Source organism: Acetobacter cerevisiae (genome assembly GCF_001580535.1).
Taxonomy (GTDB): domain Bacteria; phylum Pseudomonadota; class Alphaproteobacteria; order Acetobacterales; family Acetobacteraceae; genus Acetobacter; species Acetobacter cerevisiae.
The window spans coordinates 1-56763 of record NZ_LHZA01000143.1 but is presented as its reverse complement, the minus strand read 5'-3'; the positions used below and the strand labels follow the sequence as shown (position 1 = coordinate 56763).

Genomic DNA, 56763 nt, shown 5'->3' with positions numbered 1-56763 from the left:
AGCAGATCCACCGTATCGTCTGCGGCAATCTGCCCTTCCGGAACATGGGAAATATCTACGGTCATGGAATCCATTGAAATACGACCGAGAATGGGCAAACGCTGGCCGCCAAACCACGCACAGCCCTTGCCTGCCCCTTGCCGCGCAAAGCCATCCGCGTAGCCTGTGGCAATGGTTGCGACCCGCCGCGGGCCATCCGCCTGCCATGTAAGCCCGTATCCCACCCTGTCCCCTTTGGAGAGCTGACGAATTTGCAGGATATGCGCCTGAAGTTTCACAACAGGCGCCAGCGGATTGGGGCCAGATGTGTTGGGCGCAATGCCATACAGAGCCGCACCGGGACGGACGATGCTCTGGTGAAACGCCTGCCCCAGAAAAATACCTGAGGAGGCCGCGAGACTGAGCGGCGCTTTTGGCAACAGAGCGACATAGGTCTGCAAGGTCTGAAGCTGTTCCGCATTGGCCGGGTTCTCAGGCGTATCCGCACAGGCCAGATGGCTCATAATCAGGCTGAGCGAAATGCCTCGCAACCGCTCAGGCTCCTGCACCAGCGTGCGGACATCCGCTCCGGAAAGCCCAAAGCGGGACATGCCGGTATCCAGCTGCAAAGCTGCATCAAGCGGGCGGCCAAGCTTGTCCGCCAGCGCCTGCAACTGGCTCACCTGTTCCAGAGAATTCAAAACCGGGCGCAAACCAGACCGCACACAGTCTTCCGCAGCCTCAGGCCGCGCCCCATGCAGCACCGTAATCTGCGCTGCAGGAGAGACCCATTGCCGCAGGGCAAGGCCTTCATCCACATGAGCCACAAAGAAGTGCCGCGCCCCGGCCTGCTCCAGCACGGGGGCGACCTGTGCGGCACCCAGCCCATACGCATCAGACTTCACCACGGCGGCACAGAGCGCACCGGGCGTTCTGGCATCCAGCAGACGATAGTTTGCTGCAATGGCCGCGAGATCAATCGTGAGGACAGCGCCGGCCCGATGAGCCGGCCAGTTGGGAGAAACAGAAACACAGGAAGACGCCACAGCAACCACCCAGGACATTTCGATCCCAAAACCTTAACAAAAAACCTATGGCATATCCTGTCGATCAGTCGCATAAAATGCGACATATGCGGCATAATTCTCTATAAAATGCGTAAAAAAGCAGGATATCGCCTTATGATCTTCGACCGCCTGACAGACTCGATTCTACGCCACCTCCAGCATGACGGGCGCATGAGTAATGCCGAGCTGGCCCAGAAAGTTGGCCTCTCCCCGTCCGCTTGTCTGCGTCGGGTAAAAATTCTGGAACAGGAAGGGGTTATTCAGGGTTATCGCGCCATTATTGATAAAAACGCGGTCCACAGCATGTCCACCGTCATTGTGCAGATCACGCTGGAACGCCAGACAGACGACTGCCTGCGCCGCTTTGAAAGCCGCGCGCGGGAATGCCCGGACGTGAAGGAATGCTACCTGATGACAGGCGATGCTGACTATCTGCTGCGCGTAGAAGCGCGCGATATGTCAGACTATGAGCGTATTCATAAAGAAGAATTATCCCGGATGCCGGGTGTGGTGCGGATTCAAAGTAATTTTGCAATCCGCCCCGTTGTTCAGCCCTGGAAGAGCTGAACAGTCAGAAGCCCCGGAAGTCTTAGTCTTCCGGTTCTTCGTCGGCTTGATCTTTAGCCGTCAGATCGCGCTGAACATCCGGGGATTTCAGCAGAGAATCCATATGCATGGCGACATCCAGCGTGGTGTCCGGCTGGAAGTGCAGTTCTGGTGCGGCACGCAGACGCAGCTTGTGCGACATCTGTGTACGCAGCCAGGGCGCCACCCGCTTGAGCGCAGGCAGCAACGCATCAATATCACTGCGGCCCAGACGGGCCACAAAGACAGTGGCGTGTTTAAAGTCAGGAGAAAGCCGGACTTCCGTAACCGTGACCGTGGCATCTGCCAGATCCGGGTCCCGGAAGGTGGTGCGGGCGAACAGTTCCGCCAGCACACGCCGCACTTCTTCGCCCACGCGCAACTGGCGCTGAGACGGCCCTAAAGGAGAAAGACCGGCGAGATACCCCGCCGGCCCTCCAATCCCTGCCTTGCCTGATCCGTTTCGACGGCTCATGCAGGCACCAGTTCGCTTTCAAAGCACTCGACCACGTCACCTTCGCGCAGGTCATTATACCCCGCGAAAGACAGACCGCACTCGTAGCCTTTGGCCACTTCCTTCACATCGTCCTTGAAGCGCTTCAACTGGCTCAGATCACCTTCATGGATCACCACGCCATCACGCAGCAGACGCACACCACAGCCGCGCTTGACCACGCCTTCTGTAATGTAACACCCGGCCACTTTGCCGACCTTGGTAATTTCGAAAACCTTGCGGATTTCGGCATAACCCAGGAACTTCTCGCGATGCTTGGGCGCAATCTTGCCGCGCACCAGCTGTTCCACGTCATCCGCCACCTGATAGATGATGGAGTAGTAGCGAATTTCCACACCCTCGCGCTGGGCGAGTGTACGGGCCTGCGCCGTGGCACGCACGTTGAAGGCAATGATGATGGCATCAGACGCCTTGGCGAACTGCACATCACTTTCCGTGATCTGCCCCACCGTTGCGTTGAGCACCCGCACAGCAACTTCTTCATGCGCCAGCTTGAGGACTGTTGTCTGAATTGCTTCAGCAGAGCCCTGCACGTCGGCCTTGATAAGAACCGCAACTTCTTTCTGCTCACCAGCCTGAATACGGGCCAGCATCTGGTCCAGCGTGCCGCGCGCAGCAACCTGACCAGCAACCTGATGCTCCTTCAGCTTACGCTGACGGAATTCACAGATCTCACGAGCGCGGTTTTCATTTTCCACGACCACAAACGGTGCACCGGCAGACGGCACGCCAGTCAGGCCCAGAATTTCCACCGGCATGGAAGGTGTTGCATCCGCTACCTGACGACCGCGGTCATCAATCAGCGCACGCACACGGCCCCATTCGGAACCCGCCACAACAATGTCGCCCTTATGCAGGGTGCCTTTTTGCACCAGCACAGAGGCCACGGAGCCACGGCCTCGATCCAGACGGCTTTCAATCACCGCGCCTTCAGCAGAGCGATCCGGGTTTGCCTTCAGGTCCAGAATCTCGGCCTGCAGAAGAATGGCTTCTTCCAGCTGGTCCAGACCCAGACGTTTGGTGGCAGACACTTCAACGTCCTGAACGTCACCGCTCATGGATTCCACAACAATCTCGTGGTTCAGCAGTTCCTGCCGCACCCGGTCCGGATTGGCACCCGGCTTATCGATCTTGTTGATGGCCACAATAATCGGCGCATTCGCAGCCTTGGCGTGTTTGATGGCTTCAATCGTCTGCGGCATCACGCCGTCATCCGCAGCAACCACCAGCACCACCACGTCTGTAATAGATGCACCGCGGGCACGCATGGCGGTAAACGCCTCATGTCCAGGTGTATCCAGGAACGTGATTTTCGCGCCGGACTTCAGAGTAACCTGATAGGCACCGATATGCTGGGTAATACCACCGGCTTCCCCTGCGGCCACATCCGTGGTGCGCAGAGCATCAAGCAGGGAGGTCTTACCATGGTCAACATGGCCCATCACGGTCACAACAGGCGGACGAGACTTCAGCTCTTCGGGCTGATCCTCAACACCTTCAATGCCCAGCTCAACGTCGCTTTCGGAAACACGGCGCACACGGTGGCCGAATTCTTCAACGATCAGTTCAGCCGTATCGGCATCAATGCTCTGCGTGACAGTCGCCATAACGCCGTTTTTCATCAGCGCCTTGATGACTTCACCCTGACGGGCGGCCATACGGTTGGCGAGTTCCTGCACGGTAATGGTTTCCGGCAGAATAACATCACGCACCACACGGACCTGATCGGCACGCAGACGTTCGAGTTCAGCCTGACGGCGTTCACGCTCACGCTGGCGACGAACAGATGCGAGTGAACGCGTCTTGTCATCATCACCTTCGATCGCGGCCTGCACGTCAATACGGCCTGCACGACGCCCGGAATCACCCTTGCGGGGACCAGCGCTCTTGCGGTTTGGCGGAGCCCCACCACCCGGACGACGGGAGGGAGCACGACGCGGTTCGTCCTCACCCTCTGCACCACGACCACGCAGACGCAGGGTCTGTGCAGCCGGGGCTTCCGCACCGGCGCCAGTAGCAGGCTGCGGACGCGGCGTTGCCGGTTTGAGCGGACGCGCCGGCATGATGGCGCGTTCAGCCAGAGGCTTCAGGCGGCTAACCGGCGGAGCCAGTGTGACTTCACCCGGGATCGGCACAGCCGACACAACGGGGCCTTTCGGCTCAATCTGCTTGATGGAGTCGATACGAGCCTTACGCTCGGCATCTTCTGCCTCAGCTTCAGCTGCGGCCTGCTCTTCTGCAGCGCGCTTTCCGTCTTCTTCCCGACGACGCGCTTCTTCAGCAGCGGACAGGATCTGAATTTTTTCCTGTTCGCGCCGTTCGGCTTCGCGCCGTTCAGCCTCAGCGGCTGCTTTTGTCTGTTCCGCCAGCACACGCTGGCGCATGGCCAGTTCAGCAGCCGTCAGGGTACGACCACCCCCGGCCCGTCCACCGGCACCTCGTCCACCAGCGCTACCAGGAGTACCGGGGCCACGCTTTTTGCGCACCTCAACCTGTACAACCTTCGAGCGCCCATGGCTGAAACTCTGCCGCACGGACCCGGCATCAACCGTCCGTCCGACTTCCGAACGCCCTGCCGGTCGAAGGGACAGACGCCCCTTACCCTGATCCTGATCCTTGCCTTCGCTCATTGACCCGCCTGTTCACACCCATCCGCCGGAAAGGTCCGACGAACCCGGGAGCCACCATCGGCAACCCCCGAAAAACGCTTATTCTCACAACACAGACGCGAGGCCAGAACCCCGGCCGCCAGCGCCGCATTCACAACTCGCTCCCGCCCAAAAACCTTTGCAAGGTCTTCCGTCGAAAGCGCCTCAACCACGGGGAGGTCCCTGGCGCCCGACACGAGCCGACCAAGTTCATCTCCGCTTCCATCCGATGCGTGAACAATCACGACAGCACGACGCTGTGTGACCCATTCCCGCACCTTCATAAAACCGCTTATGGACTGCCCGGCACGCCGTGCCAGCCCAAGAAGTTCCACCATCCGCCGGTGCAGACCTGCCTCTACCTGAGCAGACAGATCCTCCGGCACCGTAACCTGACACCGCGCAGCCCGTGCGAACACACCGCGTTTGCGGGCCTGTTCTATCACATCCCGCCGGGCGCTCAACCATATTCCCCGACCGGGAAGGCGAGCGTCCAGATCCGGCACCACCACACCAGAGGGTGATACCACAAACCGTATCATCAGGGCAGGCTGCCCCTGCTCACGCGTTACCGCGCAACGCCGCAGGGGACCTTTCTCATCATCATACGCTTCGGGCAAATCACCACTCATTGTTCGTCAGGCCCGAAAGACCTGCTTAGCCCTCTTCCTGACCGGAAGGCTTACCCTCTTCTCCATCAAACCAGTGAGCACGTGCCGCCATGATGATTTCATTGGCAGCATCTTCCTCAATAGCATCGGATCCGAGAATCTCGACAAGCTCGTCACCAGCCAGGTCCGCGAGGTCGTCAAGGGTTTTTACACCTTTTTCGCCCAACGTCACAAGCATCTGGTTTGTGAAGACCCCGAGATTGGCAATATCGTCCGTCACACCAAGCTCACGGCGCTTGGTATCAAGGTTTTCTTCCTGACGCACCAGATAGCCTTCAGCGCGCTGAACCAGCTCACTGACGACCGACTCGTCAAACCCTTCGATCCCAATCAGCTCGTCCGGGTCAGCATAGGCCAGTTCTTCGATCGTGTGGAACCCTTCTGTGACCAGCAGCCCTGCAATGACGTCATCAACGTCCAGCGCTTCCACAAACAGATTGGTCCGACGACGGAATTCTTCCTGACGACGCTCGGATTCTTCAGCCTCGGTCAGGATATCAATATCCCAGCGCGTCAGCTGGCTGGCCAGACGCACGTTCTGGCCACGACGCCCGATGGCCAGCGACAGCTGCTCATCCGGCACCACGACTTCAACGCGCCCAGCTTCTTCATCCATCACCACTTTGCTGACTTCAGCCGGAGCAAGGGCGTTCACCACGAAGGTGGCAGCCTGCGGGCTCCAGGGGATGATATCGATTTTTTCACCCTGCAATTCGGCCACAACGGCCTGCACGCGGGAGCCACGCATACCAACGCAGGCACCGACCGGATCGATGGACGCATCACGGGAGATCACGGCCATTTTCGCACGGGACCCTGGGTCACGCGCCACAGCCTTGATTTCGATGATGCCGTCGTAGATTTCCGGCACTTCCTGCGCAAACAGCTTAGCCAGGAAGGCCGGATGCGTGCGGGACAGGAAGATCTGCGGGCCACGCGGTTCGTCACGCACATCATAGATATACGCACGCACGCGGTCCGAGTTGCGGAACGTTTCACGCGGGATCAGCTCATCACGGCGCAGCAGCGCTTCCGCAGAGCCGATTTCAACCATGAGGTTGCCATACTCGGTCCGCTTGACGGTGCCGTTGATGATCTCGCCTACACGATCCTTGAACTCATTGTACTGGCGCTTGCGCTCATATTCACGCACGCGCTGAACAATCACCTGCTTGGCGGTCTGGGCGGCAATGCGGCCGAAATCAATCGGCGGCAGCGGATCAACCAGATACTCCCCAGCCTTGATTTCCGGCTGGAATTTGCAGGCAATCGCCAGCGGAATCTGAGTTTCTTCGTTCTCTACCGTCTCGACAACTTCCGTCCAGCGAGAAAGACGGACTTCCCCCGTGCGGCGGTCGATTGTCGCGCGAATATCTTTTTCGTGCCCGTATTTTGCACGACCGGCCTTCTGGATGGCCTGCTCCATGGCCTCCAGAACTTCCTCGCGCTCGATTCCCTTCTCGCGCGAGACAGCATCTGCAACCAGCAGCAGTTCAGGACGGGAAACAGAGGTATCCATACTCTCAGCTCTCCAAAGCAGGCGGCTTGATCAGTGTAACTTGCGCCCGGCCGGATCTTCTTCCCCGGCCTTGCTCTTTTCTTCTTCACCCGTCTCAGTCGGGCGCGCCATCTGCGCACTCGCCTCGATCAGGGCATCTGTCAGGACCAGTCTTGCCCGCCGGATTTCTTCCAGCGGCAGCGCGGCCTCGGTCCCATCATCCAGCCGCAGCCGGGCAATACCATCTTCCGCCCCAAGCACAACACCGGAAAACCGGCGGCGGCCATCAATCGGCACCAGCACTTCGGCCTTGGCCTGATGCCCGGCAAACCGGTTCCAGTCCTTGGCACGGGTCAGCGGCCGGTCGATTCCCGCAGACGAGACTTCAAGAGTCCACGCCCCCGGAATGGGGTCTTCCACGTCCAGCACAGCGCCTACTGCATGACTGATACGTTCACAGTCTTCCACGCTGATCAGCGAACCATCGGCACGGTCAGCCATGATCTGCACGGTCGGGCTTTCACGCCCCAGCACCGCAACGCGGACAATTTCATATCCCAGGTCTTCCAGCGTTGGCGCCACAAGGGCGACAAGCCGGGCTTCAAGATCGGAATGAGCAGGCAGATCAGCGTCCAATGCAAAAAAGGCGGCCCGTCAAGGCCACCCCCCAAAATTCTGATTCAATGAAAGGATGATCCTTCATGTAGGGGATACACTGCCAGGCTGCAAGGGCGGAAACAGAGTCGAGCCGCCCCGGCCCGCGAATTCGTGAAAAAGAAATTAATGGGCATGCGTTCTTTTCCGGGCTTTGCTAAGAGCTCAGAACTTGCACTTTCCTGCCCGGGTATGTCTGATTGCTTCATGACTCATTCGCCTGACCCCGCATACAAGGCACAGACGGAAAAAGAGGAAAAACCCTCCCATTTCCGCCTCCTTATGGTGGCGCTTGCCACCTGCGCTCTGGTAGCCGGGGCCGGTTATCATTATTCTGGCTCCAGCACCGGGGAGAGCACCGCTCCTCTTGCCGGGGGTGCTGCGGACCAGAATAGCGGGACCGCGCAGCCGCGCCCCGGCGTGCAGTTTTCCCTCATTGCGCCGGACAAGGCGGCTGATGCGCTGGCCATGTCCAGCTTTTCTGAAAAAGAACAGGCCGATATTCTGGCAGCCGTCAAACGGCGGGAATTGCGGCTGGTGGCTATGCCGATTTTTGATGCAACCGGAGCAGGAGGCACTGTGACCGTGATTTGTGGAACCACACGCCAGACCGTGCTGCTTCAGCCTAAACCAACGGTTCTCATTCTTCCCATTACAGTCGCCGGAAATGTTGATATCATTCCGTCGTCTGACCCCGGTAATGTCGGGATAGGCAGCGGTGTGGTGACCATGTTTGGCCCGCAGGCCCTGCCCATCATGCATCAGGGTGACACACTTGGCCTGACGGTGATTGCGCAATGAAAGGCCTGCTCCCGGCCCTTAACCGGCTGATGCCGCTGATGATGGTCATCTTTCTGGTGCTTGCCAGTGTCCAGATGGCCATCAGCCTGCACCTCTCGCTGGCCTCCCTGACCCACTTCATGGAGTGGTGCGCGCCTGCATGGCCGGTGCTGGCTGCTCTGGGTGGAGTGCTGACAATCGGGGGGCTGTTATTTGAAACACGCGCTGAACGGCTCGCACGCAAGGGCCTTTTACGCCGACGGGGGTGGATGATGGACGTTCTCGCCAGACTGACCAACCGCAACGCGCTGGAAGAAATGCTGGCGCGGGAACAGCGGGAAACAACAATTGATGCCGAGGAACTGGCTGCCAACCTGCGCGCCCGCGTTATCGGGCAGGATCAGGTGTGTGAGGATATTGCCACGCAGCTGCGCCGCCGTCTGGCGCTCCAGGTGCGCGGCAAACCGGTCGGCATCTTCCTGCTGGCAGGCCCACCCGGCACCGGCAAAACCTATCTGGCCAAACAGCTGGCCCGCCAGCTTGAACGCCCTCTGCTGCATTTTGACATGACGCAGATGAGCAGCCCGCATGCCGCCACCCAGCTTTTTGGCTCCCCCAAAGGCTATGTAGGGTCCGACACGTACGGCAAGCTGACCGGCGGCCTGAAGGAAAAGCCGGATGCCGTGGTGCTGCTGGACGAAATTGAAAAAGCCCACCCGGATGTCTTCAAAAAGTTCCTGACTGCCTGGAATGACGGGCATGTGACGGAAGCCTCCACCGGGCAGCAGATTTCCACCGTACGCTGCATTTTTGTGCTGACCTCCAACATTGCCACCGATGCGCTGACGGAAATTGCTGACCGCCTGCATAATGACCCGGACCGCATGCGCGCCGAGTCGGTCGAGGCACTGCGTCAGGCAGGCTTTGCACCGGAAGTGCTCAACCGTCTGGACCGCATTTTTGTGTTCCGCGCCCTGAAGGGGCTGGATATTGCCCGCGTTTCCGCGCTGGAAATCGAAGGTATGATTGAAAGCTACGGCCTGAAAGTGGAAACCGGCGGCATTGATGCCGGGCTGCTGATTGACGTGATGCGCCGCCAGAGCCGCATGGGCGATTCGGCCTCCGCGCGTGATCTGGTGCGCTCCATTGAAGATATGATCAGTGAATCGCTGATTGTGGCCCGCCAGCAAGGGGCAGAGATGGTGCGCATCGTTCGGGAAGACGACGGCACGATTACCGCCAAGATTGCGGATGGTACGCCTGATAATGGTGACGCCATTCATGCCCGCCTGACGCCGTAAGGCCAGTCTTCCCGACTGGCCTTACCTTCCGCCTTTGAACTGTGTGAACTGAGCAACCCGGCATGTCCGCTTTTACCCGCCTCTGGCAACGGGCGCCCCTGTGGCGCACCGCCCTGATTACTACCGGTGTGTGCGGAGTGTTTTCCGTGCTGTTCCCGGCCCCCTGGCTGGTCAATCGGCTGCCTTATTATGGAACGCTGACGTCCAAAGTGGGCCATATGATGGGCCGCTCGGCCACAAGCACGGATGCACAGCCCAACGCAGATGAAGGACGGCGCATGATCTCGCAGCCGCCGATGGATGCGCAGTTTGAAGGCGTAATTCCCTTTGCCGGGCGGCAGCTCCCGCTTCCTGCGGGCAAATGGCATCCGGTCCTGAACTATCAGGATGACGTTGACCACGGAGAGGTGCTGACCTCCATCTTCGTGCGTTCAGAACAGGGGGCCGTCACCGGCTTCATCATTGCGCAGGCCACGACGCAATCTCTCCCGACCTCTGAAACAGAACAGTTGCCAGCCCAGTGCCACAACACCTTTAACTTTACGGTGGGAGACCTGCCGCAGGACGGCAACCGGACAGAATGCTGGATGACGTCCCCCATCAAGGTGGCCAACAATTTGTTCCTCACATCCAATCAGGCTCTGCAGGGTATGATGAGCAGCCCGCTCTTCATCCCGCCTGCCCTGCAACGACTGGGCATGATGGGCTTTCAGCTCCCGCCGGTGCTGGTGGATGCGGCATGGACGCGCATTGAAAAAAGTAAATCTGGAAAAGGCGTGGATTTTGCGACCATTCACACCCTGATCAGCCCGGCGCTGCCCGGCCCGAAAGCGACTGTGCCGGGCTCCCCGGAGAACTGGTCACATGGTGGTATGGCGGACGCGCCTGTGGTGGCTGATTTTGTAGGCCGGACCGATAACTGGCTGAAAGGCTGGCTGCCTTACCTGCGCAAGAGTTACAAAGGCGAGATGGACAGCAGCGTTCCTCTGCCGCCAGCCGTTGCCACAGACCCCGGCTTTCATAGCTAAAAGGGCGGTGCAGTGGGCGGCATTGGCCCGCCCACAACGTCCGGTCAGCCAGACAGATCGTCCCGCAGGACTTCTGAAGAGACTTCCACCAGAAAATCCAGAACTGTCCGGGTGCGGAGCGGCAATGTGCGCGGGCCGGTATGCACGGCATAGAAGGGCAGATTGGGAATACGCCAGTCCGGGAAAAGCCGGACGAGCTTGCCTTCCTCTACACCCTCACGCACCTGAAATTCCGGCAGCAGGCCAATCCCGATATCCGCCAGAACGGCAGACAGAACGGCCTCGCTACTATTAGCGCGGAACACGGTAGACGGTGCGATAACGCTTTCTTCCTCATCCCGGAACAGGTGCCAGTCATGCCGGCCGCCGCCATAGTTATAGACAATGGCAGGATATTCCGGGAGATCTCTGGGGTGTTCCGGCGTACCACAGCGGGCCAGACAGGCCGGAGAGGCGACCAGCCACTTACGGACCACACCCAGCTTGCGGGCAATCAGGGAGCCTTCGGCAATGTCGCCAACGCGGACGGCCAGATCCAGCCCTTCTTCCACAAGATCCCCAAACCCATCGCGGATCACAACTTCGACGGAAAGATCGGGGTGCCGTTCCAGCAGCTCACCCAGACGGCTGGTGAAATACAGCCCGAAGGCCGTTGTCATTCCTAACCGGACCAGACCGGAGACAGACGCCCTCCGGCGGCCCAGAACGGTTTCTGCCGTTTCCAGAATTTCCAGCACTTCGTACGCATGCGGAAGCAGGCTGCGCCCGTCTTCCGTCATCATCAGGCTGCGGGTGGTACGCGCGAACAGCGTTGTGCCGTAATGCGCTTCCAGCAACGCAATATGGCGGGAAATCGTCGGTTGACTAACCCCTGTCTCTCGCGAAACAGCGGAAAAGGAGCCTGTGGCCGCCACGCGGACAAAGCTGTGCAATGCTGAAAGAAGATCCATTCAATCCCGGACTTTTTTGCAGAAATTCCGCCATAACCCGCCGCCACCCTCAGGATAATCGGACCGGACAGCCCGGTTCTTGCGCCGCGTCCTACACCCTCAGACAGAAACAGATGATAACCCAAACCTATCAGGTTATTTGTGTCATTTGTGAAGCATGCTCCTGAGAGAGACAATATAGTGAGTTCTCGGCCCCGCCATGCCCTAAGCGCATTGGCAGGCGGGTTTAACGCCGCCTGATATGGGGTTGAGAGAGTTTTTTCTCCGCCATCCGAGCCAGCCGGACAAACGGCAGACCCAGCAGAAGATACGCCCCGCCAACCATCAGACCCGTACCAAAATAGTCAAAGTAGGTCGAGGAAAGACGGATATAGGTCTGCGTCAGTTCTGTAAGGGTAATCACGCTGACCAGCGAGGAATCCTTCAGCAGAGAAATGAAGTCATTCGTCATGACCGGCATCACCAGCCGGAAGGCCTGCGGCACGACCACGTAGCGGAGCGCCTGCACGTGCGTCATATTCAGCGCGAGAGCTGCTTCCATCTGCCCGCGCGCGACGGACTGCAACCCGGCCCGATAATTTTCCGCTTCATACGCAGCGTAGTTCAGCCCAAGGGCCAGCACTCCGGCCACAAACGGGGTCAGGTTCAGGCCACATTGCGGCAGACCGTAAAAAATCAGCAAAATCTGGATCAGCAGTGGCGTGCCACGCACAATCTCAACATAGAGCGAAGAGAGCGTGGCCAGCGGAGCCGGGCCATAGAGCCGTAGCAAGGCAAGCGTCAGCCCCAGCCCGACAGCCAGCACCATGGCACACAGAGAGACCAGAAGGGTGAGCACAGCCCCTTTGGCCAGCAGTGGCAGGAAGCTTGCATAACGCGCCACTTTGGCGTGCCAGCCGGAAGAGCCGTGCAACGCGGCTACGTAATCATTCCAGCTTGTCGGCTCGATTTCTGGTGTGGAGGCATCTTCAGCCCAGGCCGCTGTCTGCGGCGTCCACAAATTCCAGCGCGCCAGAATACGGTGCAGGCTGCCATCTTTCTTCATGGCTTCCAGAGCGGTATTCACCTGCTCCCGCAGCGCGGCATTCTTCCCTTTGGCAAAGGCAATCCCGTAGGAGACCGTGCCAATCGGCTCACCCACCACCAGAAGGTCCGGGTTGGTCGCGCCGTAATACTGGGCAATCGGGCCATCGATCAGCACCGCATCCGTGCGGCCATTGACCAGATCCATAAAAACATTGGTCTCTTCATCATAGGTGCGGACCTGCACCTGCGGATGATTGGCCAGAATGCGCTCCGCCTGCGTGGCCTTGATGGTGCCGACAACATGGCCATTCAACGCATCGAGCCCGGTCAGAGCCGGACCATTGCGCCGCACCACAATCCGCTCAGACGTCACATAATACGGCGCGCTGAAATCAATCCCTTCGGCATGCTCGGGCGTGATCTCAATCCCGCAGATCACCATCTCATACAGGCCGCGCTGGAGGCCGGGGATCAGACCATCCCAGTCATTCTGCACAAATTGCAGGGGCGTGTGGATATGCTCGCCCAGAGACTGCATCAGGTCATATTCAAACCCGGTCAGGCGGGACTGATCATTCAGATCGTGAAAGGTATAGGGCACATCCGCCGAGGCATCGGCCGCCCAGCGCAAAGGCTGTTCCGCACGGGCAGCCTGAGGGGCCACGCCCCCTGCCCCGGCCAGCAGCACCAGAACCATTGCGCACACAATCCACTGTGGAACGGTTAGAAAACGGGCCAGATGGCGCCGCATGCCGTGTTTCACAAAACAGTCCTCAAAAAGCGCCGTGTCCGATCATCCGCCGGATTAACACACAGGGTTTCCGGGGGGCCAGATTCAATAATGTGGCCGCCATCCATATAAACAATTGTGTCCGAAGCCACCTGCGCAAAACGCATATCGTGCGTCACAATAATCTGCGTCATGCCTTCATCATCCAGCTTGCGCATCACGCCCAGCACTTCCTCCGCCACAATGGGGTCCAGTGCCGAGGTCGGTTCGTCATACAGCATGATCTCCGGCCGCATGGCCAGCGCGCGCGCAATGGCCGCCCGCTGCTGCTGCCCGCCGGAGAGAGAAACAGGGTAACGCTGCGCCACACGGCCCAGCCCGACCTTTTCCAGCAGAGCCATGGCTTCATCCCGCTCGGCAGGTCCGGTCTCGCGCTTTACAACACGCGGGCCAAGCAGGACGTTATCAAGCACGCTCAGATGCGGGAAAAGATTAAAACTTTGAAAAACCATGCCCACATGGGTGCGGAGCCGATGGGCCACATGCTCATCCGCACGCCGCCAGGGGCCGCCGTCCCGCGCAATGGTCACTCCCATGGCGTTAATGGTGCCACGGTCGGGAATTTCCAGAAAATTCAGGCAACGCAGAAAAGTCGATTTCCCGCACCCTGAGGGGCCGATGATGGAGACCAGCTCCCCCTTGCGTACCTGAAGGGAGACGCCCCCAAGAATGGCACCGTCCCCAAAGCTTTTGTGAATATCCTGTGCGTCGAGCACAACAGGTTCATTTTCAAGGCAAAAAGCCGGCCCGGAGTTATCCGGGCCGGCATTCTGATGTTCCGATGGAACAAGAAAATCGTCAGGCAGCTTTGGTCATCCCACGCAACACATACTGGAGAATGCCACCATGCCGGTAATACTCAACTTCGTCCAGTGTATCGACGCGGCACAGAAGCTCCACATCCTGCGTAGACCCATCAGCCCGCGTAATCGTCATGGTGACGTCCATACGCGGCGTGATTTTTTCCAGCCCTTTGATGGTGATGGTCTCATCACCCTTCAGGTTCAGGGTCTGGCGCGTCACGCCATCCTTGAACAGCAGGGGCAGCACGCCCATGCCCACAAGGTTGGAGCGGTGGATACGCTCAAAGCTTTCTGCAATCACAGCCTTGATGCCCAGCAGCAGGGTGCCTTTGGCCGCCCAGTCACGCGAGGACCCCATGCCGTATTCCTTGCCACCAAACACAACCAGAGGGGTGCCCTCTTTCTTGTATTCCATGGCGACATCATAGATCGCGCCTTCCTTGCCATCCGGGAAGTGCCTGGACAGTCCCCCTTCCGTGCCGGGCAGCATCTCGTTCTTGATGCGGATATTGGCAAAGGTGCCACGGACCATCACGCGGTCATTCCCGCGGCGTGAGCCGTAGGAGTTGAAGTCCCGCGGCTCCACACCGTGTTCCATCAGATACCGGCCAGCCGGAGAGTCTTTCTTGATGGCACCGGCCGGAGAAATATGGTCGGTCGTGATGTTGTCACCCAGCAGCGCCAGAATACGGGCGTTCTCAATGTTGCCCGGCGCGGTGGGTTCGTGCGTGATGTCCTTGAAGTACGGCGGATCCTGCACGTAGGTGGATTTGGAATCCCACTTGTAGGTTTCAGACCCGGTGGCCACCTTGAGGTCCTGCCACTCCTTCGTGCCCTTGGACACGTTCTTGTAGCGCTGGATAAACTCTTCACGGTTGATGGACGAGCCGATCAGGTCCGCGATTTCCTTGTTGGAAGGCCAGATATCTTTCAGATAGACGGGCTTGCCATCCTTGGATGTGCCCAGTGGCTCCGTGGTGATATCCTTCCGCATGGTGCCCAGCAGAGAGTAGGCAACCACCAGCGGCGGGCTGGCAAGATAGTTGGCCCGCACGTTGGGGGAAATACGGCCCTCAAAGTTACGGTTACCAGACAGAACAGACACCGCAACGAGGTTGTTGTTCTCAATGGCGTCCACAATGTGAGACGGCAGCGGACCGGAGTTCCCGATACAGGTGGTGCAGCCATACCCCACCGTGTTGAAGCCCAGTGCGTCCAGATCTTCAGACAGTTTGGAACGGTCCAGATAGTCCGTCACCACCTGAGAACCGGGAGCCAGAGAGGTCTTCACCCACGGTTTCGGCTTCAGGCCAAGAGCGCGCGCCTTGCGGGCCACCAGACCCGCGGCAATCAGCACCGCCGGATTGGAGGTGTTGGTGCAGGACGTGATCGCGGCAATGACGATATCGCCTTGACCAATTTCATAATTGGTCCCGGCCACCGGCACTTTCTTGTTCGCGTCGTTCGCCGGCACGCCCAGAGAAGAGGTCAGTTCTTTTTCAAACGCCGTCTTGGCTTCCTTCAGCACCACACGGTCCTGCGGGCGTTTAGGGCCGGAGATGGACGGCACAACCGTGGACAGGTCGAGTTCCAGAATATCGGTAAAGACCGGTTCCGGCGTTTCTGCCGTGCGGAACATGTCCTGCGCGCGCAGATATTCTTCCGTCAGTTTAATGCGGTGTTCGTCACGGCCGGTTTCACGCAGGAAGTCCAGCGTGAGCGTATCAACCGGGAAGAAGCCACAGGTTGCGCCATATTCCGGAGCCATGTTGGCAATGGTCGCACGGTCAGCCACCGGCAGGTGGTCCAGAGCCGGGCCAAAGAACTCAACAAATTTGCCAACCACGCCCTTTTTGCGGAGCATCTGGGTGACTGTCAGCACCAGATCGGTCGCCGTCGCCCCCTCAGGCATCTTGCCCGTCAGGCGGAAGCCGATCACATCCGGCACCAGCATGGCAATCGGCTGGCCGAGCATGGCGGCTTCAGCCTCAATACCGCCAACACCCCAGCCCAGCACGCCAAGGCCGTTGATCATGGTGGTGTGGCTATCCGTGCCATACAGTGAGTCCGGATAGACATACTCTTTGCCGTCCACATTCGCGGTCCAGGCAACCTGAGCGATATATTCCAGGTTCACCTGATGGCAGATGCCGGTATCCGGCGGCACGACCGAGAAATTCTCGAACGCTTCCTGACCCCAGCGCAGGAACGCATAACGCTCACCATTGCGCTCAAATTCCAGCGTGATGTTTTTCTGCAGCGCGTCCTGCGAACCGTAGACGTCCACCATCACGGAGTGGTCAATCACCAGATTGACCGGCACCAGCGGGTTCACCTTCTGGGGGTTGCCGTTCAGCTTCACAATCCCGTCGCGCATGGCAGCAAGGTCAACCACTGCCGGCACGCCGGTGAAGTCCTGCATCAGAATGCGAGAGGGCTTGAATGGCACCTCCTTGCTGCTGTGGCCTTCCGGCAGCCAGCCGGCAATCGCCTTGGCGTCATCCACACTGTAGGAATGGCCGTCTTCAAAGCGCAGCACATTTTCCAGCAGCACTTTCAGCGAAACAGGCAGACGGCTGACGTCGCCAATGGTCTTTGCCGCTTCCGGAATGGAAAAATAATGATAGGTCTTGCCATCAACCGAGAGCGTGCGACCTGTCTTGAGTGAATCGTGCCCAACCGTCTTCATAGTTACCCTTCTCCCCGATCACAGCCGATGGCTGGTGATACGTTCCGGAGCCGGCACGCCGCCAGGTGCGGCGTTTTGCGCTCACCCGGTCTTCCGGGCGGCCGGCTTGATATCCCGATGACGTTAGAACATACCGGCAGTCTGGCGCGGCACAAGCGGGCTGGCGACCACGAGAACGCGAGCAGGCCCGCTTTGGCGGTGTTTAACTGGTAACAATAAGGAGAAGTCCCATCTCCGAGCTTTCTTCTGATGCCACACCCCGGCTGGTGGCAGAGTCTCTCTCGGTTTTCCGGGGGGATCGGCTGGTGCTGGATGATGTCAGCCTGACGCTGGAGCGCGGCGGCGCGCTGCTGCTCACAGGCCCCAATGGCGCTGGCAAGTCCACTTTACTGCGGGTTCTGGCCGGATTACGCCGCCCGGATGGCGGCGCTCTGCTGTGGGATGGTGAGCCCATTACGCATGACCGCACGGCCCATGCGGCCCGCGTAGCCTATCTGGGGCATCAGGATGCGTTAAAGCCCAGCCTGACGGTGCGGGAAAATCTGGCCCTGTTCGCCCGTGCCGGAGGCGGTGACATGGATGCCGCCCTGAAAGCAGTGGATCTCCTGCATCTTTCCACCCTGCCCGCCCGCCTGCTGTCTGCTGGCCAGAAGCGCCGTACGGCCCTCGCCCGCGTGCTGCTGGCGCAGGCTCCACTGTGGCTGCTGGATGAGCCAAGCCTCGGGCTGGACGCCGCTGCTGTAGAACTGCTGGGGCAGGCTATCGCCACCCACCGCGCACAAGGCGGCCTTGTGGTCGCCACAACGCATGTGCCTCTGCCTTTAGGAGAGGTCAGCCATCTGGCGCTGCCCGGTATGCCGGACCAGAGCCGTGGGTGGTGGGGTGCTGACGAGACTGACCTGAGAGGAGATGCCGCATGATGGGCCTGTTTTGCGCTCTGGTTGCCCGGGACCTGCGGCTGGCTCTGCGCCACGGGGCCGACACGCTGGGCGCAGTCCTCTTCTTTATTCTGACGGGCACGCTGTTTCCGTTAGCCCTTGGCCCCTCACCGGATCTGCTGCGCCATATGGCCCCCGGCATTATCTGGGTCTGTGCCCTGCTGGCAGCCCTGCTGCCGCTGGACCGTTTATTTGGCGCGGAGCTGGAAGACGGATCACTTGATCAGCTTCTGCTACTGGGCCTGCCGCCGTCACTGGTGGCCCTCGCTAAAATCACCGCACACTGGCTGACCACCGGCGTCCCGCTGCTGCTGGCTGCGGTGCCACTGGCCATCATGCTCGGCCTGCCCACCTCCACCCTGCCTATTTTGCTGGCGGGGCTGCTGCTGGGGTCCATGGTGCTGTCTCTTATCGGCGGCATGGGGGCTTCCATTGTGCTGGGAGCCCGACGCGGCGGTGTGCTGTTGCCCCTGCTGGTGCTGCCACTCATTACACCAGCACTGATTTTTGGCGCCGCCGCCATTGATGCCGCCCGCACCGGCCTGCCATGGGCACCGGATCTGGAATTGCTGGGGGCCTTTCTGGCTGCCGCCATTCCCCTTTGCCCGCTGGCTGCCGGGGCCGGATTACGGGCCGCGGTGGAATAACCCCGCCCCCCCCTTTACGGAGCCGGGTTGGAATGCACCTGATGAATGGCGTTGATTTTCTCTTCCAGCTCCGGCGTGATCTGCACCTTTACTGAGGTCAGAGCCGTCATGAGCTGCTCCACGCTGGTTGCGCCGATGATGTTGGATGTCACAAACGGACGGGAGGTTACAAACGCCAGTGCGAACTGCACCGGGTCAATCCCCTCGGCCTTCGCAAGGTTCATGTAGGCTTCCACCGCGACATCCACACCCGGCTTTTCATAACGCTGCCCGCGATTAAACAGCGTGGTGCGCGCCCCCGCAGGCCGTGCGCCGTTCAGATATTTTCCGGTCAGATAGCCCTGCGCCAGCGGAGAGTAAGCCAGCAGGCTAACCTTCTCCCGCAGGGCCATTTCCGCCAGACCAATTTCGAAAGTTCTGTTGATCAGATTATAGGCGTTCTGAATGGATGCCACGCGCGGCGTCCCCTCTCTGGCGCAGGCCAGAGACTTGGCCACACCCCATGCTGTTTCATTCGACAGGCCGACATGGCGGATCTTGCCTTCCGCCACGAGGTCGCCCAGCACACCCAGCGTTTCTTCCAGCGGCACTTCTTCAGCGTCCGAGACGGTTGTAAAAGTTGTGCCACCTTCGCCAAACAAACCGATTTTCCGGTCCGGCCAGTGCAGCTGATAGAGGTCGAGATAGTCCGTACCCAGCCGCCGCAGGGAATGCTCCAGCGCATAGCGAATCTGGCGCGGGGTCAGACGCGCTTCCTCCCCACCGGCCCGGAACCACGGGGAGGAACTCCGCCCGACAACCTTGCTGGTCAGAATAATCTTGTCGCGGCTGCCACGGGCTTTCAGCCAGCTACCCACAATGGTTTCCGTCGCCCCATAGGTCTCGGCACGCGGTGGAATGGAATAAAGCTCGGCGGTATCAATAAAGTTGACGCCATGCTCCAGCGCCAGATCCAGCTGCGCGTGGCCTTCAGCTTCCGTATTCTGCTGACCAAACGTCATGGTGCCCAGGCAGATTTCACTGACCAGAATGCCGGTGCGGCCAAGTTCACGATACTGCATGCCCTAATCCCTTCGGAGTGTTTGAAGAAAATTCTATCCTGAAAAGGCTAATCTTCCCAGCGTAGCCCCTGAGAAGAACAGCCGCACACGTCCACCAGACCAGCTTTGAAACTGTCTGAATCCTGAAAAAATGTTTAGCCGGTTACCGGACAGAGCGCTGAAACCCGCCCAGCTCTTCACAAACCCGATAGCGTCCTGCCTGCCTCATAACGGCACCGCATGTGCAGGCCTACAGGTGTCTTACCGGGGCTGTTAGAGTCTGCGATCTCAAACAGTTGTGGAGAAACCGAATGCTGGACACTGTCCTTTTTTCACCCAAACAGGTTCAGGAGCTCATCTCCACGGGCAACGCCGTTTTTATTGACGTGCGTGACCGCAAGGATTTTGAGGCAGGCCACCTGCCCGGTGCCGTCAATATGCCGGATATTTTCACCTATCTTGCAGAAACGACGGACGATGGCCTCAAGACCCTTCAGGACAAATTTGTTGACCTGTTCTCGGACTATGGTCTGGACGGCAAAAAAACAGCCATCATTTACGAAGACGCTCTGCATACGCGCTATGGCGGCTCATGCCGTGGCTACTGGATTTTGAAGTATCTGGGCTACCCGAAAGTGGGCATTCTTGATGGCGGCCTGATGGCATGGAAACAGGCTGGCGGCGCTCTGACAACGGAAACCACCAAGCCAGAGCGGACAGTTTTCCCGATCAGCATTCAGCCGAACCTGATGGCGACCTATCAGGATGTTCTGCATGCCCTGACGAACCCGAACGTCAAACTGCTGGACAACCGTGACAAAGTGGAATGGCTGGCAGAAAGCTCTTCCCCTTACGGTGTGGATTTCGCCCCGCGCAAAGGCCGCATCCCCGGTGCTGTGTGGATCGAATGGTATGACTTCATGAAAGTCTCTGACGGACAGGCCTCTTTTCGGCCCAGAGAAGACATTCTTGACCTCGCCGCGTCCCGTGGTCTGACGCCAGACGATGATATTATCATCTACTGTTTCAAGGGTGCCCGGGCCGCCAACACCTATGTTGCGCTCTCTCAGGCTGGTTTCAAAAAGCTGCGGATTTATATGGGCTCCTGGAACGAGTGGTCCCGCAACCCTGAGCTGCCGATTGAGGGTGGCATCCCCAAAGCTGCCGCTCCGTTAGAAAACGCATAAGAAAAAGCCCCGGTTACAGATACGTAACCGGGGCTTGCTCTCAAAGCAGCGTCTTATTTTGCCTGCGGAGCGGCCGGACCCTGCTGCGGCACAGCCTGAACATTGACGGACGCATAACGCACAGCGTTTTCCGCGTCCCGTAATGCTTCACTGGCTTTATACGGATTGCTCTTGATGAATTTGGCCGCTTTGGCCACATCCTTGCGGGTCTGCTCAAGCGGCACTGCGGCAATAATATAGTCCGCATCAATCCCGGAAACTTTCAGCACATCCCCGGCCCGCGCGGTATTCCCGGCCCGCAGGTGACGGTTGGCCGCCGCAACGGCCGCATTTTTTTCCGGGGTGGGTTCGATCGCCTCGTCCAGCACCAGCTCGCCATCAATCGGCAGCCAGGCCACTGGCGTGCTGTTGGCGGATGCTGCATGGGTGGACGTTGTTGCTTTTGTCTTGCTGGGCTGCAATTCGGTTTCCGCTTTCTGGAAAGCTGTGTTGTCCACACGCGCACGTTCCAGCGCCATATTGGCATCGGCAATCAGACGGCCAGCGGCGTCCAGATCCCCGTCAAAAATCGCCTGACGCGCCAGCCCGATATCTTCCGAGGCAGTACCGCCGTCTACGGAAAGCCGTCCAAAATCCTGCGCCGCCGCATCGGCAACCGTAGGGGGAGCGGACACGGTGGGCGTTGCTGTGCTGGTGGTCTGAGCAAAACCCGGAACCACAGAGGTTGCAGAGGCCAGAAGGGCCGCCAGCAGCAGTCGTGTTTTTTTCATGAGATCTCTCCAGACTCATCATCAAAGGTCGCAGGAGTGTTGAGCCAGATCAGCACTCCTGCAAAGGCAGGCCCGCACAAGGCTGGGCTGCCGTCCTGTCTGGTCAGAGCCGTAGAGGCATAAAACAAGGGTGGCAGGCCCATAAGAGACCAGCCACCCCCTTGGAACATATCAGATATAATGTTCCGTCAGCGGTAGGAAACCGTTGAACCGGGTGGAGCAATAGGTGGACACATAGGCACCGGTGGCATCCAGTTCCACCTGCTCACCCGCTTCCAGCCCCAAAGGCAGCTCATAGGCTGTCTTTTCATACATGATGTCCGCACCGTCACAGGTCGGGCCGGCGATAGCGACCGGGCCGGTGGGCGAGCCATCACGCGGGGTGCGAATGGCGTAGCGAATAGCCTCGCCTTCCGTTTCCGCCAGACCGCCAAAGCGGCCAATGTCCAGATAGACCCAGCGCGGCCCGTCTTCCCGCCCACGGCGGCTGACCAGAACCACTTCTGAGCGCACAACCCCGGCCTCACCCACAATAAAACGGCCCGGCTCAACCAGCATTTCCGGCAGTGCATTACCGAAATGGGTGGTCATGGCGTGGCTGATGGCCTGCGCGAAGTGGTCAATTTCCGGCACATCGGCCCGGTAGCGCACCGGAAAACCACCACCCAGATTAACCATCCGCAGGTCCAGCCCGGCCGCGCTGAGGTCTGTAAACAGGGCGGCCACACGGGCAATCGCCACCTCATACGCATCGGAGGAGAGCTGCTGGCTGCCGACGTGGAAGGACAGACCATACGGGTCCAGCCCCAGTTCCCGCGCCAGAAGCATCAGCTCCCGCGCGGAGTCGAGCGTGGTGCCAAACTTGCGGGAAAGGGGCCATTCCGCGCCGTCATTATCCACCAGCAGGCGGCAATAGACGCGGGAGCCCGGGGCATGCGCCGCCAGCTTTTCCAGCTCTTCCCGGCAATCAAATACGTACATCCGCACGCCAGCCTCATAGGCCGCGCGAATAGCGGAGACTTTTTTGACCGTATTGCCGAAGGAAATTGCATCCGGCGCGGCACCCGCTTCCAGACACAGAGACACTTCCTCCCAGGAGGCCGCGTCAAAGCAGGACCCCAGCCCCACCAGCCGATTCAGAATCGGCATGGCCGGGTTGGCCTTGACGGCATAATACACCCGCGCATGCGGCAGAGCGCTTGTCAGGGCATGATAACGAGCCTCGACCTGATCGACATCGACGACGAGGCAAGGTGTTGCTGGCTTTTGCTCAGCGAAAAAACGGGCAATTTTGGGATTCATCCCACCCATTCCCCCAAAATAAGGCTCCATCGCTTTTGGTAAATACGCGAGGAGGAGTTGCGAAACGGTCTAACGGACCAGCGACCAGAGAAGGGCTCCAAACAGCGGAACCCCGATTGCCAGAACGCTTGACGTCGTTGCGTAACCTCAGAGGGCCAGTGGCACGTGCGTTGCTGCGTAGGGGGGTGCATATGAGGCCAGAACGTCACAAGTGCAAGTCAAAAAAAGGCCTGTTTTAAAAAAACGTGGAAAAGGGGCCTCAAGGACTATAAAACCGGCTTCATTCGGTTTCTTCACGTCTGCACAGCGCCTTGAGCATTGCAGAACGCCTTTTTCTTCCGTGAAGGGAACCGCCCGTTACAGGAAGCCCGGCCCAGCGCCCGGCATTCCACGGTTCGGCCCCCTCAGGCGCGATGCCACACGCCAAAAAAGGATGCTTCAAACACGATGCAGGTTCTCTGTGATCCCGCCGCTCCGCATCAGCACGATCTGAACCCTGCTGAGGGATCGAGGGCGGACGCCCCAGACCAGGGCCCCAAATTTTCCCGCCCCTCTGCCCTGCGGTGGCAGGACTGGAAAATCATTTTCACGCTGACGTTCAAAAGCCTGATTTCCGGCCCCACCACGCTGGTGGCCGCCGGCTGCGCTTTTTATACCACCCTCTCTCTGTTCCCGGCCATCAGCTCACTGATTTCCATCTATGGGCTGGCGTTTGATGTGCAGACCGTCACCCCCCAGCTGGAAGTGCTGCGAAATCTGCTGCCGCCGGGGGCTTACGCACTGATTTATGACCGCATTCAGACACTGGTGGCAGAACCGCACAGCTCTCTGACGGTCAACCTTGTCGTCTCCCTGAGTGTGGCGCTCTGGTCCGCCTCGGCCGCCACCAAATCCATTCTGTCGGCGCTGAACATTGCCTACAACACGCAGGAAAACCGAAACTTCTTTGTGTTCCAGCTCACAGCACTCGCCATGACGCTCTCCGCCGTGCTGGGTGCCGCGCTGACACTGGCGCTCATGGTGGCCCTGCCGCTGCTGCTTAATCTGCCCGCATGGCTGCACATCCCCACCCCGCCCGGCTCCATTGAGTTTCTGGCGCAATGGAGCGGCCCGGTCATTATGTTCACCTTCCAGATTCTGGCCATGTCCGCCCTCTACCGCTTTGGGCCGGACCGTAAAGCACCCGGCCTGTGGCGCTGGGTGATGCCGGGGGCACTGTTTGCCACCTGCACATGGATTATCGTGGCCTTTGGCTTCTCCTATTACGTGGCCCACATCGCCAGCTACAACGCCACGTATGGCCCCCTGGGCGCGGTGATTGCCATCATGATGTGGTTCTTCGTCAGCGCATGGGTCGTGCTGATGGGTGCGGAACTGAACGCCGAGATGGAAATCTACGCCCGGGGCGAACGCCGCAAACCGCTGACGTTCTGACCCTCCCTCGATACGCGCCCACTCTGGGCGAACAGAAAAAAGGCCGGTTCAGGATCACCTGACCGGCCTTTTTTATACGCTTTAAAAACGTCAGATCTTAGTGGCGTGTGGCTCTCACACGGGAGCGATGCAGAACCCGCACCCCGTCCCGGGACTGGGCCGCAGCCATCTCCAGCGTGTTGGACTCCAGCGATTCGCTACCATCCTGAGGCGCGGATGCGACTTCAATCGGGGCGGCTTCAATCTTCACATGAGCAACACCTGCGCCCAGCATGCCGATGCGCGCAGCCGCGGCCTGTGAAAGATCAATAATCCGGTTATGGCTATACGGGCCACGATCATTCACCGTCACCACAACAGAGCGCCCCGTCTCTTCAGACGTCACCAGCAGCTTGCTGCCGAGGGGGGCTGTGGGGTGCGCTGCGGTCAGGCTGGCCTTGTTGAACAAAGCGCCTGAGGAAGTGCGGCGGTTATGGAAACGACCGCCATACCAGCTGGCCATGCCTTTCTGGAAACGGCGCGCATGCGCAGTCTGTCCGGTTTCCGGAGTGCTGAACGTCGGGTCCTGCTCCTCCCGCGCGGCCAGAGCGCGCTGAACGGAGTCGGCCCAGCTGGTCGTCCCCTGTCCTTCATCAGCTGCCTTGGCAGCGGAGACAGAGGCCATGGAGGCCATAACAAACACACTTCCCAGAAGTGCCCGGCGCAGGGCTGACATCCGCTTGTTTACTCCGTTTTCCGTTGAACCCGGCCAATAAAGCCGGTGCCAAGGATAAAAAGCAACCGCTTTCTACCCCGCAAACCTTTTGGTTCTCCCCGTGCATGCCCTGCCCAAATGGCAAAAACATGGCATGCGTGCCCTTTCCAGTCCGCGCTTCCCGAAGCAACAGACGCCGGGCAGGCAGGTTTTTCATCAGGTTTTAGGGGTGCAGGGCATCTCTTCTCTTGGATGCTGTCCGGCATCGTGCTACGGCCCGGAACACTATGGAAAGACCCCTCATCGCTGTGTTTAACGGCCCGAACCTCAACATGCTTGGCCAGCGCCAGCCTGAAATTTATGGCCGCGCCACGCTGGATGATGTGGAGCAGATCTGCATTCAGACAGCCGACAAGCTGGATCTGGCCATCGACTTCCGTCAGACGAACATTGAAGGGGAGCTGATTTCCTGGGTGCAGGAATGCCGCAAGCGTGCGCGCGGCATCATCATCAACCCGGCGGGATACAGCCACACCTCTGTGGCTTTGCTGGATGCGCTGCTGGCCACGGACCTGCCCGTGATCGAGGTGCATATCTCCAACATTCACCGTCGTGAGCCGTTCCGTCACATGTCTTATGTCTCCCGCGCCGCTGTTGGCGTAATCTGTGGGCTAGGCGTGGCGGGGTATTCTCTGGCATTGCAGGCAATGACAGATCTTATTCTAGATGAGGATGACCAATGAGCGGATTGCTCGTGGACGCAGATGCCATTCGGGCATTGGCCGAAATTCTGACCGACACCGGACTGACTGAAATCGAGGTCTCGGAGAAAGACAGCCGCATCCGGGTGGCCCGTGCCCCCGCAACGGTGCAGGCTACGGCTCCGGCGGCTGTTGCAGCCCCTGCTCCGGCTCCGGTGGCAGCTCCTGCCGCCCCTGTACCGGCAGCCCCTGCGGACCTCTCCCGCCATCCGGGTGCTGTTAACAGCCCGATGGTGGGTGTGGCGTATCTCACGCCCGACCCGTCCTCTCCCCCGTTTGTCAGCGAAGGGCAGATTGTCAGCGCTGGCCAGACCCTGCTGCTGATTGAAGCGATGAAGACCTTCAACCAGATCAAAGCCCCCAAAGCCGGCACGGTGAAAACCCTGCTCGTTGCCTCTGGCGACCCGGTGGAATTTGGCCAGCCGCTCGCCATTATCGAGTGATGTTTTCCAAAATCCTCATCGCCAATCGCGGCGAGATTGCCCTTCGTGTCCTGCGCGCCTGCCGGGAACTGGGCATCAAGACCGTAGCGGTTCATTCCACAGCGGATGAAGACGCCATGCATGTGCGTCTGGCGGATGAAGCCGTGTGCATCGGGCCGCCTGCCGCGCGGGATTCCTATCTGAACGTGGCCGCCATTCTCTCTGCCGCCACTATCACAGGGGCGGAAGCCATTCACCCCGGCTATGGCTTTCTGTCTGAAAACGCAGATTTTGCGGAAACGGTGGAAGCCCACGGCCTGACCTTTATCGGCCCGACGGCGGAGCATATCCGCATGATGGGCGATAAGATTACCGCCAAGACCACCATGGAAGCGCTGGGTGTGCCGCTGGTCCCCGGTTCCGATGGTGAGCTGAAGAGCCTGGACGAAGCCCGGACCGTGGCCGCACAGGTCGGCTACCCGGTGCTGATCAAGGCAACCGCAGGCGGTGGCGGGCGCGGCATGAAAGTCGCGCATGACGCCAGCGAGATTGAGGAAGCCTGGAGCGTGGCCCGCACGGAAGCCCGCACAGCTTTTGGCAATGATGCGGTCTATCTGGAAAAATACCTCGATAAGCCCCGGCATATCGAACTCCAGATTCTGGGCGATAACTACGGCAACGTGGTGCATTTTGGGGAACGTGACTGCTCCCTGCAGCGCCGCCACCAGAAACTGCTGGAAGAAGCTGGCTCTCCGGCCATTACGCCGGACCAGCGGAACGCCATCGGTAAAACGGTGACGGACGCCCTCTCCAAAATGGGCTACCGGAACGCAGGCACGCTGGAATTCCTGTATCAGGACGGTCAGTTCTGCTTCATCGAGATGAACACCCGCCTGCAGGTGGAACATCCGGTGACGGAAATGGTGTGCGATGTCGATCTGGTCCGTGAGCAGATCCGCCTCGCCGCTGGTGAGAAGCTCGGCTACACGCAGTCTGACGTGACGTTCTCTGGCCATGCCATTGAATGCCGCATCAACGCGGAAGACCCGGATACCTTCGCCCCCTGCCCCGGCACTGTGGCGGTGTATCACGCACCGGGTGGTCTGGGTGTGCGCATCGATAGCGCGCTCTACACGGGCTACAAGGTGCCGCCGTATTACGACAGCATGATTGCCAAGGTGATTGTTCACGCCCCCACACGGGCCGAGGCCATTGCCCGTATGCACCGTGCGCTGGATGAGTTTGTAGTGGAAGGCATCAAGACCGTTATTCCGCTGCACCGCCGTATTCTGGCTGACCCTGAGTTCCAGAAAGGGGATTACACCATCCACTGGCTGGAACAGTTTACCGCGCGCCCGCACTAAAAGGCCCGCCTGCCCCCGGCCTGTGCCTCCTTTACCGGAGCCGCTGGCCGGGGACACAATTCCGTGACATCTTTCCTTCAGCCCTTGTTCACTATCGCTGGTTTTTCCAGCGTGGGCGCTGCGCAAAACGCGCATTGAAGAGGAAGATCACACGATGTCTCTTTCAGAAAAACTGGCCGGGAAAACCGCCATTGTCACGGGTGCCGCTCAGGGAATCGGGCGGGGTATTGCCCTGCGTCTGGCCCGCGACGGCGCCGCTGTGGTGCTGACGGACCTCAAGAAAGACAAGCTGGCCACCGTCGCTGCGGAAATTGAGGCGCTTGGCGGCAAAGCCCTCGTGCAGACGGCCGATATCAGCCAGCGCGATCAGGTTTTTGCCGTGGTGCAGGAAGCACGCAAGACGTTCGGGCATGTCGATATCATGGTCAACAATGCCGGTATCGCACATGTCGGCTCACTGCTGGATGCTACGCCCGAGGATGTGGAGACCATTTTCCGCATCAACGTGCAGGGCACACTCTGGGGTATTCAGGCGGCTGCACAGGCCTTCAAGGCTCAGAAGAGCAAGGGCAAGATCATCAACGCCTGCTCCATTGCCGGGCATGAAGGATATGCGTTTCTCGGCATCTATTCCTCGACCAAATTTGCCGTGCGGGCGCTCACGCAGGCTGCGGCTAAAGAGCTGGCCTCCTCCGGCATTACCGTCAACGCCTATTGCCCCGGCGTGGTGGGCACAGACATGTGGACCGAGATCGACCGCCGCATGGCCGAGACCACCGGGGCTGAAATTGGCGCGACCTATAAAAAATATGTGGAAGGCATCGCCCTTGGCCGGGTGGAAACACCGGACGACGTGGCGGGCTTTGTCTCCTACCTAGCCAGCGCAGACGCAGACTACATGACGGGCCAGTCCGTGATGATTGATGGCGGCCTCGTTTTCCGCTGAGGCACTACCACCCCAGCAAGCGACCACCCGGACAAAAAGAAAGGCCCCCGAAGGAGCCTTTCTTCCGTCATCCGTAAAAGGGAATGCCTCTTAGGCCGCTGAAGGGGCCTGAGCGGTTTCTTCTTCGTCTTCCTCATCATCGTAGGAGCGGATACGCGGGTCCTGCCCCACACGCGGCTTAAACTCGCCACGCCGCAGAGCAATCTCGATATCCTCCAGCGTTGCCCCGGCGGTTTCCGGCACAAAGAAGTAGACAAAGAGCACGGACGCCAGATTGACCCCGGCATAGATCCACATGGTGCCACCCAGCGTGACAATCTGCACCAGCGTCAGCGCCGTAGAGGTCACCAGCAGATCGGCCCCCCACAGCATGGCGGCATGCACGCTGGTAGCGGCAGCCCGCATGGGCAGCGGGAACAGCTCCGCCCCCAGCAGCCAGCCCACAACCTGGATACCCCCGGCATTGAACATCATGAACAGCAGCAGGAACGCGATAATCGCCCAGCTCCCCACGCTGCCCTTGTCCGGGTGGATAGCAAACATGATACCCAGACCCAGCAGACTGATGACAGACCCCGGGCCCATGATGAGCACCAGACGACGGCGGCCAATACGGTCCACAAAAATGCAGCCCAGCAGGGTCATGATCAGATAGACAATGGAAATGCCCAGACTGGCCATCAGAGCGGCAGAGCTGCCGAACCCGGCATCCGACAGGAACGTCGGGGCGTAGTAGATCATCATCTCCAGACCACCGGCCTGCGTGAAGAAGGCGATCCCCAGAGCCGCGATGACAGCCGGACGCGCCCACGGCAACATCAGGCCTTTCCAGCCACGCTCATCTTCATCAATACCAGAGGCATTTTCATGAATTTCCCGAATTTCCCGACGAATAGCCTTGCGGGAGTTCCGAACGCGGCTGAGATGCTCAACAGCTGACGCCAGCCCTTCATTCTCAGCAGCCCAGCGCGGGCTTTTGGGCAGGAAGAACATGCACACAAACACAAACGCTGCCGGCAGCGCCGCAACGGAAATCATCGGCCGCCAGCCCCATGCATCCCGCATGGTAAAACCGACGAGGTTGGCAAGGAAAATACCAACGCCAATGGCGACGTTAAACATGGTGACAAGATTGCCGCGTTTACTGGCAGGTGCCAGCTCCGAGATATAGGTTGGCACCACCTGCGTGGCCCCGCCTACGGCAAGCCCCAGAAAAACACGGGCAATAATCAGAGCCGTCACATCCGGTGCGCGGGAGCAGGCGACGGCACCCAGCACAAACACGCCTGTTACGACCATAACGGAATTACGCCGCCCAAACTTTTCAGACAGCCACGAGACGCAGAGTGCGCCGACAACAGCCCCGACGAGAATGGCGGACGTCACCATTTCTTCCTGACCAGACGTCAGGTGAAAATCTTTTGTAATAAGAAGAAGAGCGCCGGAAATAATACCCGTATCATATCCATAAAGACCACCGCATATGGCAGCAACAATTGCAGCTATCCATAAGACACGGTGAGCATGAGGGGAGATTTCGACGTTCGCGATTGCTTCCTGAGCTTTGTTTCTTTCTGCTTGCATGCCTTCTTAATACCACACTTTTGCAACGATTGCATCGGAAATGAAATTTTTTATTATTTTGCAGCCCATCAGGTCTTTTCAATCCCCTTGCAAACAGAGGGTTTGCAGCAGGCTGAGTGACAGCTGCAAAACGCTGCATGGCACATGACGTTCCCGGCAAAACACCTCAGCCCAAGCGGTTTTTTCTTGACAGAAACACACGGAACACTATCTGCTCCAGACCATAGACCAAGGGGGGTTCCGGCAAGGAACTGAGAGTCCACTTTGTCCGCAAGGACGCGTGGTGACCCTGCCACCAGAGGCATGCTGCTTCTGGTGGGGAACCTGATCCGGATCATACCGGCGGAGGGACTGGTGCCAGAAGATGCTCACCGCTGCAGGACCGTACACCGGTTGTCCCTGTCGCAGTCCACTTCCGGCCTCTGTCCTCCTCTGGGCAGAGGAGAACGCTGTGACCCAAACTGACACCCTCAAGACCGCCACACAGGCCGTCACGGGCAACCCAAAACCCGCAAACACTGCCGCACCGGCCCCCGGCCAGGTGACAACCGGCCCCATTCGCGGCTCCAGAAAAGTCTATTCCAGCCCGGAAGCACATCCGGACATCCGCGTGCCGTTCCGTGAAATCATGCTGGACCCGTCCGCCAATGAGCCGCCGCTGCGTGTCTATGATACGTCCGGCCCGTACACGGATGATGCCGAGCAGATTGACGTCCGCACCGGCCTGCCCAAACCCCGTGCGGCCTGGCTGGCTAAGCGCAATCTGGTGCAGGCCACCCCGCGTGCAGTCAAACCGGAAGACAACGGCAACGCACAGGGCGAACAGCTCGTCGCCCCCTGCCCGGCTCCGCACACCGTGCTGCAGGGGCAGGCAGGCAAACCCGTCACGCAGTATGAATTTGCAAAAGCCGGCATCATCACCGAAGAGATGATTTATGTGGCGCACCGTGAAAATCTGGGCCGCCAGAAAGCGGCTGACGATGCCGCGGCACGTCTTGCAGATGGCAACTCCTTTGATGCCGCTATTCCGACGTTTGTCACCCCGGAATTTGTGCGGGATGAAATTGCCCGTGGCCGCGCCATTATTCCGGCCAACATCAACCACCCGGAACTGGAACCGGTGATTATTGGCCGCAACTTCCTTGTGAAAGTGAATGCCAATATCGGCAATTCTGCAGTGACGTCCTCCGCAGCGGAAGAAGTGGAAAAGCTCGTCTGGTCCATCCGCTGGGGTGCGGACACGGTGATGGACCTGTCCACAGGCCGTAACATTCACAATATTCGTGACTGGATTCTGCGGAACGCGCCCACTCCCATCGGCACCGTGCCGCTTTATCAGGCGCTTGAAAAAGTCGGCGGTGAAGTCAGCAAGCTAAGCTGGGAAGTCTTCCGCGATACGCTGATTGAGCAGGCGGAACAGGGGGTGGATTACTTCACCATCCACGCCGGTGTGCGCCTCCAGCATGTGCCGCTGACCGCTAACCGCGTGACCGGCATTGTCTCCCGCGGCGGCTCCATTATGGCCAGCTGGTGTCTGAACGGCCACCGCGAGAGCTTCCTGTATGAGCATTTTGAAGAGATTTGCGACATCATGCGCACGTATGACGTCTCCTTCTCTCTGGGTGATGGACTGCGCCCCGGCAGCATTGCTGATGCAAATGACGCCGCACAGTTTGCTGAACTGGAAACGCTGGGCGAGCTAACCCAGATTGCCTGGGCCAAAGGCTGTCAGGTGATGATCGAAGGGCCGGGCCATGTGCCCATGCACAAGATCAAGGAGAACATGGACAAGCAGCTGCGCGACTGTGGCGAGGCCCCGTTCTACACGCTTGGCCCGCTGACGACCGACATCGCACCGGGTTACGACCACATTACCTCAGCCATTGGCGCAGCCATGATCGGCTGGTTTGGCACCGCCATGCTCTGCTACGTCACCCCCAAGGAGCATCTGGGGCTGCCAGACCGGAATGATGTGAAAACCGGTGTGATTACCTACCGCATTGCCGCCCATGCGGCAGACCTTGCAAAAGGCCACCCCGGAGCAAAGCTGCGGGATGATGCGCTCAGCCGCGCCCGCTTCTCCTTCCGCTGGCAGGACCAGTTCAATCTGTCACTCGATCCGGATACGGCCTGTGCGTATCATGATGAAACCATGCCGAAGGAAGCTCATAAAGCCGCGCATTTCTGCTCCATGTGCGGTCCGAAATTCTGTTCCATGCGGATCAGTCAGGATCTGAAGGAAGATGCCGCCCGTATGGCTGGCATTGAGCAGAAAAATGAAGAGTTCCGTAAAGCAGGCGGCAACGTTTACGTGCCTGCGGAATAAAGCTGTTCGTTTCCCCTCCCCTTTTGCGCTCTGCGCAGAGGGGGAGGCCCCACAGTAATGAATAGAATTCATCATCCCCCCTGAAGTTCTGATCTTCTCCAGGACCATATTCGGTTCACATCCCCCTGCGCCAATGCTGAATTCCTGAAAATATTGCCCACTAAAAAGGCGCATTCCCTCCTATACTTTGCGCCACGCCTTGAAAAATTCATAAACCCTGAGAAATCACCAGCACTTGCCTTTCAAAAAATTTTCAAAGGATTAGAATTTTAGTCCTTGTTTTTTGGCACAACGGCAGGACCAGTTTTCTATGAAGCGTTTTTTCAACACACGCGAAACACTTGTGACAGACTCTCTGGATGGCCTGCTTCGCTCCTCCATGGGGCAGCATTTGTGCCGGCTGGATGGATATCCCGATATTCGCGTGGTGCTGAGAAAAGAGCGCAACCCTGAGCATGTCGCCGTTATTTCCGGTGGCGGGGCCGGACATGAGCCAACCCATGCGGGGTTTGTCGGCGCAGGCATGCTGGACGCCGCCGTGTGCGGCTCGCTCTTCGCCTCCCCCAGCGTGGACGCCATTCTGGCAGGTATTCTGGCCGTGACTGGCAAAGCAGGCTGCCTGCTGGTTATTAAAAGCTATACCGGGGACCGCCTGAATTTTGCACTGGCCGCCGAGCAGGCGCGCAGCATGGGGTATCAGGTCGAAACCGTTGTGGTGGGGGATGATATTGCCCTGCCCGATAATCGCTTTGCCCGTGGTCTGGCTGGCACCGTTCTGGTGCATAAAATTGCAGGCTATGCCGCCAGTCAGGGTGAACCGCTGGCCCGCGTGGCCGAGCGGGCTCGCAGTGCCGCTGCGCAGATTTCTTCCATCGGCCTCTCGCTGACGGACTGCAACGCTTATGACCCGGCCCACACAACCCGACTGACAGCTGAGCAGGCGGAACTGGGTTTAGGCATTCACGGAGAACCGGGCGCGCAGCAGATTACGCTGGCACAGGCGGACACGCTGATGGCGCTGGCCGCAGATACACTCGCCAAAGCCCTTCCCGCCAAAAATGCCACAGGCAAACACGAACGCTACGCCCTGCTTCTGAACATGCTGGGCAGTGTGCCACCCATTGAAATGACCTTGCTGCTCAACGCCTTTGCCAAAACTGATCTGGCCAAAAACACGGATCTGATTATCGGCCCGGCCCCCATGATGACGGCGCTGGACATGAACGGTTTCTCCCTGACTGCCGTTCCGCTGAGTGCAGAAATCCTTGCCGCCCTGACCGCGCCGGTGGAACCGTGGGCGTGGCCGGGCGCTGCTCCGTTTGCAGCCCCCACCGTGCGCCCTCTGCCAGCCTTGCCGGAAACATTCCGCTTCCCGCCCTCTGCATCCCCTAAAATTGAAGCACTGATCCGCCACGCTGCCAAAACGCTGATTGGCAATGCGGAAGCCCTGAATGCGCTGGATGCCCAGATTGGAGATGGGGATGCCGGGTCTACCTTTGCGGAAGGTGCTCAGGAAATCCTGAAAACGGTGGATCGCCTGCCTCTGGCAAACCCGCAGGAGCTGTTTGCTACTTTCGGCGCCATTCTGGCCCGACATGCCGGTGGGTCCAGTGGTGTGCTGCTCTCCATCATGTTCTCCGCCGCCGGTCGCAGCACAGACACATGGGCCAGGGCCCTGGTGGAAGGCCTGACCACCATGCAGCAGCATGGCGGTGCCAAACCAGGAGACCGCACCATGATTGATGCCCTGCACCCGGCTTTTACAGTTCTGGCCGCTGGTGGCGCACTGGCAGAAGCCGCGCAGGCTGCGCGTGACGGCGCGGATGCCACCAAACGCATGACGCACGCCAATGCAGGCCGAGCCTCCTATGTGCCGGACGCCAAACTAGCCAATATCCCCGACCCGGGGGCGGAAGCCATTGCCCGGATGTTTGAGGCTCTGGCCAGCATGGGCTGATCCACCTTCAGCCCTCAGCAAGCGGCATAAAAAAAAATGCCTGTGCAAAATGGGGTTTCCTCCATGATGCACAGGCATTTTTCATAAGAAATCTGGATGCCTCACGCGCTCAAAGCATCCGCTGCAAGCCGACTGAACAAACTTGCAGCACACTTAAAAAATCGTCCTTATTTGCTCAGATCCTTTAAGCAGCCTGATCCCCTTTGAGATCAGAAATTGATATCACCCCGCAGGTAATAGAAGCCGCCATTCATGCCAAGCTGGGACGTGCTCATGTAATATTGCGGTGCCCCCAGATAGCGGTTGTTATCCGGCACGCGGCTGGGGCGGGCATCAAACAGGTTATTGCCACCGAGTGTCAGCGCCAGTCTGGGATGCACGCGGTAGGTGACTTCCAGATTGGTAATAAACTTCGGCGTGTTATGGAACTGTAGGAAATTTGTGCTGGACAGAGAGCTGGTATTCCCTGCACCCCCATAATAGGTGAGCTGAGACGTGGTCTGGCCATAACGAATTTCGTGCACACCCACTGTCCACTTTCCACTGGTAAAGCGGCCGCCAAAAATCATCTTGCTGCGCGGATAGGCCGTGGTGAGATACGCAATACTCTGCGCGTTCATCAACGGATTGCCCTGCGCATCCGTCCCCTGATGGGACAGGCGGGTGCGGTTGAGGTTAATCGCTACATCCCAGTCAATACGCCCAACGTTTCCAAGCTGGGTTGGGTAGGTCGCCGTCAGATCCAGCCCCTGCGTGCGGGTACTGGCCACGTTGGCAAACCAGTGGGTGGACAGGGAGGAGGCAGACCATGTGTTAACGTCACTCGGCAGGCTAAAGCCGTTCATGGTCAGCGCAGAAGCGGCCTGCGCACCATAAACCTGCCCACCGGGCATGATCTGATCGCGCAGGTTGATCTGATACACATCGACAGTCACATGCAGTTTGCGGAACGGCTCCATGACAATCCCGCCGCTGACGTTGGTTGAACGTTCCGGCTTGAGTGGAGAAGACCCGTTGGCCAGAGCACCCGGAGAGTTCACGGCAATCAGACCTCGTGCTGCGGTGGGAGAGATCGCCAGTGCACTGTAATGTTCCTGCGCCAGTGTCGGCGCATGGAAGCCATTGGAGATAGTCGCGCGGAAGGCCAGACGCGGAGAGACCTCATAACGGGTGGAGACCTTGCCCGTTTCTGTATCCCCTACATCCGTATAATGCTCGTAGCGGCCAGCAAGATCCAGCTGCCAGTGGCGCGTCAGATGTGTGGAAACATCAATATATCCGGCCACGACATCACGACTAAAGTTGCCTGCATTACCGGGGTTGGTCCCCGCCATGGCATCGGACCCGCTACCATACAAAGAGTCCGCATCGCCCGTGCCGATGGAATAGCTTTCATACCGGTAGGACGCCCCACCCGCGACGTTGATCTCATGCGGCCAGCCTGAGAATTTAAACTTGCGGGAGAGGTCGAAATTGTTGCTCCACTGGGAATTATTAAAGCCCTGCACGTCAAAGTTTGTCGGGGTGCGGCCTGTATCTTTCTCAATAGCCAGATTGGCGGAATTAGTCAGACCAATATTGTCGAAATCGCGCCCGTAAACCGTGGAAAGATCCCAGTTCCAGCCAGCGAGTTTTCCTTTAACACCGGCAGTCAGCTCGAAGTCATTCTCTTCGATCGTTTCCAGAGGCGAGTAGCCACCCGGATAAATGGCCGCATAACCGGGATAGTTCGCCAGAGAACTGGCCAGACGATAATTCTGGTAGGATTCCGCGTGCCGATGCGCATATGTGCCCGTGCCGTAAAGCTGAATGCTATCTGTCAGATCATACCCGGCCTTGATGGCAACGCTTTCACGCGTCTGTTCCGGCTGGCCCAGCACGTAATTGTTTTTCTGGCCTGTGCGTGCATCGGGCGCGCTGCGGAAAGTGTGATCGGTATGATAAAAATCGCCGCTCACATGCACAAAACCACGGCTGCCAAGCTGTGCCCCGCCGTCCAGATACACGCCCTGCTGGAAACCATCCTTCGCAGCGGTAATGCCGGAGATAGATTCCGCATGGAACCCGTGGTCCTGTTTTTTGAGGATGATGTTCACCACCCCCGCCACGGCGTCTGACCCGTACTGGGCGGAAGCCCCGTCGCGCAGCACTTCCACATGGTCGATAGCCGCCATGGGGATCATGTCGATATCGACAGCCGTGGAGCCCTGCTGCGGGCCGGGATCGGCATAGATATTGGCTGTGGTATGACGACGTTTTCCGTCCACCAGCACTAGTGTCTCATTCGGGTTCAGGCCCCGCAGACTGATGGAATCCGTCAGCGCGCCACTATCAAACCCGCCGGTCGGCATGGTGAGAGACGGCAGAAGCTGAGCCAGTGCTTCCCGCAGGTTGGGCTGGCCGGTCTGGTTCAACTGCTTGGCCGAGACGACATCAATCGGGGAGAGGCTCTCACGCGCCTTGCGGCCGCCCGTCTCGCGCGTGCCGGTCACGATGACGGATTCTTCACCCTCCGCCGCAACCGGGCCGGGCGCCGCAACTGACCCACGCAGCGTGCGCACCTGCTGAGGAGTCAGCGTAGCGGGAGCTGCGGTTGTGCCAGGAGCCGCCGTGCCTGAGACCGGATGCACCGCTGCCGGGCGAACGGCCTGCCCCGTGGTTTTATGCGGCACAGCCTGAGCTGTGTGCTTTACGGCCTTCCCGGACGGTTGTTCCTCCGCCGCAAAAGCCTCTCCTCCGGCAAAACCGGACAACAGGGTGGCAGCCAGCAGAGCAGAGGAAAAACCACGACCACAAACCGGTACGCGCCCCTGTGCTGAACGGACCCGAATGATAGTCTCTGACGAAAAACCTTTGCGCACAGCAGAACGCTCCCAAGCACATGTTTAATAAACACATATATTGCGTGTTTATTTATAACACTCTTATTGATGTGCAATTAGGGTTGGGGCGGGTTATCTCGTATTATTCAGGAGGTGTGGTGATCCTGCAACAGAGTGCCACCACAAGGCCGCACCTTCCCTGCTCTTAAGCGAGGCAGACCAGAGCGAGGAGACAACGCCCCTTGCCCCGGAAAGTTTCTGTTACAAAGACTGAAGATTATAGAGCCTGCGATAAAGGCCATCCGGCTTCTGCACCAGTTCCGCGTGGGGCGCGTCTTCCACTACCTGCCCACGTTCAAACACCAGAATGCGGTCCAGATCCACCACCGTGGCCAGACGATGCGCAATCACAATCACCGTGCGGCCTTCCATCAACCGCTGCATGGCGTCCTGCACCAGAGATTCAGATTCTGAATCAAGGCTGGCCGTGGCTTCATCCAGCACCAGAATGGGGTTATCGGCCAGAAAGGCGCGGGCAATGGCAACACGCTGGCGCTCACCGCCAGAGAGCTTCACACCCCGTTCCCCTACCAGCGTCTGATACCCATCAGGCAGGCGCGCAATAAAATCTGACGCATTGGCCAGACGGGCGGCTTCTTCAATTTCCGCCTGCGTGGCGTCCGGGCGACCATAAGCAATATTGTCCGCCAGACTGCGATGGAACAGGGTGGGTTCCTGCTGCACAATGGCAATTTGCGACCGCAAGCGAGACTGACTCACCGTGGCGATATCCACGCCATCAATCAGAATCTGACCGCCATTCAGCGGATAAAGCCGCTGCAACAGCTTGGTAAAGGTCGACTTCCCGGAACCGGACGGCCCGACCAGCCCTACGCGGCTACCGGGCGCAATCGTCAGGCTGAGATCTGTAAATATGGGCCGTGTCTGACCGGGATACTGAAAGGACACATGCTCGAACCGGATTTCCCCTTCCCGAATAGTAAAAGGCTGCACAACGGGCAGGTCTTTCACGCCAGGTTCAGTCCGCCACAGCTCAATCAGTTCTTCCATTTCATTCACAGAGCGCTGCACCACAGACACCTGCTGGCCAATATCCCGCAGATAGCCCTGCACCAGAAACGTCATGGTCAGCACATAGGCCAGATCCCCCGGCCCCGCCTTGCCGTCCAGCCACAGCCAGACAGCCGCACCGGACAGGATAACGCGCATGGCCGTGACCATCAGGTTCTGAATGCTGGCGCTGTTGGTGCCGCGCGTCCATGTGTGGCAGGTCTGCTTCTTCCATTCAGATACAACCTGCATCAGCCGGGCTTCTTCCCGCTCCTCCGCGCCAAAGGCTTTCACCACGGCGTTGCAGGTGATGGAATCCGCCAAAGCGGCGCCCATCTTGCTGTCCCACTGGTTGGCCTGACGGGCCGAGGGCGCCACATACCGCAGTGTGAGCAGGCACGAGCAGGTGATAAACACTGCCGACAGCACACCCAGCAGCACACCCATAAGAAGCCAGTGCCATGCCAGCACCAGTGTGGTCAGCACCAGCAGACAGGCTTCCGGGATGAGCATCAGCAGCAGTGTGTCATCCAGCATGTCCACAGCCCACATGCCGCGCGTCAGCCGCCGTACGGTGGAACCGGCGAAGGTGTTGGCATGCCAGTCCGTGGAGAGGCGCTGCACATGCGCAAAGGCCTGCCCGACAATTTTCTGCATGACCTGCGTGCTTAGATGCGTAATGCCCAGATACGCTGCACGCTTGCCCAGAACGTTGCCCACGCCACAGGCGGCCATACCAGCCAGCATCCACAAAGCGTCGCGGATCAGGTTGGACTCAGCTGCGGGCTGCGCAACATCGGTCACCAGACGGCCAGCCAGAACTGGCATCAGCACATCCAGCAGGGTTGCAAACATGACCCCGGCGACTGTGACTATCAGCGGGCGGGGGAATTCCATCCACCGCTGCATGACAAACTTCAGAACATCGACAAACAGGTTTGGCCCCCGTACGGCACGACCCGTATCGGAAGAGGAGGTACTCATCAGAACAATCCGAAAAAAGGGAGAAAACAGCGAACCTCGGCTGAGGTCTGGTTCTGTGTCTGTATCGTGCGGCCTCGTATTTAGCAAACATTCCGGCACTGACCGCCGCTTTGTTCTGGCCAACCGGAGATAGACGCCAACGCCCCGCACGCGGTAGAGTTTGCACATGGCCAGACAGACACGCACCCCTGCCGAAGCAGAGGCTCACCTTCCCAAATCCTCCGCTGCCGGACGCAAGACAGCAAAGGCCGCAAAGGCTGTTGCCCCCACCGCCGCAGATAGCAAGGTCACAGCTCCGCGGGACATGACGCGGCCAGAAATTGTGCAGTTTCTGACAGGCCTTGAGCGCGCCTGGCCGGATGCAGAAACGGAACTGCATTACAGCACGCCGTTCACGCTGCTGATTGCGGTGGTGCTCTCCGCACAGGCAACCGATGCCTCCGTCAACCGCGTGACCCCGGCCCTGTTTGCCGCAGCTCCCAATCCGGCAGCCATGGTGGCGCTGGGGGAAGATGGCGTGGGTGAACTGATCCGCACGATCGGCCTGTGGCGCAACAAGGCGAAAAATGTGGTGGAACTCTCTCGCCAGCTTCTGGAACGCCACAAAGGCGAGGTTCCCGGCACGCGGGAAGAGCTGGAAGCGCTGGCCGGCGTGGGCCGCAAAACTGCCAATGTGGTGCTGAATGTCGCCTTCCATCAGCCGACCGTGCCGGTGGATACGCATGTTTTCCGGCTCGCCAACCGCACGGGACTAGGGCGCGGCAAGACAGTGGAAGCGGTGGAAGCAGCACTCGAACGGCGCATCCCCAAAGAGATGATCCGCGATTCCCACCACTGGATGATCCTGCAGGGCCGCTACGTGTGCAAAGCCCGCAAGCCGGAATGCTGGCGCTGTGCCGCCAGTGAGCCGTGCCTGTATCCTGTGAAAACAGACCGGCCCGTTATCAAGCCGCCGCGTCAGACCCTGTAAGAGTGTCTTACTGCCCCGACGAGGTGTTCAGGAGCGCCTTATAACCAGCCCGCCAGTTCCTGCCGGGTGAGCTGTTCCAGCACGTCAATGGCTTCCACGCTGTCATTCAGGCAGGGGATCAGGGTGAATTCCTCCCCACCTGCCTTGATGAAGTCTTCACAGACCTCGTTGCCAATTTCATCCAGCGTTTCAATACAGTCGGTCATGAAGCCGGGCGTGATGACGGCAATGCGCTTCACGTCTTTTTCGGGCAGCCCTGCAATAAACGGCGCGGTATAGGGCTCCAGCCATTTGGTGGGGCCAAAGCGGGACTGAAAGGTGAGCGGCAACGTTGCTTCATCCATCCCCAACGCCTCACGCAGAGCTTTTACGGTGCGCTGGCAGTCCGCAAGGTAGGAATCCCCCTTATCCACATACTCCTGAGGCAGACCGTGGAACGAGGCCACCAGCATTTGCGGCGGCGTATCCAGTGTGGCCATTGTCTTACGGACGGAACTGGCCAAAGCCTCGATATAAGTCGGATCATCCGGGAACGCTGGCAGCGTGCGGATGGCAGGCTGATTGCGCAACGTCATCAGAAAACGGAAAAGCTGGTCATTCGCGGTCGCGGTGGTGGTCGCGCTGTATTGCGGATAGAGCGGCACCGCCAGAATACGGTCACACCCATGTTCCAGCAGTTCACGCACTCCAGCCTCAACGGACGGCGTGCCGTAGCGCATGGCCCAGGCGACCGGCACATTATCAGCCGCAAACCGGGCGTGCAGCCCCTCTGCCTGCCCGCGCGTGTAACCCCGCAGCGGGCTTTCATTCTTCTCTTTGTCCCAGATACGCTCGTAGGCTTTGCCGCTTTTGCCGGGGCGGACGGTCAGCACCACACCTTGCAGGATGGGCTGCCAGAGCACCGGAGAGCCTTCAATCACCCGTCGGTCAGAGAGGAATTCGGACAGATACCGCCGCACGGCCCGATACCCCGTATCATCTGGCGTGCCCAGATTGAGCAGCAGAATACCCGGACGGCCTTCATGCCGCGCTTTGCCGTTGGGCTGTTTACGGGAGGGAATGTGGTGGAAGACCATGAAACCTCTTACAGAGCTTTAAGCCCCAGTTTTATGCATTTGAGCATGACGGAGGGTAATGAAAGCCCGGCCACACTACCAACCGGCGCCAGAAAACCCGACTGCACGGCCTGATTGGAAAAATGCTGCACACGCGCAGCGTAAACTGTGACCTCAAGCGTAAAATGCGTAAACACATGCCGCACCGCGCCACAAGCCTGCCAGGAGGCTTTGCAGGGCGCCTGTTCCAGAGCCCCGGCCTCTGACCAGGGCTCCGAACGCCACTCCGTGCCGGGAAGTTCCGTCATGGCTGCCAGTAGCCCGGTTTCCGGCCTTTTCCGCAACAAGACCTGCTCCGCCGCATCTACTGCCAGAAAATGCGCGCCATAGCGCACGGGCCGCGCCACCTTGGGAGCCTTACGCGGCAGGGTAGCGGCAATGCCGGCTTTTTGCGCGGCACAACTCTCCCGCCATGGGCACAGAGCACAGGCCGGAGAACGCGGCGAGCACAGGGACGCCCCCAGATCAAACAACGCCTGAGCAAAATCGGAAGGACGTGCCTGTGCCTGCCGGTCCGCATTCAGCCCTTCAGCCAGCTTCGCCAGTGTTTTGCGGGCGGCCGGTAGCGGCTCTTCCACCGCAAACAGACGGGACGTAATACGCTCCACATTGCCATCCACCGGCACCACCGGCACGCCAAACGCAATGGCCGCCACCGCCGCCGCTGTATAAGCCCCTACCCCCGGCAGAGCGCGCAGGCCGGCGACATCCTGCGGAAAGCCGCCGAGAGCTACAACCTGCTGCGCGCAGGCATGCAGGTTTCTGGCACGGGAATAATAGCCCAGCCCGGCCCATGCGGAGAGCACAGCATCCCGGTCCGCCGCCGCCAGATCCTGCACGGTGGGGAATTTTTCCAGAAAACGATGGTAATACGGACCAACAGCCTTGACCGTTGTCTGCTGAAGCATGATCTCGCTCAGCCAGACATGGTATGGATCAGCATGCTGATCGACTTCGGCGCGCCATGGCAGAGTGCGGCGATGTCTGTCATACCAGTCGAGCAGGGATCGGGCGGATGGCTTTTTCACGGAGAGTGTTATGACGAAGGAGAGTCCCTCCGGCAAGACAACAGGGCGCAAAACTGCCACCACCAAAAAAGCGCAAACACCGCCCCCGCCGCCACGCCGGGCCATGACGGCCCGCAGTCTGGCCGCATTGCTGCCCAATGTTACGGCCCCGGCTTTCAAGAAACGCTCCCCGGCAGGCGTGCAGCTCTTTACAGACTGGGCTGATATTGTGGGCCCGGCTCATGCTGCCGTCACAACGCCCCGCAAATTATCTGCAGGCACTCTGAGCATTGCATGTGCCGGACCAGTCGCCATGGAACTCCAGCATCTGAGCGATGCCCTGATTGCGCGCATCAATACGTGGTGCGGGCAGGCCTTGGTGGCGCGGCTGCGTTTTGTGCAGGACCCGGCAGCCGGACAACGCATTACCGCCCGCCGCACGCCCAAGGCCGCCACGCGCCCGTGCCATCTGCCGGAAATGGAAGACAGCCCGTTAAAGGAAGCGCTGGAATCTCTGGGCGCGCATATCGTGCAGAAAAAAGCGGGGCGTTAACGAACAATCCTTACAGGTTGGCAATTACTTTCAATCCAACCAGTGCGGCATCTGGTCTGCGAGAGGTTTCGCCCGGACGAATCATATACTGAAATTCAGGCTGAACCAGCACACCGGGAACGACGTCGATTGCGTAATAGGCTTCAATAACGTGAGAGTCCGTCTGCGGTGCCAGAACCTGAGCGCCCAGAGAAAGACCGGCATCCTGCGCATACATCTGCCCCAGTTCTTTCCGATGGCTGACATGATACCAGGAATATAAAATTCCCAGCCTGTCAGTCAGGCGACCCGGAATGACACCATTAAAGGACAGGCCTCCATAGGCTTCATCAGAGATGGAGGAAACACGCGGCGTGTTATGAATATACCCCGCCATGAGGTAGCCACCGGCCATCTGATTACGGCCCCCTTTACGATAAATCATCTGATCCCCCTCAAACCAGAACATATCCATTGGCGCACTGTGCAGGCGGCCCGCAGCGACAACCTTATTGGCCGGAGGTGTTCCCATAACATCCGGGTAGCGCGACGTATCATGTGCATAACCAAAAACATAATGTCCTGGCAGGCGGTTTCGCGTCAGGAAGGGTTGCCATGTAAACTCTATTGGCAACATCAGGCCTGTGGTATTTTCACTCCCCCATGCCCACCCGCTGGGGTTATTGGCAAGCGGGCTGACCTGATAAGCGCCCAGTTGCACCATGGTATCGCGCGTGGGACGAAAGCGCACACGGCTACCCCATGTCGCTTTTGGGTAAACGGCAAATCCCGGATCGACTTTCAGAGCTACGGGTGCCGAGCATGTCACCATAAAAGAGCAGATAAGAGGGGATGTTGCAAAAACATGCGTCAGAGACATGCGGCCAAACGTGATATCCATACGGTTCTGGAGAAACTTCTTTTCCGCATAAAAATCGACCAAATGGGCCACGACGTGCCCGGAAAGTCCGTAAACTTCCATAAGATTTACATAATAATCCCCAACCCGGTCATGCGATACCTCTCGCCCCGCACGGTTCATGAGCAGGGTATGGATAGACCACCCGTTCAAGCCCGCCAGTTTCCCCAGATCAAAGTTCATTTGCAGGGTCAGCTCATGCACATAATCCATGCCACGCTGCATGCCACCATGGATATTGGCCATAGCTTCCCCTTTATACGTAAAAGAGAAAACAAAGCCTTTTTTCTGAAGCCTTTCACGGAATGGCATGATTTGCGGAACCAGATGCCCGCTCCCTGCGGTGGGGACATAATACGGGTCATCCATATCCGTGCGGCGCTGAGCATCCACTTCTGAGGGAAGCAGCCAGGATGGCCCTTCTTTGCCCGTCAGATCATCCAGCTCCAGTTTATGAAAGGTCCTGGCACTTTGATATTCATCCACACTGGGAACATCCATCGTCGCCAGACCGGGCCAGGGGGCAACCGGCACACCACTTACCGGAAGCGGAGAGTTCTTAGGCCGCACAAGCACACGAGCATCCGGCTGAGACAAATCATCCTGGGATGGTGTTCCGGAAAGCACATTAACATAAACGGTTTTTTTGGTCGGAGACGATAAGACGCTGGCGTCTTCAGCGTGCGCGACACCGGAAGAGAAAGTGATTAGCAGGCTTCCTGCAAGCGTTACTCCCCGTAAAGCAGAAAACGGTTTGAATACAGGAAACCTGTTGCAGCGTTTGCGATACATCATCTGACCATGGATAAGTTTTAGCACTCTGGCCAGAAAGTGCCCGGTTAAAGCGTGGAAAGCTGGAGAGGTCACCCAACATTTTTTTAAAACGGGCCCTGACACATCAGGGCCCGCCTTCCGCCAAGAATGCCGCCTCTCACCAGAAAGGCGGCAAAATGCGATAGCATGTTTTTTCTGAAATGATTTGGGAAAATAACAGTATATAAAACACAAAAACGTTATGTTTAATAAATATAGAATCTAACTATTAAGTAATTTATCTGGAGTTTTGGTTTTTTATTTATATATGATTATGCGCACGCATTCAAAAAGATCCGACGGAACATCGGTTCATATCAAAATGGAAATAGAAAACGTAAGATATTATAAACAAGAATACCGTACTGTTATTTCCAAATCTTCCTTAGAGAGCAAAAGAGACGCATCAAGAATGACCTGAGAGACACCCTTGAAAACATCGCGTTTGACTGTTGCTATGCATGAATCCTTTAAGGCGCTGAAATTCATCCAATGTCCAATATATGAAAGAGGGATTTTCCATATTTTTTTCCATATGGATATAACGTGCATATAGCGTTCGGCTCTATTGAATTTCTCATGCAAATTATAATTTTATCAATGACTTATGTTATTTTCTACTGAACCAGAAATGCTATCTATCTGGAAAGAGCATAACGAAAAGGAGCGAGGCTTCTCACCGGAACGTTACCCCCGAAATAGGGCGGAAATGCCTCCTGTCCAGCACTAAGGAGAATGAGCAGAAAAGAACCTGCCATTTCACAAAAAAGCTACTCTCAGGGCGAATGACCTTGTGCTAGGAAAAATTTTATAAAAATTCACCGTTTTTCGGTGGGTTTTCCCCAAAGACCTTCTTGACAGAATCAGACATATTGGACACAGAGCATTTTCCGCTCCTCTGGAAACAATGATGAAGGACTCTTTCCACAGCCCATAGTGCACAGAGAAAAGCTCTTATCATAAGCCAGTATATCTGGATTTAGTCGTAACCTCGGCCTGGCACCCTGCTGTCAGGACGATTTCAATACTGGAGTGACAGCATGGGTGACGGTCAACCCGCAGATCACCATTCTCCGCTAGGTGGCATTTATCGTGCCGTCTTTTCTGTCATCAGCCTTGCTGCTGGTCTGGCGCTTGCTTACGGTGGCATAAAGCTTCTGATGCTCGGCGGCTCAGCGTATTACCTTCTGGCGGGCCTTGCCTATTGTGCCCTGGCCGTTCTGGTTTTTCTGAAACATCCTTATACTCTGGTTGTGTCGGCCGTTGTTTTTGCCGCCACCTTTGTATGGGCGCTGTGTGACACGCCGGAAATTGGCTACTGGGCCCTTTTGCCGCGTCTGGTTGTGCCTGCCATTCTCTTCACCCTCAGCCTGTGGGCCGTCGCGACATTCCCCGCAACGTCCTCCCCCATCCGGCGGGGCAGCGTTTTTGGTGGTCTTGGCATTGTCGGCTGTTTGCTGGTAACGCTGGCAGAGGCCTTCTTCCCGCACGGGCAGATCAGCAACCCCGATGCAGCATCAGCCAACCCGCAGGTCGCTCAGGCAGGCAAAACCGATGCACCAGAGGACTGGGAATTCTTTGGGCGTAATGCTCAGGGTACGCGTTACGCACCCTACACCCAGATCACGCCAGACAATGTCAGCAAGCTGAAAGTTGCGTGGGTTTATCATACGGGCAGAAGAACGCATGGTCCCGGTGCAGGGGTTGATGAAAACACCCCCCAGCAGATTGGCAACGTGCTGTATTCCTGCACGCCAGAAAACCTGATTACGGCTCTGGAAGCCGACACCGGGAAAGAGCTGTGGAAGTTTGACCCCAAGGCACACTCTGCTGAACATGTTACATGCCGTGGCGTTGGCTATTACGATGCTACAAAAGACGCCAGCCTGACCGCTGAGGAAAAAGCAGCGGATGATGCGGCCCCCATGTGTCATCAGCGTATTCTGGTCTCTACCGTGGATGCCCGCTTTATTGCGCTGGATGCCCACACCGGTGCGGAATGCTCCGGCTTTGGTGAAAACGGCGTTGTAGACCTAAAGAAACAGATGGGCCCGACTGCAGCGGGTAAACGCTACCACCCCACCTCCACCCCGGTTGTTATGGGCCACGTTGCCGTTATCGGCGGCTGGGTGCGTGACATTGTTCACGGCGAACCCTCCGGCGTTGTGCGGGCTTATGATGTGCGGACCGGCGCTCTGGCCTGGGCCTGGGATGTTGGTGACCCGGACAACACGGGCGCACCTGCGGACGATCAGACCTACACTCTGGAAACCCCCAATGTGTGGACCATCCCGACCTACGATAAAGAGCTGAATCTCGTCTATCTGCCCACCGGCAACGGACCGCCGGATTACTGGGGCGGAGACCGGACGGTCGCCAAGGAAAAATTCGGCGCTGCTGTTGTCGCCGTGGATGCTTCTACCGGCAAAACAAAATGGGTTTTCCAGACAGTTCACCATGACGTCTGGGATTATGACCTACCCTCGCAGCCTGTTCTGTATGATGTGACCAACGCGCAGGGTGAAAAAGTCCCGGCACTGATCCAGACCACGAAGACCGGACACATCTTTGTTCTGGACCGTCGCACCGGCACGCCGGTGACGGAAGTTCAGGAACGCCGCGTTGCAACCTCTCCTTCAGCGCAGGGCGAACATCTGTCTCCCACCCAGCCGTTCTCTGTGGGCATGCCCACCATCGGGGCTGATCCGCTGACGGAAAGCTCCATGTGGGGCGTCAGCACGTTTGACCAGCTTTATTGCCGCATCATGTTCAAGGATTCGGTTTATGAAGGTCCGTTCACGCCGCCGGGTGAAAAACCCTATATCGAATGGCCCAGCCTGCTGGGCGGCATGAACTGGGGCGGCATCTCCATTGATGAAGCACGCGGCGTCATGTTTGTGAATGACATGCGGATGCCCCTGCGTATGTCTCTGGTGAACCTTGAGGAAGCCAAGAAATATAAAGCCTCAACCGACGAAGTGCCGGGCTTCATGGGCACCATGCGCCCGCAGGTGGCGGGGTCCTATGCTGGTGTGCGCATTGATATTCTGCAGTCTCCGCTGCAGGTGCCCTGCAACACGCCGCCCTTCGGCACCATGAGCGCCATTGATCTGCATACCAAAAAGCTGCTGTGGCAGGTGCCCATGGGCACAACGCAGGATCTGGGTCCGATGGGCATCAAAACCCATCTGCCGGTTCCCATGGGCATGCCAACTCTGGGTGGCCCCACTTCCACCGCGTCCGGGCTGGTCTTCTTTGCTGGCACACAGGATTACTATCTACGTGCGCTAGATTCCGGCACGGGTAAGGAAGTGTGGCGTGAGCGTCTGCCGGTTGGCGCTGTGGCAGCCCCCCTCATTTTCCGCTCCCCCAAAACGGGCAAGGAATATGTGGTGATCTCTGCCGGCGGCATGAGCCACTCTCCTGATGTGGGTGACTACATTATTGCCTACACGCTGCCGGATGATGGTGCGGCCAAATAAGCGGTCAAAAACTCACTGACCCGAACCCAGGAAAATCCCCACTTTATGTGGGGATTTTTTTTGCCCGACCTCCCGGAGTCAAAGCGTGATGATAGGCCTGCTCAAGGTTGTGATTGCATCCGGCTTTCAGGAAAGGCACCATGCGCGCATGGTTCGGACTTTTCTTCTCCCCGGAACAGCACAAAAGAGAAAACGTACGCTCTGCTCGCTGTTTCTTGGCGGGCTGGCAACTCTCTCTGCCTGTGCCGGGCCAACACGCTCCACATACCGCGCCCCCGGTGCGGCTCTTAACCCGTGGGGACCTTACATTCAGGAAGCCTCCACACGGTTTTCCGTCCCGCAGTCCTGGATTCGCGCCATCATGCAGCAGGAGTCCGGTGGGCACCAATATATGCATGGTCGCCCCATCCGCTCTATCCACGGGGCGGTCGGTCTGATGCAAATCAAGCCTGACACTTACAGAGAGCTGGCCAAACGCTACCATCTGGGGTCCGACCCGTACAATCCGCATGACAACATCATGGCGGGTAGCGGATATATCCGAGAGCTCTATGACCGCTTCGGCTCTCCGGGTTTTGTGGCTGCCTATAACTGCGGCCCGCAATGCGAGGAAAACCACCGCAGCCGTGGCACAAGCCTGCCATCCTACGCGCGGACCTATCTGGCGTCCGTCAGCCCGCATCTGAATGATCCGGTTCCGGCCATGACCACCACAACCGAGATGGCGTATGCCACGGCTCCCAGTGCAGCCCTACCGCAGCAGGTCGCCGTTCCGGCCAGCCCACCGGCTTATCGCGTTGTTGCAGCCTCGGCTCCGGCCACGGTGGCGGTTGCCAGCACACCCGCTGCAAGCCCGGCCGGAACCGCTACGGCCCCGCCACTGCCTGCTGATGACCTTGCGCCCCCGGCTCCCTACACCTCAGACGGAGATATTGCTGTCTCCTCCGCTGCGGGCACTGAGGCCGCTGGACAGACTCTCACAACGCCTGTAATTACACCGGCATCTTCTACGACCCCGACAGCTGCCACGGTCTGGCAACAGGATACAGGGGGCAATGCTATGATCCAGATTGGCGCATTCTCCACGCAGGAACGTGCTCTTCAGGCGGCAGCTCTGGCCAGACAGTCTTCCGGTGGGCTGGCAAGTGCGGTCAACCGGATTGAGCTGATCCCCACCACCAATGGGCGCCAGATCTGGCGGACACGGCTGGCGGGCCTGTCCGCCACACAAACCGGGCCGATCTGCTCCCAGCTTCGGCAGCAGGGCCTCTCGTGTATTCTGGTTGTGAATCAATAATTTTTCTCTATTTCTTGTTAAGATCGCTCTTGCTGATTACCACCCCGAATCGCACAGTCTTTGCTGCTTGCGCTCGCAGCGGCCTCCGCGCTGGAGCTGTATAAACAAGCGAATGAGTATGCCGAGCGCCTCAGCCTGCTCCAGCCGGCTCTGACCGCATCCCGCATTGAAGCCCGTTACGCTTATCTCCCGCCGGATCTGATGAAACTGCTGACGGATGCTCTGAAAAAGGGAGGCTTTCTACAGGACGACGCAGTCCCCCTGCGCCCCTTGTCCGCAGAGAGCGTAAGCAGACGCTTGGCGGGATTGCCCCGACAGGATATGAAGAGAACCAAGACCCATTCGACCATGAACCGGACCTGACCCTGCGCATCAGGCAGGCCGGGGAACATCGGCGCCCCACCGCCGAAGGAGCCGTATCGACATTATGCCACGTCGTCCCATGCCCTGCCCTTCCGCTTCCGGTTCTGCCTCCAGCGGCTCACGGCCTGCTTTCTGGCTGGCTGGCGTTGCCCTTTCCGGCCTTCTGCTGCTGCCGGCCTGCTCCAGCGGCCCGCGCACCAGTAGTGATCTGACCGCCCCGCGCAACCATCTTCTGCATGAAGACCGGGGCGCATCAGGGGGTGAAGATGTACTGAAAGGTGGCGTTAACGCCTATCTGTGGCGCGCCACGCTGGATACGCTCTCCTTCATGCCCGTCGCCACGGCGGATGCGGAAGGCGGCATTATCCTGACAGACTGGTACACTCCGCCCGCAGCCCATGGGGAACGCTTTAAAATGACAGCGTTCATCCTGGACCGTCGCCTGCGCTCCGATGCGCTGCGTCTGACGGTGTTCCGTCAGGTCCAGCAGGGCACGGAATGGGTGGATACGCCGCCTGCCGCCAATACGGCGTCTGATATTGCGGCCCGCATTCTCTCCCGCGCACGTAAACTGCGCGCAGATAACGGCAACCGGGACGACTGACGTCCCGGCTCTTCGCTGTTCCCGGCCCCTTTGCGGGCCGGTTTTTTCCTGATTTACAAATTCACCCGCGCGAGTTCCATGACACAGCCTGCCAACACGTCCACTGCCCCGGCGCAGCCCTCCACAGGGGCGTCCTTCGATTTTCAGAGCGTTGAGCCCCGGTGGCAGAAGGCGTGGGATGAGGCCGGTGTATTCACCGTGCCGGACATCCCCCCGGCGGATAAGCCCAAATACTACGTACTGGAAATGTTCCCCTACCCCTCCGGCCAGCTCCATATGGGCCATGTGCGCAACTATGCGCTGGGGGATGTGGTCGCCCGTTACAAACGCGCCCGCGGCTATGCCGTGCTGCACCCCATGGGCTGGGATGCGTTTGGCCTGCCAGCAGAAAACGCAGCGCGGGAACGCGGCGTGCACCCGCAGGACTGGACACTCAAAAATATTGCCGCCATGCGCGCCACCCTCCAGCGCCTTGGCTTCTCCCTGAACTGGGACCGTGAAATTGCCACCTGCCTGCCGGATTATTACGGCAAGCAGCAGAAGCTGTTTCTGGACTTCCTGCAGGCTGGTCTGGTGGAACGCCGGGAAAGCTGGGTGAACTGGGACCCGATTGACCAGACCGTTCTGGCCAACGAGCAGGTTGTGGACGGTCGCGGCTGGCGCTCCGGCGCACTGATCGAGAAGAAGAAGCTCTCCCAGTGGTTCCTCAAAATCACCGATTTTGCGGAAGACCTGCTGGACGGCCTGAAAACGCTGGACCGCTGGCCGGACCGCGTCCGCGTCATGCAGGAACGCTGGATTGGCCGCTCGGAAGGTGCGCACATCACCTTCTCTCTGCATCAGCCGCCGCAGGGGCTGGATAGCAACCTGAACGCGGTTGAGGTCTTCACCACCCGCCCGGATACGCTGTTCGGCATGTCCTTTCTGGCGATCGCACCGGACCATCCGCTGGCCGCCTATGTTGCCCAGAGCAATAAAGAGGCTGCGGAGTTCATTGCAGAATGTCGCCGCCTCGGCACGTCGGTCGAGGCTGTGGAAACGGCTGAAAAGCGTGGCTTTGATACGGGTCTGCGCGTCAATCATCCGTTCATGGACAAGAGCTTTCCGATCTGGATCGCCAATTTCGTACTGATGGATTACGGTACCGGCGCCCTGTTCGGCTGCCCCTCCGGGGACCAGCGCGATCTGGACTTCGCGCATAAATACGACCTGCCGGTTACCCCGGTTGTCCTGCCGCAGGGCAAAGATCAGGCTGATTTTGCCATCACCAAAAATACCTTTACCGGCGATGGCACGATGATCAACTCCGGTTTTCTGGATGGTCTGACCACCGAGGAAGCCCGCAAGGAAGCCATCACCCGGCTGGAAGAGCTGGGCGTGGGCAAAGGCGTGGTCAACTGGCGTCTGCGGGACTGGGGTGTTTCCCGCCAGCGCTATTGGGGTTGCCCCATCCCCGTGATCCATTGTGACCATTGCGGTCCCGTGGCCGTGCCGGACGCGCAGCTGCCGGTCAAACTGCCGGAAGACGTCACGTTCGACAAACCGGGCAACCCGCTGGACCACCACCCCACATGGAAGCATGTAGACTGCCCCAAGTGCGGCAAACCTGCGGTGCGTGAGACCGACACGTTTGACACGTTTGTTGACAGTTCATGGTATTTTGCCCGCTTTACGGCTCCCCATGCCGACACCCCGACCGTGCGCGCTGCGGCCGATGGCTGGCTGGCGGTGGACCAGTATATTGGCGGGATTGAGCACGCCATTCTGCATCTGCTCTATGCGCGCTTCTTTACCCGCGCCATGCGCAAAACCGGGCATCTGGATCTGAGCGAACCATTTGCCGGGCTGTTCACACAGGGCATGGTCAGCCACGAAAGCTACAAGGATGCAGCCGGGAACTGGCTGTATCCGGAAGAAGTGGACCTCCGCCCGGATGGTGCCGTCAAACGCGACACCGGGGAAGCCGTCACCGTTGGCCGCGTGGAAAAAATGTCCAAGTCCAAGCGGAACACGGTCTCACCCGAGGCCATTATTGAACGCTTTGGCTCAGACACCGCCCGCTGGTTCGTGCTGTCTGACAGTCCGCCGGAACGCGATATGGAATGGACGGAAGCCGGTGTTTCCGGTGCCGCCCGCTTTGCACAGCGCCTGTTCCGTCTTGTCCGCACGGTGGCAGAAACCGTGCCGGCGCAGGACGCCTGTCCGGCAGAAATCGCCCCGCAGGCAGATGCTCTGCGCCGTGCCACCCATCGCACCATTGCGGCCGTGACGGAAGCGCTGGAAACCTTCACCATTAACGTGGCCGTAGCCCGCATCCATGAGCTGACCTCCGCTCTGGCGGATGCGGAAAAAACCCCGGATCTCCCCGGTATGGCGTTCGCCCGGCGTGAAACCGCCCGCGCCCTCTGCCAGCTGTGCGCCCCCATGATGCCGCATCTGGCGGAAGAGATGTTTGCGCAGCTGGAGCCGGGTAAGACCATGGTGGTGGAACTGCCCTGGCCGGAAGCCGACCCCAGCCTGCTGGCCGCAACACAGGTCACGCTGGCGGTGCAGATTATGGGTAAGCTGCGCGGTAAGATTGATGCGGCACCGGATGAAGACAGTGCGACCGTGATTGCCCGTGCAGAGGCCGAACCCAATGTGGCGCGGCTGCTGGAAGGCAAGCGGATTGTCAAACGCATTCACGTGCCCAACCGTATCGTCAACTTTGTAACGGCAGGCTGATGTCCAGACCCCGCTTCACGCAGACTCTTCTGAATGGCTCTCTGGCAGTTCTGCTGCTGGGGGCTCCTCTTGCGCTGGGCGGGTGTGGCTTTCAGCCGCTGTATGGCGAGCGCGAGGATGCGCCGCAGATCAACGCGGAACTCAAACGCGTCTACGTTGCCAATATCCCTGAACGGGTAGGCCAGCAGGTGCGTCTTGCCCTGCAACAGAATATGGCAGGTGACGGGCCGGAAGACCCGGATGGTTACACACTGGTTGTCCAGCCTTCCGTCAGCTCAGAATCTCTTGATATCCACTCGGACAACACTTCTGGCCGTGTGCGTATGAATGGCCATGCGCACTGGACGCTTTACACCGTCGAACAGTATCCCAAATTTCTGGCGCAGGGGGATGCCACAGCGCTGGATGGGTATACTGCGACATACGAACAGTATTTTGCTCAGACTCTGAACAACGAGACGGCGACAGGCCGCGTGGCAAAAACGCTGGCGGATCAGGTCACGCAGCAGGTGGCCACGTGGTTCCGTACGCAGGCCACGCCAGCACAGAAGCGCTCGCAGGGCCCCAAAGCGTTCTACCCCATGCCCAACGCCATCCCGAATTCTGAAAAGGATGCACCCATGGAGCAGGAAGGGGATGACGCCATTCCGGATATGGCCACGGGCCGTGGTTCCCCCAGCCAGACCGGTGGCCTGTAACGGCCAGGGGCGGGACACAGCCTTATGAAGATTGATGCCCGCAATCTGCCGCGCGTAACCCGAGACCCCGGCGCGTGGCGGGTCATCCTGCTGCATGGCGAGGATACCGGGCTGATCCGTGAGCGGGCGCAGGATGCCGTCAAACAAATTGCCGGATCAGTGGATGATCCGTTCCGCGTGGCCGTGCTGGACAAGGAAACGCACGACCGACTGGAAGAAGAAGCCACGGCCTTTTCCCTGATGGGTGGGCGCCGCGCCGTACGCGTGCGTGATGCCGGAGACGGCCTGCTTAAAGCTGTGACCCATGTGCTGGAGCAAAACACCGATACGCTGGTGGTGCTGGAAGCCCCGGGCCTGCCCTCGCGTTCCAAACTCCGCGCCCTGCTGGAAAAACGTCCGGACTGCGCCAGCGTTGGCTGCTACCCGGAAGAAGGCCGCACGCTGGAAGCCACCATTACCCAGATGCTGGCCAGCCACTCTGTGCGCATTGATCAGGATGCTCTGCACTGGCTGACAGGCCGGCTTGGAGCCGACCGGGGCGCTGCCCGCAGTGAAGTGGAAAAACTGGCCCTTTATGCGGGCGATACCGGCACGCTCTCGCTGGAGGATGTGCATGTCTGCATTGGGGATGCTGGCAGCGTCTCCGTGGAAGATGCCGCCTTTGCCGCAACGGAAGGCCGCCGCACGGAAGCCGATCTGGCTATTGAACGCGCACTCGCCGAGGGCATCAGCCCGATTGCCATTGCCCGCACCTTTCTCTCCCATCTGCACCGCCTGCGACGTGTGCGCGCCGCCATGGCGGATGGTGCCAGCCGGAGTGATGCCATCAAGGGATTGCGTCCGCCGGTCTTTTTCAAACGCGCCAACGGCTTTAACAGGGCCGTGGAGCTCTGGCCACTGCCCGCCTTGACCAAGGCCGTGCAGGAAACGCAGGCGCTGGAACTCTCCTGCAAACAGACCGGCGCGCCAGATGCTCTGCTTTGCAAACGCTTTGTGGCAGGGCTGGCGGCACGGGCCGTTCTGGCATCCCGCCGCTAGGCCGCCTTCCCCTTGCTCCTGCTGGGGGCTTTCAGTATAGACAGTGGGGTGTGTCCGCGTAGCTCAGCAGGATAGAGCACAGGATTCCTAAGGTAATTGGGCGCCATGACGGGAAACCCCATGGTGTATCCGCTCAAATTCGGGGAACGCTCTGGCAAGCTTTTGCCGTGCCGATCCCGAGCCAAGCCGCGCTCTGGCAACAGGGCCGGAAGGTGTAGAGACTGGACGGGCGGTGCCTACGGGCCGGAAACGGCTTAAGGCAAAGGGACAGTCCAGACCACGAACACCCGGCCCCTTTTAAAGGGAGCAAAACCGGGTGGCGGTGAAAACCGAAGTGGGATGAATCCTGGGGCCATGGGTTCGAATCCCGTCGCGGACACCAACAGCCTGTTTTCCGGGTATAACCTCTGAAATTGCCAGATTTACTGAATCGTAAATCCAACACAGACTTAGTGTTCCGCAGACGCCTCGCGTGGTGGCTGCTCCTCGGTCTTGGCCTGATCCATATCCTTAATAGACTGATCGGCCTCATCCGTCAGGCGCTGTATTTCTTCTTTACTCTCGCCAGAAGAGGCTAGTCTTTCTCGGTAGTCATAGAATTTCTTAATCAGGTCATCTTTGACAAACCAGATGGCATTAAAAAGAAGCTTTTCTGGCAGAAAAAGCCGAATGGATGAGGGCACCAGTTTCAGCACCCAGCGGTAAACGGCTTCCATTTTCTCGCGGTCATTCAGAACTTCGCTGGCTGCTGCCACGGCGACCATCAGAACCGCTTTATCAAGATAAGGCTTATATTTTTTCAGGAAGACTTTGGAAGAGGCTGCCCTGGGCTTATATTTGTTCACCACAGTCTGGCGGACTGCCCCAACCTTCTGCCCAACAGCTTTTACGCGGGTTTTTAGTTTTCCTAATCGGGTCGGCTTGTCCTCTTCCAGCAGAAGAGGGGCATCATAAGTCAGAAGACGCTCTGGCGCTCTACTTGTCTTTTCAGAATTTTTATCTGGCACAATAGATCAACCCTACGCATCATTTCTCAAAAAACAGAAAAACCTTTTGGGAATACTGATATCCGACTGAGACTAGCAGCCAAATGGCTCTGGTTCAAACCACCTCACGAAGGCTGGCCTCTTGCAAAACCAGCAAGATCTTTTTCCAAATTATAACATCTTTTTTAATACACTCTCTGCTCACAAACCATAAACTCCAGCAAAACCGGGTATCGCGGTGATATCCGAAAATACCAGACCACAAAAAGAACCTGTGAGATCAGAACTGATAGAGCTTTATATCAATTTATTAACTTTTTTCAATATTGTTTCACTTTCCATCTGTTCTCATATAATAAAGCTAATAACTAAAAAGAAAGGCAGGATCAACGCATGCCGAAAATCTTAGCGCTTGTTGCTGATGTGCTTATATTTGTTCTGGTGCCATGGGGATTCTGGCGCCTGATTAACAAAGCTATTCCTATTGCCGTCATCCCGATTCTTGTTGGTATTCTTTTCGCTGTTACCCACGCGCCTGTGCAGGAACTCGGTATTCCGTCCTTTTACGGGAATTCCATCGGCTGGGTGGCGGTGCTTATTCTCGCCTTCACTGCCGGGCTGGAAATGTGGCAGACGCCAGAAAAAGATCAGAATGACCCTCTGCCCTCTCCGTCTCTCGGCCGCTTGCTGGCCGGGGCATTAGTGGCGCTGGCCGGACCTTTCGTGATTGGCTCCGTGCTGGTCTATTATTTCTTCCTGCCCCTACGTGGCTGGACGCCCCCGCACACAACCCCGCTGATCGGGGCCATGTCTGTCGGGCTGTGCATGGCGGTCAGCGCCCTGCCGGTGCTGATTGGCGTGGTGCGTGAGCTTTCCCCTGCCCATCGACCCATCGGCCATCTGGCCCTCAAGCTGGCTGTGGTGGATGATGCCGCCTTGTGGGTCGGGCTCGCTGCCCTGGACTTGTAACGGTTTTGTGCCGG

Annotated in this window: 43 protein-coding genes and 2 pseudogenes; 24 read left to right on the top strand and 21 right to left on the bottom strand. The window is 58.7% G+C overall.

What is annotated here, in order from left to right:
* On the bottom strand, positions 1 to 1043 hold a 1043-nt coding region (alr, locus tag AD928_RS07720; protein WP_062249567.1), incomplete at its 3' end, for an alanine racemase.
* A gap of 117 nt (positions 1044 to 1160) precedes the next feature.
* Between alr and AD928_RS07715 the strand changes: the two genes are divergently transcribed.
* The gene (locus tag AD928_RS07715; protein WP_061502361.1) at positions 1161 to 1613 is read left to right on the top strand and encodes an Lrp/AsnC family transcriptional regulator; all 453 of its coding nucleotides are present in this window, start codon (positions 1161 to 1163) and stop codon (positions 1611 to 1613) included.
* Between the two features lie 22 nt (positions 1614 to 1635).
* Here the strand turns inward: AD928_RS07715 and rbfA are convergent, their stop codons facing one another.
* The 5 genes from rbfA to rimP are packed head-to-tail and all read right to left on the bottom strand — an operon-like array spanning position 1636 to position 7598.
* Complete coding sequence (rbfA, locus tag AD928_RS07710; RefSeq protein ID WP_062140997.1) at positions 1636 to 2106, bottom strand: 30S ribosome-binding factor RbfA; 471 nt, start codon at positions 2104 to 2106, stop codon at positions 1636 to 1638.
* Positions 2103 to 4775: a translation initiation factor IF-2 gene (infB, locus tag AD928_RS07705; RefSeq protein ID WP_062249565.1), complete on the bottom strand. Its 2673-nt coding sequence runs from the start codon at positions 4773 to 4775 to the stop codon at positions 2103 to 2105. Before infB ends, rbfA begins: the two co-directional genes overlap by 4 nt.
* Positions 4772 to 5425, bottom strand: coding sequence for an RNA-binding protein (locus tag AD928_RS07700; protein WP_062249563.1), 654 nt, complete (start codon positions 5423 to 5425; stop codon positions 4772 to 4774). The genes infB and AD928_RS07700 overlap by 4 nt, the downstream gene beginning before the upstream one ends.
* Before the next feature lie 25 nt (positions 5426 to 5450).
* Positions 5451 to 6983: a transcription termination factor NusA gene (gene nusA, locus AD928_RS07695; protein ID WP_062249561.1), complete on the bottom strand. Its 1533-nt coding sequence runs from the start codon at positions 6981 to 6983 to the stop codon at positions 5451 to 5453.
* 30 nt (positions 6984 to 7013) lie between these two features.
* Positions 7014 to 7598, bottom strand: a complete 585-nt coding sequence (gene rimP / locus AD928_RS07690; protein WP_062249559.1) for a ribosome maturation factor RimP — start codon at positions 7596 to 7598, stop codon at positions 7014 to 7016.
* A gap of 225 nt (positions 7599 to 7823) precedes the next feature.
* Between rimP and AD928_RS07685 the strand changes: the two genes are divergently transcribed.
* The 3 genes from AD928_RS07685 to AD928_RS07675 all read left to right on the top strand — a co-directional run bounded on the left by AD928_RS07685 (position 7824) and on the right by AD928_RS07675 (position 10725).
* Positions 7824 to 8417: a hypothetical protein gene (locus tag AD928_RS07685; protein ID WP_062249580.1), complete on the top strand. Its 594-nt coding sequence runs from the start codon at positions 7824 to 7826 to the stop codon at positions 8415 to 8417.
* A complete protein-coding gene (locus AD928_RS07680) occupies positions 8414 to 9697 on the top strand; it encodes an AAA family ATPase (protein ID WP_062249557.1) in 1284 nt (427 codons plus the stop codon). The genes AD928_RS07685 and AD928_RS07680 overlap by 4 nt, the downstream gene beginning before the upstream one ends.
* Positions 9698 to 9759: 62 nt before the next feature.
* Positions 9760 to 10725 carry a hypothetical protein gene (locus AD928_RS07675; protein ID WP_062249555.1) on the top strand — a complete coding sequence of 322 codons (966 nt, stop codon included), beginning with the start codon at positions 9760 to 9762 and terminating at the stop codon, positions 10723 to 10725.
* Positions 10726 to 10769: 44 nt separating this feature from the next.
* Here AD928_RS07675 and AD928_RS07670 read toward each other — a convergent pair whose 3' ends face one another.
* The 4 genes from AD928_RS07670 to acnA form a co-directional block, all read right to left on the bottom strand.
* Positions 10770 to 11675 carry a LysR family transcriptional regulator gene (locus AD928_RS07670; RefSeq protein WP_062249553.1) on the bottom strand — a complete coding sequence of 302 codons (906 nt, stop codon included), beginning with the start codon at positions 11673 to 11675 and terminating at the stop codon, positions 10770 to 10772.
* Between the two features lie 226 nt (positions 11676 to 11901).
* A complete protein-coding gene (locus AD928_RS07665) occupies positions 11902 to 13398 on the bottom strand; it encodes an ABC transporter substrate-binding protein/permease (protein WP_082779810.1) in 1497 nt (498 codons plus the stop codon).
* Between the two features lie 62 nt (positions 13399 to 13460).
* Positions 13461 to 14207 carry an amino acid ABC transporter ATP-binding protein gene (locus tag AD928_RS07660; protein WP_043549388.1) on the bottom strand — a complete coding sequence of 249 codons (747 nt, stop codon included), beginning with the start codon at positions 14205 to 14207 and terminating at the stop codon, positions 13461 to 13463.
* Between the two features lie 82 nt (positions 14208 to 14289).
* Positions 14290 to 16983 (bottom strand): aconitate hydratase AcnA, encoded by a 2694-nt coding sequence (acnA, locus tag AD928_RS07655; RefSeq protein ID WP_062140981.1) that lies wholly within the window; start codon positions 16981 to 16983, stop codon positions 14290 to 14292.
* 266 nt (positions 16984 to 17249) lie between these two features.
* On the opposite strand from acnA, the pseudogene ccmA reads away from it, so the two are divergent.
* Positions 17250 to 17903, top strand: a pseudogene (gene ccmA / locus AD928_RS07650) (heme ABC exporter ATP-binding protein CcmA); the annotation flags it as partial.
* Positions 17900 to 18568: a heme exporter protein CcmB gene (gene ccmB / locus AD928_RS07645; protein WP_082779376.1), complete on the top strand. Its 669-nt coding sequence runs from the start codon at positions 17900 to 17902 to the stop codon at positions 18566 to 18568. The pseudogene ccmA and the gene ccmB, both read left to right, overlap by 4 nt.
* Positions 18569 to 18582: 14 nt before the next feature.
* Here the strand turns inward: ccmB and AD928_RS07640 are convergent, their stop codons facing one another.
* On the bottom strand, positions 18583 to 19629 hold the full coding sequence (locus AD928_RS07640; RefSeq protein ID WP_062249549.1) for an aldo/keto reductase: 1047 nt from the start codon (positions 19627 to 19629) through the stop codon (positions 18583 to 18585).
* Positions 19630 to 19922: 293 nt separating this feature from the next.
* Here AD928_RS07640 and AD928_RS07635 point away from each other — a divergent pair, with 293 nt between their 5' ends.
* Positions 19923 to 20795 (top strand): sulfurtransferase, encoded by an 873-nt coding sequence (locus AD928_RS07635; RefSeq protein WP_209436674.1) that lies wholly within the window; start codon positions 19923 to 19925, stop codon positions 20793 to 20795.
* A gap of 53 nt (positions 20796 to 20848) precedes the next feature.
* On the opposite strand, the gene AD928_RS07630 is transcribed toward AD928_RS07635, so the two are convergent.
* Both AD928_RS07630 and AD928_RS07625 read right to left on the bottom strand, forming a co-directional pair.
* Positions 20849 to 21565, bottom strand: coding sequence for a YfdX family protein (locus AD928_RS07630; RefSeq protein ID WP_062249545.1), 717 nt, complete (start codon positions 21563 to 21565; stop codon positions 20849 to 20851).
* Between the two features lie 171 nt (positions 21566 to 21736).
* The gene (locus tag AD928_RS07625; protein WP_061490982.1) at positions 21737 to 22867 is read right to left on the bottom strand and encodes a type III PLP-dependent enzyme; all 1131 of its coding nucleotides are present in this window, start codon (positions 22865 to 22867) and stop codon (positions 21737 to 21739) included.
* 447 nt (positions 22868 to 23314) lie between these two features.
* On the opposite strand from AD928_RS07625, the gene AD928_RS07620 reads away from it, so the two are divergent.
* Positions 23315 to 24301 carry a YihY/virulence factor BrkB family protein gene (locus tag AD928_RS07620; RefSeq protein ID WP_082779377.1) on the top strand — a complete coding sequence of 329 codons (987 nt, stop codon included), beginning with the start codon at positions 23315 to 23317 and terminating at the stop codon, positions 24299 to 24301.
* A gap of 97 nt (positions 24302 to 24398) precedes the next feature.
* Here AD928_RS07620 and AD928_RS07615 read toward each other — a convergent pair whose 3' ends face one another.
* Positions 24399 to 25016: a septal ring lytic transglycosylase RlpA family protein gene (locus tag AD928_RS07615; protein WP_062249543.1), complete on the bottom strand. Its 618-nt coding sequence runs from the start codon at positions 25014 to 25016 to the stop codon at positions 24399 to 24401.
* Between the two features lie 266 nt (positions 25017 to 25282).
* On the opposite strand from AD928_RS07615, the gene aroQ reads away from it, so the two are divergent.
* The 4 genes from aroQ to AD928_RS07595 all read left to right on the top strand — a co-directional run bounded on the left by aroQ (position 25283) and on the right by AD928_RS07595 (position 28488).
* Entirely contained in the window at positions 25283 to 25738 is a 456-nt protein-coding gene (gene aroQ, locus AD928_RS07610; protein WP_025829366.1) for a type II 3-dehydroquinate dehydratase, read from the top strand.
* Entirely contained in the window at positions 25735 to 26199 is a 465-nt protein-coding gene (gene accB, locus AD928_RS07605; protein ID WP_062140969.1) for an acetyl-CoA carboxylase biotin carboxyl carrier protein, read from the top strand. The genes aroQ and accB overlap by 4 nt, the downstream gene beginning before the upstream one ends.
* A complete protein-coding gene (gene accC, locus AD928_RS07600; protein WP_062140967.1) occupies positions 26199 to 27542 on the top strand; it encodes an acetyl-CoA carboxylase biotin carboxylase subunit in 1344 nt (447 codons plus the stop codon). Before accB ends, accC begins: the two co-directional genes overlap by 1 nt.
* 154 nt (positions 27543 to 27696) lie before the next feature.
* Positions 27697 to 28488 (top strand): acetoin reductase, encoded by a 792-nt coding sequence (locus AD928_RS07595; RefSeq protein WP_062249541.1) that lies wholly within the window; start codon positions 27697 to 27699, stop codon positions 28486 to 28488.
* 90 nt (positions 28489 to 28578) lie between these two features.
* Here the strand turns inward: AD928_RS07595 and AD928_RS07590 are convergent, their stop codons facing one another.
* Entirely contained in the window at positions 28579 to 30072 is a 1494-nt protein-coding gene (locus AD928_RS07590) for a sugar porter family MFS transporter (RefSeq protein ID WP_062249539.1), read from the bottom strand.
* 451 nt (positions 30073 to 30523) lie between these two features.
* On the opposite strand from AD928_RS07590, the gene thiC reads away from it, so the two are divergent.
* Together thiC and AD928_RS07580 are read left to right on the top strand one after the other, a co-directional pair.
* Positions 30524 to 32398, top strand: coding sequence for a phosphomethylpyrimidine synthase ThiC (gene thiC / locus AD928_RS07585; RefSeq protein WP_062249538.1), 1875 nt, complete (start codon positions 30524 to 30526; stop codon positions 32396 to 32398).
* Positions 32399 to 32708: 310 nt separating this feature from the next.
* Positions 32709 to 34355, top strand: coding sequence for a dihydroxyacetone kinase subunit DhaK (locus AD928_RS07580; protein WP_062249536.1), 1647 nt, complete (start codon positions 32709 to 32711; stop codon positions 34353 to 34355).
* Positions 34356 to 34564: 209 nt separating this feature from the next.
* On the opposite strand, the gene AD928_RS07575 is transcribed toward AD928_RS07580, so the two are convergent.
* Both AD928_RS07575 and AD928_RS07570 read right to left on the bottom strand, forming a co-directional pair.
* The gene (locus tag AD928_RS07575) at positions 34565 to 37027 is read right to left on the bottom strand and encodes a TonB-dependent receptor plug domain-containing protein (RefSeq protein ID WP_082779809.1); all 2463 of its coding nucleotides are present in this window, start codon (positions 37025 to 37027) and stop codon (positions 34565 to 34567) included.
* 411 nt (positions 37028 to 37438) lie between these two features.
* On the bottom strand, positions 37439 to 39232 hold the full coding sequence (locus AD928_RS07570) for an ABC transporter ATP-binding protein (protein ID WP_062249575.1): 1794 nt from the start codon (positions 39230 to 39232) through the stop codon (positions 37439 to 37441).
* 304 nt (positions 39233 to 39536) lie between these two features.
* Between AD928_RS07570 and nth the strand changes: the two genes are divergently transcribed.
* Positions 39537 to 40202, top strand: coding sequence for an endonuclease III (gene nth, locus AD928_RS07565; RefSeq protein WP_233420003.1), 666 nt, complete (start codon positions 39537 to 39539; stop codon positions 40200 to 40202).
* A 38-nt stretch (positions 40203 to 40240) separates the two neighbouring features.
* On the opposite strand, the gene hemH is transcribed toward nth, so the two are convergent.
* Both hemH and mutY read right to left on the bottom strand, forming a co-directional pair.
* Positions 40241 to 41278 (bottom strand): ferrochelatase, encoded by a 1038-nt coding sequence (gene hemH, locus AD928_RS07560; protein WP_062249532.1) that lies wholly within the window; start codon positions 41276 to 41278, stop codon positions 40241 to 40243.
* Between the two features lie 8 nt (positions 41279 to 41286).
* Positions 41287 to 42345 (bottom strand): A/G-specific adenine glycosylase, encoded by a 1059-nt coding sequence (mutY, locus tag AD928_RS07555; protein ID WP_062249530.1) that lies wholly within the window; start codon positions 42343 to 42345, stop codon positions 41287 to 41289.
* Positions 42346 to 42355: 10 nt separating this feature from the next.
* On the opposite strand from mutY, the gene AD928_RS07550 reads away from it, so the two are divergent.
* Positions 42356 to 42877: a DUF721 domain-containing protein gene (locus AD928_RS07550; RefSeq protein ID WP_082779805.1), complete on the top strand. Its 522-nt coding sequence runs from the start codon at positions 42356 to 42358 to the stop codon at positions 42875 to 42877.
* 10 nt (positions 42878 to 42887) lie between these two features.
* Here the strand turns inward: AD928_RS07550 and AD928_RS07545 are convergent, their stop codons facing one another.
* Positions 42888 to 44570 carry a carbohydrate porin gene (locus AD928_RS07545; RefSeq protein ID WP_373320591.1) on the bottom strand — a complete coding sequence of 561 codons (1683 nt, stop codon included), beginning with the start codon at positions 44568 to 44570 and terminating at the stop codon, positions 42888 to 42890.
* Positions 44571 to 45628: 1058 nt separating this feature from the next.
* Between AD928_RS07545 and AD928_RS07540 the strand changes: the two genes are divergently transcribed.
* The 7 genes from AD928_RS07540 (at position 45629) to holA (ending at position 54794) form a co-directional block, all read left to right on the top strand.
* Entirely contained in the window at positions 45629 to 48070 is a 2442-nt protein-coding gene (locus AD928_RS07540; RefSeq protein ID WP_062249529.1) for a membrane-bound PQQ-dependent dehydrogenase, glucose/quinate/shikimate family, read from the top strand.
* A gap of 88 nt (positions 48071 to 48158) precedes the next feature.
* Positions 48159 to 49367, top strand: coding sequence for a lytic transglycosylase domain-containing protein (locus AD928_RS07535; protein ID WP_233420002.1), 1209 nt, complete (start codon positions 48159 to 48161; stop codon positions 49365 to 49367).
* A 60-nt stretch (positions 49368 to 49427) separates the two neighbouring features.
* Positions 49428 to 49730, top strand: coding sequence for a hypothetical protein (locus AD928_RS07530; RefSeq protein ID WP_062249527.1), 303 nt, complete (start codon positions 49428 to 49430; stop codon positions 49728 to 49730).
* A gap of 64 nt (positions 49731 to 49794) precedes the next feature.
* Positions 49795 to 50334, top strand: a complete 540-nt coding sequence (locus AD928_RS07525; protein WP_052403647.1) for a DUF3576 domain-containing protein — start codon at positions 49795 to 49797, stop codon at positions 50332 to 50334.
* Positions 50335 to 50412: 78 nt separating this feature from the next.
* Positions 50413 to 53058 carry a leucine--tRNA ligase gene (gene leuS / locus AD928_RS07520; protein ID WP_062249569.1) on the top strand — a complete coding sequence of 882 codons (2646 nt, stop codon included), beginning with the start codon at positions 50413 to 50415 and terminating at the stop codon, positions 53056 to 53058.
* Positions 53058 to 53756 (top strand): LPS assembly lipoprotein LptE, encoded by a 699-nt coding sequence (lptE, locus tag AD928_RS07515; protein WP_062249525.1) that lies wholly within the window; start codon positions 53058 to 53060, stop codon positions 53754 to 53756. Before leuS ends, lptE begins: the two co-directional genes overlap by 1 nt.
* Positions 53757 to 53780: 24 nt before the next feature.
* Positions 53781 to 54794: a DNA polymerase III subunit delta gene (holA, locus tag AD928_RS07510; protein ID WP_062249523.1), complete on the top strand. Its 1014-nt coding sequence runs from the start codon at positions 53781 to 53783 to the stop codon at positions 54792 to 54794.
* Between the two features lie 449 nt (positions 54795 to 55243).
* Here the strand turns inward: holA and AD928_RS07505 are convergent, their stop codons facing one another.
* Complete coding sequence (locus tag AD928_RS07505; RefSeq protein WP_062249521.1) at positions 55244 to 55801, bottom strand: hypothetical protein; 558 nt, start codon at positions 55799 to 55801, stop codon at positions 55244 to 55246.
* A gap of 372 nt (positions 55802 to 56173) precedes the next feature.
* On the opposite strand from AD928_RS07505, the pseudogene AD928_RS07500 reads away from it, so the two are divergent.
* Positions 56174 to 56740 (top strand): annotated as a pseudogene (locus tag AD928_RS07500) (cation:proton antiporter domain-containing protein); the annotation flags it as partial.
* Between the last annotated feature and the right edge of the window lie 23 nt (positions 56741 to 56763).

Excerpts from the sequence above, each read along its gene's own strand:
- AD928_RS07670 (WP_062249553.1), bottom strand. The coding sequence starts at position 11,675 with ATGGATCTTCTTTCAGCATTGCACAGCTTTGTCCGCGTGGCGGCCACA.
- AD928_RS07620 (WP_082779377.1), top strand. The coding sequence starts at position 23,315 with ATGCAGGTTCTCTGTGATCCCGCCGCTCCGCATCAGCACGATCTGAAC.
- AD928_RS07675 (WP_062249555.1), top strand. The coding sequence starts at position 9,760 with ATGTCCGCTTTTACCCGCCTCTGGCAACGGGCGCCCCTGTGGCGCACC.
- AD928_RS07625 (WP_061490982.1), bottom strand. The coding sequence starts at position 22,867 with ATGAATCCCAAAATTGCCCGTTTTTTCGCTGAGCAAAAGCCAGCAACA.
- accC (WP_062140967.1), top strand. The coding sequence starts at position 26,199 with ATGTTTTCCAAAATCCTCATCGCCAATCGCGGCGAGATTGCCCTTCGT.
- AD928_RS07535 (WP_233420002.1), top strand. The coding sequence starts at position 48,159 with ATGATAGGCCTGCTCAAGGTTGTGATTGCATCCGGCTTTCAGGAAAGG.
- leuS (WP_062249569.1), top strand. The coding sequence starts at position 50,413 with ATGACACAGCCTGCCAACACGTCCACTGCCCCGGCGCAGCCCTCCACA.
- AD928_RS07665 (WP_082779810.1), bottom strand. The coding sequence starts at position 13,398 with ATGGTTCTGGTGCTGCTGGCCGGGGCAGGGGGCGTGGCCCCTCAGGCT.
- AD928_RS07590 (WP_062249539.1), bottom strand. The coding sequence starts at position 30,072 with ATGCAAGCAGAAAGAAACAAAGCTCAGGAAGCAATCGCGAACGTCGAA.
- AD928_RS07570 (WP_062249575.1), bottom strand. The coding sequence starts at position 39,232 with ATGAGTACCTCCTCTTCCGATACGGGTCGTGCCGTACGGGGGCCAAAC.
- acnA (WP_062140981.1), bottom strand. The coding sequence starts at position 16,983 with ATGAAGACGGTTGGGCACGATTCACTCAAGACAGGTCGCACGCTCTCG.
- hemH (WP_062249532.1), bottom strand. The coding sequence starts at position 41,278 with ATGGTCTTCCACCACATTCCCTCCCGTAAACAGCCCAACGGCAAAGCG.
- AD928_RS07545 (WP_373320591.1), bottom strand. The coding sequence starts at position 44,570 with ATGATGTATCGCAAACGCTGCAACAGGTTTCCTGTATTCAAACCGTTT.
- nusA (WP_062249561.1), bottom strand. The coding sequence starts at position 6,983 with ATGGATACCTCTGTTTCCCGTCCTGAACTGCTGCTGGTTGCAGATGCT.
- AD928_RS07685 (WP_062249580.1), top strand. The coding sequence starts at position 7,824 with ATGACTCATTCGCCTGACCCCGCATACAAGGCACAGACGGAAAAAGAG.
- holA (WP_062249523.1), top strand. The coding sequence starts at position 53,781 with ATGAAGATTGATGCCCGCAATCTGCCGCGCGTAACCCGAGACCCCGGC.
- AD928_RS07540 (WP_062249529.1), top strand. The coding sequence starts at position 45,629 with ATGGGTGACGGTCAACCCGCAGATCACCATTCTCCGCTAGGTGGCATT.
- ccmB (WP_082779376.1), top strand. The coding sequence starts at position 17,900 with ATGATGGGCCTGTTTTGCGCTCTGGTTGCCCGGGACCTGCGGCTGGCT.
- AD928_RS07680 (WP_062249557.1), top strand. The coding sequence starts at position 8,414 with ATGAAAGGCCTGCTCCCGGCCCTTAACCGGCTGATGCCGCTGATGATG.
- AD928_RS07700 (WP_062249563.1), bottom strand. The coding sequence starts at position 5,425 with ATGAGTGGTGATTTGCCCGAAGCGTATGATGATGAGAAAGGTCCCCTG.
- AD928_RS07550 (WP_082779805.1), top strand. The coding sequence starts at position 42,356 with ATGACGAAGGAGAGTCCCTCCGGCAAGACAACAGGGCGCAAAACTGCC.
- AD928_RS07580 (WP_062249536.1), top strand. The coding sequence starts at position 32,709 with ATGAAGCGTTTTTTCAACACACGCGAAACACTTGTGACAGACTCTCTG.
- AD928_RS07525 (WP_052403647.1), top strand. The coding sequence starts at position 49,795 with ATGCCACGTCGTCCCATGCCCTGCCCTTCCGCTTCCGGTTCTGCCTCC.
- nth (WP_233420003.1), top strand. The coding sequence starts at position 39,537 with ATGACGCGGCCAGAAATTGTGCAGTTTCTGACAGGCCTTGAGCGCGCC.
- rbfA (WP_062140997.1), bottom strand. The coding sequence starts at position 2,106 with ATGAGCCGTCGAAACGGATCAGGCAAGGCAGGGATTGGAGGGCCGGCG.
- AD928_RS07595 (WP_062249541.1), top strand. The coding sequence starts at position 27,697 with ATGTCTCTTTCAGAAAAACTGGCCGGGAAAACCGCCATTGTCACGGGT.
- infB (WP_062249565.1), bottom strand. The coding sequence starts at position 4,775 with ATGAGCGAAGGCAAGGATCAGGATCAGGGTAAGGGGCGTCTGTCCCTT.
- accB (WP_062140969.1), top strand. The coding sequence starts at position 25,735 with ATGAGCGGATTGCTCGTGGACGCAGATGCCATTCGGGCATTGGCCGAA.
- AD928_RS07640 (WP_062249549.1), bottom strand. The coding sequence starts at position 19,629 with ATGCAGTATCGTGAACTTGGCCGCACCGGCATTCTGGTCAGTGAAATC.
- AD928_RS07615 (WP_062249543.1), bottom strand. The coding sequence starts at position 25,016 with ATGTCAGCCCTGCGCCGGGCACTTCTGGGAAGTGTGTTTGTTATGGCC.
- aroQ (WP_025829366.1), top strand. The coding sequence starts at position 25,283 with ATGGAAAGACCCCTCATCGCTGTGTTTAACGGCCCGAACCTCAACATG.
- AD928_RS07715 (WP_061502361.1), top strand. The coding sequence starts at position 1,161 with ATGATCTTCGACCGCCTGACAGACTCGATTCTACGCCACCTCCAGCAT.
- lptE (WP_062249525.1), top strand. The coding sequence starts at position 53,058 with ATGTCCAGACCCCGCTTCACGCAGACTCTTCTGAATGGCTCTCTGGCA.
- AD928_RS07630 (WP_062249545.1), bottom strand. The coding sequence starts at position 21,565 with ATGAAAAAAACACGACTGCTGCTGGCGGCCCTTCTGGCCTCTGCAACC.